Source organism: Nostoc sp., from assembly GCF_036917235.1.
Taxonomy (GTDB): domain Bacteria; phylum Cyanobacteriota; class Cyanobacteriia; order Cyanobacteriales; family Nostocaceae; genus Nostoc.
This window is the reverse complement of sequence record NZ_JBALDU010000099.1, coordinates 115,344-172,508: the sequence shown is the minus strand read 5'-3', so window position 1 is coordinate 172,508 and position 57,165 is coordinate 115,344. Positions and strand designations below refer to the sequence as shown.

The 57,165-nt window shown below is 41.0% G+C and carries 62 protein-coding genes and 1 pseudogene (2 of these 63 running past the window's edge); 22 read left to right on the top strand and 41 right to left on the bottom strand.

From position 1 onward, the window contains the following. On the bottom strand, positions 1-390 hold the beginning of the coding sequence (locus V7K44_RS28590; protein WP_334936711.1) for a tetratricopeptide repeat protein. 711 nt of this gene lie to the left of the window's left edge; the window shows 390 of its 1,101 coding nt (coding positions 1-390); its start codon is at positions 388-390; its stop codon lies beyond the left edge, outside the window. 114 nt (positions 391-504) lie between these two features. Next, entirely contained in the window at positions 505-1,716 is a 1,212-nt protein-coding gene (gene queA / locus V7K44_RS28585) for a tRNA preQ1(34) S-adenosylmethionine ribosyltransferase-isomerase QueA (RefSeq protein WP_334936860.1), read from the bottom strand. Between the two features lie 245 nt (positions 1,717-1,961). Between queA and V7K44_RS28580 the strand changes: the two genes are divergently transcribed. Then, positions 1,962-2,351 (top strand): hypothetical protein, encoded by a 390-nt coding sequence (locus V7K44_RS28580; protein WP_012412259.1) that lies wholly within the window; start codon positions 1,962-1,964, stop codon positions 2,349-2,351. 69 nt (positions 2,352-2,420) lie between these two features. On the opposite strand, the gene V7K44_RS28575 is transcribed toward V7K44_RS28580, so the two are convergent. Further along, a complete protein-coding gene (locus V7K44_RS28575; RefSeq protein WP_334936709.1) occupies positions 2,421-2,918 on the bottom strand; it encodes a YraN family protein in 498 nt (165 codons plus the stop codon). A 122-nt stretch (positions 2,919-3,040) separates the two neighbouring features. On the opposite strand from V7K44_RS28575, the gene V7K44_RS28570 reads away from it, so the two are divergent. Further along, a complete protein-coding gene (locus V7K44_RS28570) occupies positions 3,041-3,538 on the top strand; it encodes a pentapeptide repeat-containing protein (protein WP_334936858.1) in 498 nt (165 codons plus the stop codon). A gap of 115 nt (positions 3,539-3,653) precedes the next feature. Here V7K44_RS28570 and V7K44_RS28565 read toward each other — a convergent pair whose 3' ends face one another. Beyond that, positions 3,654-4,031 carry a hypothetical protein gene (locus V7K44_RS28565; protein WP_334936707.1) on the bottom strand — a complete coding sequence of 126 codons (378 nt, stop codon included), beginning with the start codon at positions 4,029-4,031 and terminating at the stop codon, positions 3,654-3,656. A 163-nt stretch (positions 4,032-4,194) separates the two neighbouring features. Between V7K44_RS28565 and V7K44_RS28560 the strand changes: the two genes are divergently transcribed. Continuing rightward, entirely contained in the window at positions 4,195-4,995 is an 801-nt protein-coding gene (locus V7K44_RS28560; protein ID WP_334936705.1) for a Uma2 family endonuclease, read from the top strand. 218 nt (positions 4,996-5,213) lie between these two features. On the opposite strand, the gene V7K44_RS28555 is transcribed toward V7K44_RS28560, so the two are convergent. Further along, positions 5,214-5,486, bottom strand: coding sequence for a hypothetical protein (locus V7K44_RS28555; protein WP_334936703.1), 273 nt, complete (start codon positions 5,484-5,486; stop codon positions 5,214-5,216). A gap of 179 nt (positions 5,487-5,665) precedes the next feature. On the opposite strand from V7K44_RS28555, the gene V7K44_RS28550 reads away from it, so the two are divergent. Both V7K44_RS28550 and V7K44_RS28545 read left to right on the top strand, forming a co-directional pair. Then, the gene (locus tag V7K44_RS28550) at positions 5,666-6,709 is read left to right on the top strand and encodes a DUF262 domain-containing protein (RefSeq protein WP_334936701.1); all 1,044 of its coding nucleotides are present in this window, start codon (positions 5,666-5,668) and stop codon (positions 6,707-6,709) included. After that, positions 6,702-7,298: a HEPN domain-containing protein gene (locus V7K44_RS28545; protein ID WP_334936699.1), complete on the top strand. Its 597-nt coding sequence runs from the start codon at positions 6,702-6,704 to the stop codon at positions 7,296-7,298. The genes V7K44_RS28550 and V7K44_RS28545 overlap by 8 nt, the downstream gene beginning before the upstream one ends. Here the strand turns inward: V7K44_RS28545 and V7K44_RS28540 are convergent. The 3 genes from V7K44_RS28540 to V7K44_RS28530 all read right to left on the bottom strand — a co-directional run bounded on the left by V7K44_RS28540 (position 7,276) and on the right by V7K44_RS28530 (position 9,950). After that, positions 7,276-7,593 carry a type II toxin-antitoxin system VapC family toxin gene (locus V7K44_RS28540; protein WP_334936697.1) on the bottom strand — a complete coding sequence of 106 codons (318 nt, stop codon included), beginning with the start codon at positions 7,591-7,593 and terminating at the stop codon, positions 7,276-7,278. The two genes, V7K44_RS28545 and V7K44_RS28540, sit on opposite strands and share 23 nt — an antisense overlap. Before the next feature lie 11 nt (positions 7,594-7,604). After that, positions 7,605-8,015, bottom strand: coding sequence for a hypothetical protein (locus V7K44_RS28535; protein WP_334936695.1), 411 nt, complete (start codon positions 8,013-8,015; stop codon positions 7,605-7,607). A gap of 180 nt (positions 8,016-8,195) precedes the next feature. Next, positions 8,196-9,950, bottom strand: coding sequence for an N-acetylmuramoyl-L-alanine amidase (locus V7K44_RS28530; protein ID WP_334936693.1), 1,755 nt, complete (start codon positions 9,948-9,950; stop codon positions 8,196-8,198). An 84-nt stretch (positions 9,951-10,034) separates the two neighbouring features. On the opposite strand from V7K44_RS28530, the gene V7K44_RS28525 reads away from it, so the two are divergent. The 3 genes from V7K44_RS28525 to V7K44_RS28515 all read left to right on the top strand — a co-directional run bounded on the left by V7K44_RS28525 (position 10,035) and on the right by V7K44_RS28515 (position 12,846). Continuing rightward, positions 10,035-11,672, top strand: coding sequence for a CTP synthase (locus V7K44_RS28525; protein ID WP_334936691.1), 1,638 nt, complete (start codon positions 10,035-10,037; stop codon positions 11,670-11,672). Between the two features lie 108 nt (positions 11,673-11,780). Further along, the gene (locus V7K44_RS28520; RefSeq protein ID WP_094347562.1) at positions 11,781-12,203 is read left to right on the top strand and encodes a hypothetical protein; all 423 of its coding nucleotides are present in this window, start codon (positions 11,781-11,783) and stop codon (positions 12,201-12,203) included. Positions 12,204-12,282: 79 nt separating this feature from the next. After that, positions 12,283-12,846 carry a Uma2 family endonuclease gene (locus tag V7K44_RS28515; RefSeq protein ID WP_334936689.1) on the top strand — a complete coding sequence of 188 codons (564 nt, stop codon included), beginning with the start codon at positions 12,283-12,285 and terminating at the stop codon, positions 12,844-12,846. A 28-nt stretch (positions 12,847-12,874) separates the two neighbouring features. On the opposite strand, the gene V7K44_RS28510 is transcribed toward V7K44_RS28515, so the two are convergent. The 4 genes from V7K44_RS28510 to V7K44_RS28495 all read right to left on the bottom strand — a co-directional run bounded on the left by V7K44_RS28510 (position 12,875) and on the right by V7K44_RS28495 (position 15,742). After that, a complete protein-coding gene (locus tag V7K44_RS28510; RefSeq protein ID WP_334936687.1) occupies positions 12,875-13,510 on the bottom strand; it encodes a type I restriction endonuclease subunit R in 636 nt (211 codons plus the stop codon). Between the two features lie 3 nt (positions 13,511-13,513). Then, positions 13,514-14,434: an ROK family protein gene (locus V7K44_RS28505; RefSeq protein WP_334936685.1), complete on the bottom strand. Its 921-nt coding sequence runs from the start codon at positions 14,432-14,434 to the stop codon at positions 13,514-13,516. A gap of 135 nt (positions 14,435-14,569) precedes the next feature. Then, entirely contained in the window at positions 14,570-14,779 is a 210-nt protein-coding gene (locus tag V7K44_RS28500; protein ID WP_334936683.1) for a hypothetical protein, read from the bottom strand. A 66-nt stretch (positions 14,780-14,845) separates the two neighbouring features. After that, positions 14,846-15,742: an ABC transporter permease gene (locus V7K44_RS28495; protein ID WP_292726601.1), complete on the bottom strand. Its 897-nt coding sequence runs from the start codon at positions 15,740-15,742 to the stop codon at positions 14,846-14,848. A 337-nt stretch (positions 15,743-16,079) separates the two neighbouring features. Between V7K44_RS28495 and V7K44_RS28490 the strand changes: the two genes are divergently transcribed. Further along, positions 16,080-16,373, top strand: a complete 294-nt coding sequence (locus tag V7K44_RS28490; RefSeq protein WP_334936681.1) for a hypothetical protein — start codon at positions 16,080-16,082, stop codon at positions 16,371-16,373. A 367-nt stretch (positions 16,374-16,740) separates the two neighbouring features. Here the strand turns inward: V7K44_RS28490 and trxB are convergent, their stop codons facing one another. After that, entirely contained in the window at positions 16,741-18,111 is a 1,371-nt protein-coding gene (trxB, locus tag V7K44_RS28485; RefSeq protein ID WP_334936679.1) for a thioredoxin-disulfide reductase, read from the bottom strand. Positions 18,112-18,521: 410 nt separating this feature from the next. On the opposite strand from trxB, the gene V7K44_RS28480 reads away from it, so the two are divergent. From V7K44_RS28480 to V7K44_RS28470, 3 genes are all read left to right on the top strand, one after another. Further along, the gene (locus V7K44_RS28480) at positions 18,522-19,094 is read left to right on the top strand and encodes a Uma2 family endonuclease (protein WP_334936677.1); all 573 of its coding nucleotides are present in this window, start codon (positions 18,522-18,524) and stop codon (positions 19,092-19,094) included. 205 nt (positions 19,095-19,299) lie between these two features. Further along, positions 19,300-19,854, top strand: a complete 555-nt coding sequence (locus V7K44_RS28475; protein WP_334936675.1) for a type IV pilin-like G/H family protein — start codon at positions 19,300-19,302, stop codon at positions 19,852-19,854. 139 nt (positions 19,855-19,993) lie between these two features. Next, the gene (locus tag V7K44_RS28470; RefSeq protein ID WP_334936673.1) at positions 19,994-22,231 is read left to right on the top strand and encodes an O-linked N-acetylglucosamine transferase, SPINDLY family protein; all 2,238 of its coding nucleotides are present in this window, start codon (positions 19,994-19,996) and stop codon (positions 22,229-22,231) included. A 197-nt stretch (positions 22,232-22,428) separates the two neighbouring features. On the opposite strand, the gene V7K44_RS28465 is transcribed toward V7K44_RS28470, so the two are convergent. The 10 genes from V7K44_RS28465 to V7K44_RS28420 all read right to left on the bottom strand — a co-directional run bounded on the left by V7K44_RS28465 (position 22,429) and on the right by V7K44_RS28420 (position 33,719). Next, complete coding sequence (locus V7K44_RS28465) at positions 22,429-22,755, bottom strand: helix-turn-helix domain-containing protein (RefSeq protein WP_334936671.1); 327 nt, start codon at positions 22,753-22,755, stop codon at positions 22,429-22,431. A gap of 61 nt (positions 22,756-22,816) precedes the next feature. After that, a complete protein-coding gene (locus V7K44_RS28460; RefSeq protein WP_334936669.1) occupies positions 22,817-26,647 on the bottom strand; it encodes a glycosyltransferase in 3,831 nt (1,276 codons plus the stop codon). A gap of 24 nt (positions 26,648-26,671) precedes the next feature. Beyond that, a complete protein-coding gene (locus V7K44_RS28455) occupies positions 26,672-27,886 on the bottom strand; it encodes an aminotransferase class I/II-fold pyridoxal phosphate-dependent enzyme (RefSeq protein ID WP_334936667.1) in 1,215 nt (404 codons plus the stop codon). A gap of 113 nt (positions 27,887-27,999) precedes the next feature. Further along, complete coding sequence (locus V7K44_RS28450) at positions 28,000-29,055, bottom strand: FkbM family methyltransferase (RefSeq protein WP_334936665.1); 1,056 nt, start codon at positions 29,053-29,055, stop codon at positions 28,000-28,002. Between the two features lie 199 nt (positions 29,056-29,254). Next, on the bottom strand, positions 29,255-29,791 hold the full coding sequence (locus tag V7K44_RS28445; RefSeq protein ID WP_334936663.1) for a GNAT family N-acetyltransferase: 537 nt from the start codon (positions 29,789-29,791) through the stop codon (positions 29,255-29,257). Between the two features lie 2 nt (positions 29,792-29,793). Next, the gene (locus V7K44_RS28440; RefSeq protein WP_334936661.1) at positions 29,794-30,765 is read right to left on the bottom strand and encodes a hypothetical protein; all 972 of its coding nucleotides are present in this window, start codon (positions 30,763-30,765) and stop codon (positions 29,794-29,796) included. Between the two features lie 133 nt (positions 30,766-30,898). Beyond that, positions 30,899-31,600 carry a WbqC family protein gene (locus V7K44_RS28435; protein WP_334936659.1) on the bottom strand — a complete coding sequence of 234 codons (702 nt, stop codon included), beginning with the start codon at positions 31,598-31,600 and terminating at the stop codon, positions 30,899-30,901. A 66-nt stretch (positions 31,601-31,666) separates the two neighbouring features. After that, on the bottom strand, positions 31,667-32,410 hold the full coding sequence (locus tag V7K44_RS28430; protein WP_334936657.1) for a class I SAM-dependent methyltransferase: 744 nt from the start codon (positions 32,408-32,410) through the stop codon (positions 31,667-31,669). Between the two features lie 40 nt (positions 32,411-32,450). Further along, the gene (locus tag V7K44_RS28425; protein ID WP_334936655.1) at positions 32,451-33,275 is read right to left on the bottom strand and encodes a phytanoyl-CoA dioxygenase family protein; all 825 of its coding nucleotides are present in this window, start codon (positions 33,273-33,275) and stop codon (positions 32,451-32,453) included. Between the two features lie 39 nt (positions 33,276-33,314). Then, complete coding sequence (locus V7K44_RS28420; protein ID WP_334936653.1) at positions 33,315-33,719, bottom strand: tetratricopeptide repeat protein; 405 nt, start codon at positions 33,717-33,719, stop codon at positions 33,315-33,317. Between the two features lie 896 nt (positions 33,720-34,615). Here V7K44_RS28420 and V7K44_RS28415 point away from each other — a divergent pair. Next, positions 34,616-34,834, top strand: coding sequence for a DUF4327 family protein (locus tag V7K44_RS28415; RefSeq protein ID WP_012407469.1), 219 nt, complete (start codon positions 34,616-34,618; stop codon positions 34,832-34,834). Positions 34,835-34,919: 85 nt separating this feature from the next. Here V7K44_RS28415 and V7K44_RS28410 read toward each other — a convergent pair whose 3' ends face one another. From V7K44_RS28410 to V7K44_RS28400, 3 genes are all read right to left on the bottom strand, one after another. Beyond that, entirely contained in the window at positions 34,920-36,206 is a 1,287-nt protein-coding gene (locus V7K44_RS28410; RefSeq protein ID WP_334936651.1) for an FHA domain-containing serine/threonine-protein kinase, read from the bottom strand. 91 nt (positions 36,207-36,297) lie between these two features. Beyond that, a complete protein-coding gene (locus V7K44_RS28405; protein WP_334936649.1) occupies positions 36,298-38,292 on the bottom strand; it encodes a serine/threonine phosphatase in 1,995 nt (664 codons plus the stop codon). Between the two features lie 268 nt (positions 38,293-38,560). Beyond that, positions 38,561-39,352, bottom strand: a complete 792-nt coding sequence (locus V7K44_RS28400) for a basic amino acid ABC transporter substrate-binding protein (protein ID WP_334936647.1) — start codon at positions 39,350-39,352, stop codon at positions 38,561-38,563. Between the two features lie 132 nt (positions 39,353-39,484). On the opposite strand from V7K44_RS28400, the gene V7K44_RS28395 reads away from it, so the two are divergent. Then, complete coding sequence (locus V7K44_RS28395) at positions 39,485-40,684, top strand: aminotransferase-like domain-containing protein (RefSeq protein WP_334936645.1); 1,200 nt, start codon at positions 39,485-39,487, stop codon at positions 40,682-40,684. Between the two features lie 120 nt (positions 40,685-40,804). Here V7K44_RS28395 and V7K44_RS28390 read toward each other — a convergent pair whose 3' ends face one another. The 3 genes from V7K44_RS28390 to V7K44_RS28380 all read right to left on the bottom strand — a co-directional run bounded on the left by V7K44_RS28390 (position 40,805) and on the right by V7K44_RS28380 (position 43,106). Next, positions 40,805-41,428, bottom strand: coding sequence for a J domain-containing protein (locus V7K44_RS28390; protein ID WP_334936643.1), 624 nt, complete (start codon positions 41,426-41,428; stop codon positions 40,805-40,807). Positions 41,429-41,713: 285 nt separating this feature from the next. Next, the gene (locus tag V7K44_RS28385; protein ID WP_334936641.1) at positions 41,714-42,325 is read right to left on the bottom strand and encodes an ATP-dependent Clp protease proteolytic subunit; all 612 of its coding nucleotides are present in this window, start codon (positions 42,323-42,325) and stop codon (positions 41,714-41,716) included. A 118-nt stretch (positions 42,326-42,443) separates the two neighbouring features. Then, the gene (locus V7K44_RS28380; protein ID WP_334936639.1) at positions 42,444-43,106 is read right to left on the bottom strand and encodes an ATP-dependent Clp protease proteolytic subunit; all 663 of its coding nucleotides are present in this window, start codon (positions 43,104-43,106) and stop codon (positions 42,444-42,446) included. Between the two features lie 291 nt (positions 43,107-43,397). Between V7K44_RS28380 and V7K44_RS28375 the strand changes: the two genes are divergently transcribed. The 4 genes from V7K44_RS28375 to V7K44_RS28360 all read left to right on the top strand — a co-directional run bounded on the left by V7K44_RS28375 (position 43,398) and on the right by V7K44_RS28360 (position 46,708). Further along, positions 43,398-44,654, top strand: coding sequence for a vWA domain-containing protein (locus V7K44_RS28375; RefSeq protein WP_334936638.1), 1,257 nt, complete (start codon positions 43,398-43,400; stop codon positions 44,652-44,654). A 12-nt stretch (positions 44,655-44,666) separates the two neighbouring features. Next, a complete protein-coding gene (locus V7K44_RS28370; protein ID WP_334936636.1) occupies positions 44,667-45,947 on the top strand; it encodes a vWA domain-containing protein in 1,281 nt (426 codons plus the stop codon). Between the two features lie 144 nt (positions 45,948-46,091). Continuing rightward, positions 46,092-46,316, top strand: a complete 225-nt coding sequence (locus V7K44_RS28365) for a hypothetical protein (RefSeq protein ID WP_334936634.1) — start codon at positions 46,092-46,094, stop codon at positions 46,314-46,316. After that, positions 46,313-46,708 carry a type II toxin-antitoxin system VapC family toxin gene (locus V7K44_RS28360; protein ID WP_334936632.1) on the top strand — a complete coding sequence of 132 codons (396 nt, stop codon included), beginning with the start codon at positions 46,313-46,315 and terminating at the stop codon, positions 46,706-46,708. Before V7K44_RS28365 ends, V7K44_RS28360 begins: the two co-directional genes overlap by 4 nt. Before the next feature lie 391 nt (positions 46,709-47,099). Here the strand turns inward: V7K44_RS28360 and V7K44_RS28355 are convergent, their stop codons facing one another. After that, complete coding sequence (locus V7K44_RS28355; RefSeq protein WP_334936630.1) at positions 47,100-47,486, bottom strand: hypothetical protein; 387 nt, start codon at positions 47,484-47,486, stop codon at positions 47,100-47,102. Positions 47,487-47,600: 114 nt separating this feature from the next. Here V7K44_RS28355 and V7K44_RS28350 point away from each other — a divergent pair. The 4 genes and pseudogenes from V7K44_RS28350 to V7K44_RS28335 all read left to right on the top strand — a co-directional run bounded on the left by V7K44_RS28350 (position 47,601) and on the right by V7K44_RS28335 (position 49,460). Continuing rightward, positions 47,601-48,707: pseudogene (locus V7K44_RS28350) on the top strand (IS701 family transposase). 89 nt (positions 48,708-48,796) lie between these two features. Continuing rightward, entirely contained in the window at positions 48,797-49,006 is a 210-nt protein-coding gene (locus tag V7K44_RS28345) for a hypothetical protein (RefSeq protein WP_334936628.1), read from the top strand. Positions 49,007-49,047: 41 nt separating this feature from the next. Then, complete coding sequence (locus V7K44_RS28340) at positions 49,048-49,200, top strand: hypothetical protein (RefSeq protein WP_334936626.1); 153 nt, start codon at positions 49,048-49,050, stop codon at positions 49,198-49,200. A 137-nt stretch (positions 49,201-49,337) separates the two neighbouring features. Further along, the gene (locus V7K44_RS28335; RefSeq protein ID WP_334936872.1) at positions 49,338-49,460 is read left to right on the top strand and encodes a hypothetical protein; all 123 of its coding nucleotides are present in this window, start codon (positions 49,338-49,340) and stop codon (positions 49,458-49,460) included. Here the strand turns inward: V7K44_RS28335 and V7K44_RS28330 are convergent. From V7K44_RS28330 to V7K44_RS28280, 11 genes are all read right to left on the bottom strand, one after another. Then, complete coding sequence (locus V7K44_RS28330; protein WP_334936624.1) at positions 49,425-49,532, bottom strand: chemotaxis protein CheB; 108 nt, start codon at positions 49,530-49,532, stop codon at positions 49,425-49,427. The two genes, V7K44_RS28335 and V7K44_RS28330, sit on opposite strands and share 36 nt — an antisense overlap. 10 nt (positions 49,533-49,542) lie before the next feature. Continuing rightward, positions 49,543-51,090: a GMC family oxidoreductase gene (locus V7K44_RS28325; RefSeq protein ID WP_334936622.1), complete on the bottom strand. Its 1,548-nt coding sequence runs from the start codon at positions 51,088-51,090 to the stop codon at positions 49,543-49,545. Between the two features lie 108 nt (positions 51,091-51,198). After that, positions 51,199-51,459, bottom strand: a complete 261-nt coding sequence (locus tag V7K44_RS28320; protein WP_334936620.1) for an alternative oxidase — start codon at positions 51,457-51,459, stop codon at positions 51,199-51,201. Between the two features lie 52 nt (positions 51,460-51,511). After that, positions 51,512-51,793 (bottom strand): hexameric tyrosine-coordinated heme protein, encoded by a 282-nt coding sequence (locus V7K44_RS28315; RefSeq protein ID WP_334936618.1) that lies wholly within the window; start codon positions 51,791-51,793, stop codon positions 51,512-51,514. Between the two features lie 462 nt (positions 51,794-52,255). Next, positions 52,256-52,903 carry a nitroreductase gene (locus V7K44_RS28310; RefSeq protein WP_334936616.1) on the bottom strand — a complete coding sequence of 216 codons (648 nt, stop codon included), beginning with the start codon at positions 52,901-52,903 and terminating at the stop codon, positions 52,256-52,258. 216 nt (positions 52,904-53,119) lie between these two features. Continuing rightward, positions 53,120-53,863 carry an SDR family oxidoreductase gene (locus V7K44_RS28305; protein WP_334936614.1) on the bottom strand — a complete coding sequence of 248 codons (744 nt, stop codon included), beginning with the start codon at positions 53,861-53,863 and terminating at the stop codon, positions 53,120-53,122. Positions 53,864-53,989: 126 nt separating this feature from the next. Next, on the bottom strand, positions 53,990-54,397 hold the full coding sequence (locus tag V7K44_RS28300) for a hypothetical protein (protein WP_334936612.1): 408 nt from the start codon (positions 54,395-54,397) through the stop codon (positions 53,990-53,992). A gap of 20 nt (positions 54,398-54,417) precedes the next feature. Further along, entirely contained in the window at positions 54,418-55,380 is a 963-nt protein-coding gene (locus V7K44_RS28295; RefSeq protein WP_334936610.1) for an NAD-dependent epimerase/dehydratase family protein, read from the bottom strand. Between the two features lie 164 nt (positions 55,381-55,544). Further along, entirely contained in the window at positions 55,545-56,096 is a 552-nt protein-coding gene (locus tag V7K44_RS28290) for a DsbA family protein (protein ID WP_334936608.1), read from the bottom strand. 246 nt (positions 56,097-56,342) lie between these two features. Continuing rightward, a complete protein-coding gene (locus tag V7K44_RS28285) occupies positions 56,343-56,999 on the bottom strand; it encodes a response regulator transcription factor (RefSeq protein ID WP_334936606.1) in 657 nt (218 codons plus the stop codon). After that, a protein-coding gene (locus V7K44_RS28280) for a PAS domain-containing sensor histidine kinase (protein WP_334936604.1) crosses the window boundary here: on the bottom strand, positions 56,996-57,165 show its end. It continues 1,549 nt past the right edge of the window; 170 of the gene's 1,719 nt are visible here — the last part of the coding sequence; the start codon falls outside the window, past its right edge; it ends in the stop codon at positions 56,996-56,998. Before V7K44_RS28280 ends, V7K44_RS28285 begins: the two co-directional genes overlap by 4 nt.

The following is a 57,165-nucleotide window of genomic DNA, read 5'->3' as shown; positions in this document are numbered from 1 at the left end:
CACTAACCCTAAGTTGTAATAAGCTTCGCTAGAATTGGGATTAACTTTTATCGCCTCTGTAAATTCTTGTAAAGCTACATCCAGGCGATTTTGCTCCATAAATATATTACCCAGATAATTTCGTGCTGCCCCAAGGTTAGGATCTCGCTGCAACGCTTGGCGAAAGGCATATTCTGCACCTTGTAAGTCTTGGCGGTTATAGCGCGTGACTCCTTGCTGGAAAAAGCTAGCTGCTTCAAGATCCTGAGAAATTGCAGTTTCTGCCAGCAGCTTGCTAACTGGGAAATTAGTAATTGTCGGTGCAGCCAAAATCAAAAATGTAGAACAGCCACCGACTGTTACCTGACAAAACAAATTTAACCAATGAGAAAATAGGTATTTTTCAGACATTAATAGCAGACCTGTACTTATTTTTAACTCCTCATAAGTCAGAGTACCCACCACGAAAGAAAAAATTCCCAATTTCCAACTTTTGTACAGACGCGATTCATCGCGTCTCTACTCCTAACTCTTGTACAGACGCGATGAATCGCGTCTCCTAACTTCCACAGCTGAAGGCAAAATTAGCATGGCATCACCGAATGAATAAAAGCGATATCCAAAAGCGATCGCTTCGTTGTATATATTCAATAATCGTTGTCTGCCAATTAGGGCACTTACCAACATCAACAAACTGGAACGCGGTAAGTGAAAATTCGTAATCAAACCATCTACCACCCGCCATTGGTAGCCGGGATAAATAAACAAGTCTGTTTTTCCGCAAAATGGTTGTAAATTACCAGATTGAGCCGCACCTTCTAAGGCACGTACTGCCGTTGTTCCCACAGCAATAATTCGACCGCCAGCAGCTTTAGTAGCGCGGATTTGCTCTACTGTAGCGGCAGGAACTTCAATCCATTCTTCATGCATTTTATGAGTAGTTACATCCTCCACTTCCACAGGGCGAAATGTGCCTACACCAACGTGTAACGTCACAAAAGCTTGATTGATTTGGCGATCGCATAACTTTTGTAATAATTCTGGGGTAAAGTGTAATCCTGCCGTTGGAGCTGCGATCGCTCCTGGCTGTTTAGCATAAACTGTTTGATACTGCTCATCCGCAGCTTCAGAGGTAGTGATGTACGGTGGTAGCGGGACTTCACCAAATACCTCTAACAGTTGCACCAAAGTCTTGCCCTCTGGTACATCAAATTGCAACAAACGCCCTCCGGTTGCTGCATCTGTTTCTAGAACCGTAGCCGTGAGTTGGGGGCTGGGGATTGGCGAAGAATCTTTATAATCCCGAATCCCTAATTGTCTGGGTTCAAAAATAATCTTCGCTCCCAGTTTGAAGCTTTTTCCTGGCTTAACTAAAGCTAGCCAACAGTTATGCTGCCGTTCTTCCAACAGCAACACTTGGATTTTCGCACCAGTGGATTTATGACCATAAAGCCGCGCTGGAATGACTCTTGTATTGTTCATAACCAACAAATCACCAGAGCGCAGCAGTGCAGGCAAATCATGGAAAATATGGTGTAGAGGTGCTGCTTCGATGCCTGTAGTCGGAGAATTAATGACCAGTAACCGTGAGCTATCTCTAGGAACTGCTGGGTTTTGGGCAATGAGTTCTGGAGGTAGTTCGTAGTCATAGCCAGCTACCGAGCAATCTAATTCAAAATCTTTTGCTTGTGGACGAGATGTATCTTTCAAATTGACTTGTACTAGTTTTTGCTTTATTTAGTATTTATACTCTCTCAAAAAAGCTAGTTTAAGCTTTCTCTTCTAAAGGAACTTTAAGGGATCTTGGCTCAGTTTTGCCGCAAGGCTATAAGATTGTTACTATTAAGTAACACGGAAAACTTAACATAAAAATTGGGTAAACCTCCCCATCTAAAAACGGGGGCTTTTACCCTACCGGGAAGGGGCACTTATTGACGAATATAGATATGTAGGATTGGCTTTGATCCCAAGCACCAACAAACATGGAATACTTGTACTATCTGGCAAATGCCAGTCTAACCCTGAGGGTCGTTCAACACCTCCACGCTAGACCCCAGACACCAGTTTCGTTCGTCACCGTAATTCATCAAATTGATGGCTGGGTGGTTAGGATCAAACTCAAAGGTCAAGTCTCGCCCCAAGAAGATGGCGACTTTCGCGCTTTTCTAAATGAATTAGGAATTAGCTACGAACCGCCAATGAGGGTGCAAATGGCACTTTGGAGTTTGGAAGCGGGACAGTGCCCTGTGGATGTGATGCGTCGCTATCAAGTGGCGATCGTTTCTCATGGTAGCCCAGAGAGAGACGAAATTGAAGCATTTCGACAACAGTTTGTCCGAGGCTTAGGCTACTGTCCAGAAACTTTGGCGTGATACTTTTGGTTGTAACGCCACTACAAAATAGTTGGTTATTGGTAATCAAGATATTTTATCTATTACCGATTAGCCATTATCAATTAAAGAGTCGAAAGCTGCCGGAATGTATTCTTGCAGCTTAAACTTATATCCGGGTACTGATGAAGTCGCTAGAGCTTCCTGGTTTGCTGTAACCCCAATCAGATTTTTTGGTATCTTTTGACAGTAGACAATAGCAACATCAAATCGACAAGAATAATCTACCTTCTCAGGATACTGGGCTAAGAATGTTTCAGCTGTACGACAGATTTTTGCTTGCTTTTGTAGGGTAATTGCGCTTCTTCCCCCTGCATCCCAGCTACCAGAACTGCGGGTTTTGACTTCAACAAATGCCAATATTGAGTGCTGAGTGCTGAGTTCTCCTACTGCTCCTTTATCATATTCAGCAATAATATCGATTTCTCCCCAGCGGCTAGAAAAGCGACGATGGAGAATTATCCAACCTGTAGATTGCAACCATTCGGCTACTAGGTCTTCTCCTAAATGACCAATATCTGGATAATGAGATGGAGGAAGGTTAGCCATTGACTATAAATATCATGAATTCTGTGAATTCTAGGTTAAGCGATGCCTGCGGCGGACTACGCCTACGCACAGCGGATTCTACACTCGACTCATCCCCTACAAAACTGGGCTTGAAGTATCAAATGAAACATCAGGTTTGGGCAAGCATACTCGGCTTATTCCTGTGGGGAATAGTTGGCATCATCGCAACAGTCGGTTTTGCTCCTACAGCTTTGGCACTTGAATATAACAAAGAAATTTTGGTTGAGGCTGATTTCTCTGGACGTGATTTAACAGACTCTAGCTTTACTAAAGCTAATCTTCGCCAAAGCAACTTCAGCCACGCTAATTTGAACGGTGTCAGCTTCTTTGCCGCAAATTTAGAGTCTGCGAATTTGGAGGGTTCTGATTTAAGAAATGCCACTTTAGACTCGGCTCGTTTAGTCAGGGCAAATTTGACAAATGCACTGTTGGAGGGTGCTTTTGCTGCTAACGCTAGATTTGACGGTGCAATTATTGACGGGGCAGATTTTACCGATACGCTGCTGCGTCCCGATGAGCAAAAAAAATTGTGCAAACTTGCCAAAGGGACTAATTCTGTTACAGGACGAGATACGCGTGACACGTTGTTTTGTCCTTAGTATTTTATATCTGGGTATTGGAAATGGAGCATTGAAAAGAGGCAGAGGGGCAGGGTGCGGGGAGCAGAGGGGAAAATTCTTCTCCCTGCTCCCTGCTTCTCATTCCCCACTTAACCTACCAACCACGGGCACCAATCTTTTGACAAACAAGTTGCATTCCTTTGCCTGGTGAAGAATCGGCTACAAAAGCTATTTCTCCTTTCTGCTGATCGTCTTGAAGTAGCTGTCCATCTGAGCTATAAATGGCAATACGATTCCGAAAAAGCCGCGATTCTTTGCACGAAGCATCAAAGGTAGTTTCAAAGATGCCATCTCCATAGATTCCGTAAAGCTTATATGTAGTGCCCTGAATAGTTTTTGTGTCCAGAGCTACACTGTTTCCTAATTGATCGTGTCCTACAGTGATATATCTTTGTGCATCTTGGGCGATCGCACTGCCATTACTTAATAAAATAGCGATCGCTCCCACCATGCCGCCTATCTTAAAATACATACAGTTTCAAAATATAAGATTTCATATATTTCTATCCGCAATCAAAGCGGTTCTGGCAGGGTAAAAGCACTGAAATCAAGACAGAGCAAGGTGTTATACTAGTTAGTAACACTTTATGGGAAGCGTCAAGCACTAAATAAATAGCTGCAATACTTTTCAAAGTATGAGTGAAACACTTGCCGATATTGGCATACCACCCCAGTTTCCCGATCACACTCAACTACCAGAGTCGGATGGTACGTTTGTGAAAAATTTTCAAGAGCATCCCCAAACCGTCATTTTGACAGACTCAATTGCTCAAATTTTGCAACGCCTACATCCAGATGGACAGTATTGCATTGGTCAAGATTGTGGTATTTACTGGCGAGAGACTGAACCACCAGAAAAAGGAGCAGCAGCACCGGACTGGTTTTATGTGCCTGGTGTACCACCAAGGCTAGATGGCAAAAACCGCCGCTCATACGTTTTGTGGCGGGAATATATACCCCCATTGATTGCCGTAGAGCTAGCTAGTGGTAATGGCGATGAAGAACGAGATGTTACTCCTTTACCTCTAGCTGGTAGTCGGGAAGGCGCAAAACCTGGTAAATTCTGGGTATATGAGCGAATAATCCGAATTCCTTACTATGCAATTTATGAAATTATTAATGACAAACTGGAAGTTTATCACCTGGTAGATTTTTCTTACCACAAAATGCAGCCTAATGAGCGAGGCCACTACCCAATTACTCCTTTAGGAGTTGAACTAGGGTTATGGCAAGGAAGCTACTTGAATAATCCTGAGCAATTTTGGTTGCGCTGGTGGGATTTAGAAGGAAATCTGTTACTGATTGGTAAAGAAGAAGCTGAGTTGCAAAGACAAAAAGCCCAGCAAGCAGAACAAAGGGCTGAACAAGCAGAACAAAAAGCTGCACAATTAGCAGAACGGCTCAGGGCAATGGGTATCGATCCAGATGTAGAGTAATAGTTACTAAGTTATGGCAAGCCAAAAAACTTAGTAATCATGAGCAAAAGCTTACCCCAGACTTCAACTAGCTTTTGAGTAGAAGGCAAATCAGCGATGTCTATGACAGACTACGCCAACGCACCTTTCAATAAATTGAGGGCTGTTTTTGCTATCTTCTGCATTATTCCATCTTTTGGGTTTGGCAGTGGGGCGATCGCAAAGTACAGTCCCGTGCATCACTGTGCCGTCCTCAGCAATGTACCACCAACTGCATAAACGGCATCAAAACCAATTCTTTCTCCCCAAAGTGCTGCATCGGTTTGCTTGGATCGTAATCGAAGACTCGTTTCGACTAAATCATCACCGATTTCGTAATCTCCTGTTTCAACATTAATCGAGATAATTTTGCCAATGTTCTCTTGTGTCTCAACTTTGGCACGAATACTTTTTTGATAGAGTTCCTTTCCACGTCGGGCGACTTCTTGGCTACTGAGCGTCGGGCGGGACATAAATAAATCCCCTGTTTAAGCTGCTAGATTCTTGACTTTATTGTAGAGCAGAAGCTACAAAGGTTAGAAAGCAATGCTTGATTCTGTAGCAGGTAGGAAAGCGATCGCCTCAAAGCAGCAGAGGAGAAAAATGCTTTGACAAACTCGAAAGTAAGAAACTCTCGCACACTAAGAAAAACGTGAATCAAGACAACGAAGAAAAAACCCTTAATTTATATCCAATTGATTATCCTTTTGAAACTTTACACAGCCGCATTACTGCGAAGTCACCAAAGCTGATTTTAGATCCTGACTTTCAGCGAAAATATAAATGGGATAAAGACGGCTGGGAGCGGTCTTCAAAATTTATAGAGTCCTGTTTAATGAGGATACCTCTACCTTCCTGCTATTTCGCAGAATTTGAAGACGGTAAGCACATGGTCATTGACGGTGTACAGCGTCTTACAACTATTGTTCGGTTTTTTAATGATGAATTTGCTTTGGAAGGACTTAGTTCATTTAAAGAATTGGAAGGAAAAAAATTCTCGGAGATTGGTCAATATAAATCAGAGCTAGAGTCAACAACAATAAGGTGTATTATCCTTAGGAAAGAAAACCCTAAATATCTAATTAGAGAAATTTTTTCGAGACTAAATCAGGGAGCAGTTAAGCTATCAGATCAAGAAATAAGACATGCCATATATCCTGGTGAATTTGACAATCTACTTTCTGAATTAGCTAAGTTAGAAACAGTTAAAAAATTTGGTTTAGGTCAAGATGGTAAAAAAGTTAAAGATAGCCTAGAGGCTGAGGAACTAGTTTTGAGGTATTTTGCACTAAAAGGAACACTTGACAACTACCAGGATAGATTATCAAAGTATCTTGATGAATACACAGTGTTAAAAAAAAGTATAACCTTAGAAGAGATTGAGGTACTTAGAAATGAATTTAATAGTACTATAGATAAATGCGTTGCAATATTTGAGAGGGATGTTTTTATAGATACAACTAAACAAAAACGACGGCAAGCAATTGTTTATTACGATCTGTTAATGCACAGTTTTAGTGATATTGACAAAGAAATTCTCATTAAAAATAAAGAGAGGATTCAAAATAAATTTCAAGAGCTTTGCAAATTAGATGATTTTCAAAGAACATTAAGTAGTGGTTTACAGAATAAAAGCTCAATTCTAAGAAGAAGAAAGCTTTGGGGGGATTTGTTGGAGGCAGCAATTAATGAGTGAGCAAGAAATTCACGATAAATATGTAAACCTCTTTGAAAAATTGAAAGAAATTATTAAAGAAACTCAGGACAGAATTATCTTCTCAGAACCAGACCCATTTTTTGAAGATAATCTGAATTTCTTTGTGAAATCATTCCTGATTAGCATATGTGCATACTTAGAGTCATATCTGAAGGAAATAGCTTTTAGACGTATTGATGTTATTAATAGTAAACTTTCAAAACTCTCAATCCCGCGTAATTTAGTCCAGTGGGAGCTTTTGCGTCATAAAGATATCAAAGATAATGATTTGAAATTTGAATCTCTGAAGATATCTATTAAAAAAAACGACTTAGACGAACATATTTCAGGAAATCCATACAGAACAATAGCTCTCTTCAAGAAAATAGGTATGGATTTAAATGCTATTGAGGGGTTTGTCTACAAAAAAGATATTGTTACATCTATTGTTGTAAAAAGAAATAACATTGTTCATCATAATAGCCATGCGAGTGACGTTTCTATGGCTGATTTGATGATTTATATTGACAATATCATTGATTATATGGATTCAATAACTCAAGCTGTTAAGATAGAAAATACAAAGTGAATATGAAACTAATAATTGGTAAATCACCGTTTTGACGAAAAATGCGGTTCTTCATTTGACTGTATATCTCAGCTATTTCTTTGTTGATCAGATAGATATCAATCTCTGTCAGGAATGCTTGAACCACTTGTAAGTTCATCTCTCGACGCTCTGATTTTTCAGTCATGTAGAGCAACTCACCATAGCTAATGATGCTAATCCCAAAAGGATCTTGAGCATAGCTTCGAGCAGTTGCGACAACTTGAGGATTGTTATTAATGAGATAACTACAGTGATTTGTATCCAGCAAATACATAAATTATTGGCTTAAAACTTTGCTTTTGAGCGGGTTGCATCAAGAAATGCTAGGCACTCCTCTAGGTCGTCTCCATGCCAAGTACCAGCAAATTTGAGCAAATCTTGACCTGTATAACCTCGGCGGATCACAGATTGAGAACGATCGCCACGTTGTTTTATTTCAGCGATCTTAGCAGCAAAATCTTCAGGTGGTTGTGCTAGGTTCTTATCCTCCAGAAGGGAATCGGGCGGAGTCTGTGCTTGCTCTAAAGATGCCAGAATCGAACCTCCAGTGGAAGGTGATTTGGTCACTTCTGATTGAGATGGAACTGTTTTCTGAAAACCAAGAAATGCTATATATTGCTCAACCTGAGTTAGTTGGTCATCTGGAAGTTGAGCAATTTGTTGTTGAAGTTGACGGCGGCGGTCAAAGATAGTCATCGAACACCTCGCAGGAATGACTAAACTTTCATTTTACTTGATTGATATACTGCCAAATCCAGAGTATAACCCATTACATCTTATTACGATTAGAGATAGGCGATCGCAAATTTAGAAGAGTTATTAATGTTTCAAGGCGATCGCACTCCACCAAATACAACACTAGTTGTACCTCCAAATTTACCGCACACTCCTAACCCACTCAGTAATCCCCTGAGCGATCGCATCAGCCGTTTTCTTTTGTACCTCTGGGTTCACCACCTGCTCAAATTCATCGGGATTGCTCATAAAACCCAATTCCAGTAACACCGATGGCGCAGCTGCCGGACGTGTCAGCGCTAAATTATCCCAAAAAACACCATAGGAAGGTCTACCGAGTTTCTTCACTACATATTTCTGTAAAAATATTGCGAGGTTGTGGGCTTGGGGTTGATACCAAAAAGCGCCGAATCCCTTAATTTTCTCAGCATCGCCATCATCGGGTAGAGAATTGTGATGTATGGAAATAGCGATCGCCGGTTCTTCTCGACTGATAATTGCCTGACGTTCTACTAAAGAAACTTCGCGATCGTCTTCTCGCGTCATCACTACTGTTGCCCCTCGCCTCACCAAATCGTCGCGCAGCAACTTAGATACCACCAAATTCACATCTTTTTCTAAATATCCAGTTGGGCCACTGGCACCAGTTTCTTTACCTCCATGCCCTGGATCTAGTACAATCTTGAAATTAGCTAAAGGCTTGCGTCTTGTGTTCCCAATTTTAGGTGGATGACGCAAAGCCAAAACCAGGGTTGTGCCGTCGTATCTCAGCTTATATCCCCACTGTTGAGCTTTTTTGAGGTTAAAGGTGTATTTTACTTGTCCTGGGGCTTCCTGTTGCCAGTCTAGGCGATAAATTAGGGGGTTATCATCCAGGCGAATTATGTCTGTTTGGGCAGTGGTATTGTAGAGAGTAAGAGCGATCGCTTGCTCACTTTGTTGTACGCTCACCGGTACGGGAACTTGCAAGGGGAAAACTATCTCTGTCGCACTAGGGAGTTGACGGTATCCGACACTGCGAATTATTGTTTGTGGCGGAACTGCACCAGGTAAAATGCGGGTTTCTTTACTATTAATCCAAGCGCCATAATCTAGGCGCAACCATTCACCTTCCCTACCTGTAACCGTTGCGCGTGTGCCTTTGGGCAGTGGTGTAAGTCGAGAGTAATCGGTGCTAGGGCCAGTACGAGCAACGCCTGACTCTACTGTAACTTCAGAAATTGGCAACTGCGATTTTGAGAGGATTTCAATCTTACCAGATCCAGGTTGAGTTATCGTCTTGCCATCAAGGATCAGTTGAAATTGAGGTTTTCCCAAATCGGCGGCTGTTGCCATTGTGGTGCAACCTTGATAGTTGCCTACGCTAGACTGGGCATGAGGCTGATTTTGTCCTGTCAAAGCTGCCAAATTACTTGGTAGTTGTGCCTGTTGAGGTTGCGGTAAAAGAGCAATAGTTTGATTAGCCAGGGTTACAGAGACATTAGCGTTAGGGGGTGCGATAGCACTAAAACAAATTACTTCTCCCGGTAATCTGGCAATGTCAACTGCGGGAGTCAGGGAATCTTTCGCAAAGGCTACCCCCTGTGGTAGTTCCGGGCTAGCGTTAAGCCTGATTACCTTAATCTTAAGTTCCTGATTCTGGCGACGCACAGTAAAAAGATTCTCCCCTAACTGCAAGGGGAAACTAGGGGAAAAATGACCAGCTTTGCTGCGGGTAATTGGCTTACTATTGATCAAAACCTGACCATCTGGTGGTGCAGTGCCCAGAAAGAAGATTTTTTGGGCACTTGTCTGGTAGTTTGTCTGGGGAAAAATAACTATAAGAGATGGCTGTGCCAATGCTATTGAGGAGGAGAGAATAAAGCCTAATATTACTAATCCTAGAAGTTTTTTCACAGCAAATCACAGAAGATTACACCACAATAACTGTGGCACAATGACGGGATGTATTTTTAGAAGTTGTTAGAAATTCAAACTACTATGACTAAGTTTATCTTTGTTACTGGAGGCGTAGTTTCCAGTATTGGTAAGGGCATTGTAGCAGCAAGTCTAGGGCGTTTGCTCAAGTCACGCGAATATTCGGTGTCGATTCTCAAACTCGACCCTTATATTAATATCGATCCTGGCACGATGAGTCCCTTTCAGCATGGGGAAGTATTCGTTACCCAGGATGGGGCGGAGACAGATTTAGACTTGGGGCATTACGAACGCTTTACCGATACCTCGATGTCGCGCTTAAACTGTGTGACTACTGGCTCGATTTACCAGGCAGTCATCAATAAAGAGCGGCGCGGAGACTACAATGGCGGTACTGTCCAGGTAATTCCTCATATTACCAATGAAATTAAAGAGCGGATTCTGCGAGTTGCTAAAAGTACAAACCCTTCTGTAGTAATTACAGAAATCGGCGGGACGGTGGGAGATATTGAATCACTGCCGTTTTTGGAAGCAATTCGCCAGTTTCGTAAAGAGGTGGGACGGCAGAATGTGCTGTATATGCACGTCACGCTGGTTCCGTGGATTGCCTCAGCGGGTGAAATGAAAACTAAGCCGACACAACATTCAGTTAAAGAACTGAGATCCATTGGTATTCAACCAGATATTTTAGTTTGTCGCAGCGATCGCCCCTTACCCAAGGGATTAAAGCAGAAATTATCGGGATTTTGCGATGTGCCGGAAGAATGCGTCATTACTTCCCAAGATGCCAAAAGTATCTATGAAGTACCGCTAAATCTAGAACGGGAAGGAATGGCAGAACAAGTGCTGAACTTGCTGCAAATGGAACAACGTAAACCAGATTTGACGCAGTGGCAAACCCTGGTACAACGTTTACATAGTCCCAAGCATGAGGTAGAAATTGCCATTGTTGGTAAATATGTACAGTTAAGTGATGCCTATTTATCTGTAGTGGAAGCACTAAATCATGCGGCAATCTCCACCTATGGCAAACTGCGCCTGCGTTGGATAAATTCAGAAGATTTGGAAACGGAAGCAGCTGAAAATTATCTTGAGGGTGTCGATGGCATAGTTGTACCAGGAGGTTTCGGGGTTCGGGGAGTAGATGGCAAAATTGCCGCCATTAAATACGCGCGCGATCGCCAAATTCCCTTTTTGGGATTATGCCTGGGTATGCAATGTTCCGTGATTGAATGGGCAAGGCACGTAGGGGGATTAACAGGTGCTAATAGTGCCGAATTTGACCCTTATACAACTGATCCCGTAATTAATTTATTGCCAGGACAGCAAGAAGTAGTGGATTTAGGGGGTACAATGCGCTTAGGACTATACCCTTGTCGTGTTATACCTGATACTTTAGCTTTCAAGCTTTATCAAGAAGATGTGATTTATGAACGACATCGACATCGATATGAGTTCAACAATGACTACCGCGATCTGTTGTTAAAGTCTGGCTATGTGATCAGTGGTACTTCTCCCGATGGACGCTTAGTTGAAATTGTGGAATTACCCAAGCACCCATTCTTTCTTGCTTGTCAATTTCATCCAGAATTTCAATCACGCCCCAGTACCCCTCATCCCTTATTTAAAGGATTTATTCAAACAGCGATCGCTCTTTCCCTTTCGACATCTAGCACACCAACACCATTGGAGGTGTCATAACAATTCAAAATTCAAAATTCAAAATTAATTGCAACATTAACTTAGGGCTTCAGTAAATTTGGACATCCAGGGTGCATCATTCGTAAATTTCGGACTTGAGGAGATGTTGTGGCGTACTGGGTGAAAATCCTTTACGAGAGGAAAGAATATGTGGTGAATTTTGAGCGTGTCCATGCTTTTTGTTATGAACTCAATGGCAGGGTGACTTTTTGGCTACCCGATAGTGCCATTCCCATAGTGATTAACCCGCAAAGTAATTTGGAAGATTATCAAAAGATTTTTGATTATTTAGAATGTGTGACAGGATTAGAATTAGATCATGCCCACTGGGTAAGAATAAATTACGAAAAAAATGAATATGTAATTAATCTCAACTGTATCAGTTCCTTTTGTCATGAACCGAACGGTAGGATAACTTTTTGGTTGCCAGATGGCACTATTCCCATCATCATCAACCCTGTGAGTAATCCTGAATCTTATGAAAAAGTTGTGAAATACGTTAAGAAAGCAACAGGATATTCTTTGTCTTAGTGGGAACGAGGAACTTACTCTTGCTAAACTTTTAATTAAAGGTAACGAAGTTAGCAATAAAGGCACGAGGAAAGATTCAATGAATACTGTTGTGCTTAATCTAGAACCGATTGCTCATTTAACCGATGAGCAATTTTATCAATTATGTGTTGCCAATAGCGATTTAAGCCTAGAAATGAATGCAGCCGGAGAATTAATAATTGTGCCACCAGTAGGAGGACAAAGCGGAAATCAAGAAGCTGGACTAATTACCGATTTAGAAATCTGGAATCGTCAAGCTAAATTAGGCAAAGTTTTTAATTCTTCAACTATCTTTATACTTCCAAATGGTGCAAAACGTTCCCCTGATGCCGCTTGGGTAAAGTTAGAACGGTGGGAAGCTTTAACACTAGAACAGCGAAAAAAATTTCCGCCACTTGTACCCGATTTCGCAATTGAATTGCGTTCTGAAACAGATCGGCTTGCACCTATCCAAGCGAAAATGCAGGAATACATAGAAAATGGTTTGCGTTTGGGTTGGCTAATTAATCCTCAAGATAAGCAAGTGGAAATTTACAGACTCGAAAAAGCTGTAGAAGTTATGCAAATGCCGGCGATTCTTTCTGGAGAAGATATATTACCTGGATTTGAGTTGCAAGTATAGGTAAGTGATAAGCCTCATTCCCTAGTTCTCAGGGGGGTAAAAGCACAATTAATTCTCTAAGGCGCTTCAAGATACTGAGTACTTGGTGTAGTTCTAAATCACGTTCAATTGATAGCGCATCAGATCGGGCATACCAAGGATGTTCTTGTTGAATCAACTTGACAAAAACAAATTCCCTGCCGTTGATTAGTAAACCAAAAATTGGTTGTGCAGGATTTGGACGATCAAGCATATAAGCGAGTGCTTGAGGTAGGGCTGTCATCACATCAAATTTACTGCTTTTAGATTCGATGACAAGTACCCAAAAACGTTTTTGGATGACAAGAACATCAATGTTTCCTTTAACGATAAAGCTTTCGTCTTCAGCAGAAATCTCCACAGAAGTCTCGGTTTCAATCTCAAAAGGAGGTTGATAAAACCCAGCTAAATCGAGTAAAGGAGATAGCACTACCATCTTTACCGCCTCTTCTGACATCAGACGGTGCTTATTCAAGTTTAAATAGTTGCTTTTCACTCGCGCCATCGCTTGCTGTTCACCATCAGTCAGAGTTGGTAAATTTTCTGTCCATTCTGGAAAGAAGTTAATATCTGTGGCAAGTTGCAAACCAAATTTTTCTTCTAATTCGTAAAGACTTATATCTCTCGCTGGGATTGTTTGCACCATAATCTAAGATTCCGAATAGCGTTGCCATGCCAACTTTGCTGCACCTACCATCCCTGCAAAATTGCCTAACTCTGCTGGCAATATTTGTAAATCCACTCGTGATAAAGGCTGCACTCGCTTCTCAATTTCTGCCTTCACACCTGGTAAGAAAAACTCAAAACTGCCACTTATACCCCCACCAATCACGATCGCTTGCGGTGTGAGTACATAAATCAAACTCGTCAAACCAATTCCCAAACTATTACCATATTCTTGCCAAAAAGTCAATGCTTCGGTATCTCCTTGTTGGGCAAGAAAACCCAATTCGATGGGTTCTTTGAGAGTGCGGCGGCGAATTGCAGTCGCACAGGCATATTGTTCCAAAGAGCCTCGATTGCCACTATTACAAATTGGCCCATCGGGATTTAATGAAATTAAACCCAATTCGCCGGCGGCTCCTTGATGTCCAATAAATAGTTTGCCATCAAGGATAATTGCACCACCAACTCCAGTACCTAAAGTTAGCAGAATCAGATTTTGAAAGTGGCGACCGGCTCCCAGCCAAGCTTCTCCCAAAAGAGCGCAATTAGCATCATTAGCGATCGCAGTCGGTTTGCCAGTTTTAGCTTCTAACCAGTCTGCTAAAGGCACATCGATCCATCCAGGCAAATTAATGGCGATTTTAGCAATGCGTCCTGCGGCATCGGATGGGCCAGGAGTACCAACACCAATCGCAACAGCTTGATTATCTGGATCGATTTGTGCGATCGCATCTACCATCACTGCTAACACAGCTTCCGGCGTTGTTGGTTGAGGAGATGCCACAGTCAAAGATTGCAGACAAGTACCATCATCTGCAAAACGCCCCAGCTTAATTGCTGTTCCCCCGACATCAATGCCAATTACTTGAGAACTCACCACTTTAAAATCCTCAGACCAAACCATAGCCACCTAGCAAACCTTTGCGTACCCTTTGCGCTTACCTCTGCGCTCCTCTGCGTTTCAATTTCACCCCTCAATTCGCCATTATTTTCTGTAAATCTATACTTAGCATCTTGGCGCGAAAAAATTCTCAAATTTTTATTCTATTGAGTGCAAGTTGTTTTCATCACCGATTTTAAGATGCGCGGATTTCAACTCCGCTCTCTGTAAATTAGCAACAGTTGTGGTACGAAAACTCGATTGCTCCTGCCAAGCCGTAATTGGCGCACCTCTTAAGATACCAGCAAGAGCAACGGAAAGGATAAACCCGCCAGTAGCGGCAGCAATTAACGTTAGATTATCTTTCATACAAATCTCTGTATTGTTTATTTGTCCTTTGTCATTTGTCTAAAAATAATGACCAATAACCAATGATTACTGTCGGATTCTATTTTCTCTCCGTAATCGGGGATTGACAAATTCATTTAACCCTTCGCCAAGTAGTGATAACCCTACCACCATAAATGTCATCGTCAAACCAGGGAAAAGCGTAGTCCACCAAATGCCAGTAGGTAGAGCTTCTAGGGCTTGTTTTAAATCATGTCCCCATTCTGCCACTTCTTCAGGAAGTCCTAGCCCCAAAAAGCCCAAACCGCCCAAGACCAAAATCGCATCAGCGGCGTTGAGTGTAAATAGGACGGGTACGCTTTGAATGACGTTGAAAAACAGATAACGAGAAAGCACAACCCAAGTGGAAGCACCCATTGCTTGAGCAGCTTCGATAAACACTTCAGTTTTCACGCTCACGGTGTGGTTGCGAACAACGCGGTAATATTGGGGGATGTAGGCAATGCTAATAGCGATCGCTGCATTTAATATCCCACGCCCCACCACAAACGCCAACGTCACAGACAGCAGTAGCCCTGGTAGAGTGTAGATGCTATCCATAATAAATAGCAATACCTTATCTAATTTCCCACCGAGATAACCACTCAGCATCCCCAAAGGCACACCGATAATCATACTCAGCGCCGTTGCCAAAATCACCACCTGCAAAGCAGCTTGAGCGCCGAACAATGTCCGAGAGAACACATCATAACCCAGGCGACTAGTACCAAACCAATGTTTAGCTGAGGGTGGCTCGTGAATTGGATTAGAGAGAAAATCTTTCGGGTTTTGCAGCCATCCCCAAGCCTGCAATACGGGAGCAAAGAACGCCAGGAAGATGAAAAAGAGGGTAATGGCTAACCCGATGAGCATGAGTTTTTGGGAAAGATTGAGACTTTTGCCAAACTGTAAAAATGTCGGTAGCCGCCGTTTTGTAATGGCCATAGAGCGATCGCCTGGATCAAAGCTTGATACGCTGACCATTTTACATATCAGATAGGGAATTGCGTAAACATCCTGAATAAAAGTCCGACTGCTTCACGCTAGATACACAGCTAGACTGAGTTAGAGGTGAAATTGTGCCTTATTTTTGCCAAAGTTTTCAACTACTATTCAGAACTATTCAGAGTACTACAACGCTCGTGGTAATGTTTATCAACGAATCAGTCATCTTGATGATGCAGCTTTTGATTTACTTGACACACTTTCAGTATATTAACTGTTGTCTTAGCTATTGATACTTACTTAATATGTAGCACAATATTTTTTATCTTTAGTGATTGTGAAACCTCTTTTACAGACTTACTTAGAACAAGAAATCTGGATACTAGTAAGGGATAAGTGGTATTTCGCCACAATTATCGGAGTTTGGGATGATTTGTTGTCGTTTAAACATAGAACTTACAACAAAGACACAGAAGAAGATACTTTCTGGGAAATGGTTGTGAAAATCAGTGAAGTAATTGCTATTGATAAAGTTAGGTCTATTATTAGTAGAAAACCAGAGATGCTTATTTCACGGCTCCTAGAAACTGAGCAAAGTACAAGCGATCGTCATCAAGATCGTGAAGATTAATTAGCTCAATAGTTAAAAATACAAGCTTTTCTCCTAGATTAACTCAGCAGTCAAGGAGGAATAGAACTGTTTTGGAACTAGGTTCTTATCCTTTGCACCTATCTCAAAATGCAAAGGATGAGCAGTAAACTTGTCCGCTTTCGCATTTTTTCAAGTACACGGCTTCTTGTATGGAATGGGTAATCAAGCCTATCACTTAAGCGAAGTATAGCAATCCGATTTGATTTTTGAAAAAATCTAAATATACGTAGGGTGCGTTAGCAAAGCATAACTCACCCTACGTATATTTCAAAAATCAAATATCAGTCTTATTTAGCGGGTATTGAGTATTGGGCAGAGTCTTCCCCAGTCCCCAATACCTGCTATCTCAAAGATTACTTTCAATTAACTGGCGGTATTCGCTCTTTTGTTTCACGCCTTTAACTTCCTTCACCAGTTCCTTGTTTTTGAACAATTGAACCGTTGGCGTTCCTGTGACACCAGCATTTTCAGCTATATCTCGGTCTTTGTCTATGTCAATTTCCACAAAGTGAATTTTGCTGTCAAATTCATCCACCACTTTATTTAAAATTGGCTTCAGGGTATGACAAGGGCCGCAACCAGGAGAGACGTATTTAACTAGGAGTAAGCGATCGCTTTCATGGAACAATTTCCGTAAGGCATAACCTCCCGCATGGCGCGTCCCATCCAAATTAAATCCAGCTTCTTCTTCAGCTTCAGTCTTTTTGGCTGGCTGATGTTCTAATTCATTGTCTGCTATTTCTGGCTGTTGATGGAATTCTTGAATCAAGCCACTAGATGACAACCAACGTTCTGCTAACATTGCCGCCATACAGCCAGTACCCGCAGCCGTAATTGCTTGGCGAAACTCATGATCTTGCACGTCGCCAGCAGCAAAAACGCCTTCAACACTGGTTTCCACAGTACCGTGTTTGGTGACAACGTAACCTATCTCATCCAGTTCTAACTGACCCTTAAATAAAGAGGTATTGGGACTGTGACCAACGGCGTAGAATAAACCCTTAGCGTGCAGTTGGCTTTCTTCTCCAGTTTTAGTATTGCGGACTTTCACCCCTTCCATGTGACCATTACCGAAGATATCCACGGCTTCTGTGTTCCAATGTACCTGGATTTTTGGATTGCTCAAAACGCGGTCTTGCATGGCTTTAGAAGCCCGCATTTTATCCGTGCGTACCAACATATTTACCTTGGAACCGTATTTAGTGAGGTAAATTGACTCTTCTGCCGCCGAGTCACCAGCACCAATCACAGCCAATTCTGCACCGTGAAAAATCGGTGTCGCACCATCGCAAATTGCACAAGCGGAAATACCCCGACTCCAGAATTCATGTTCGCTGGGTAAACCCAAACGCTTTGCTGTCGCACCCGTAGCAATGACGATGCTGTTGGTTTTAATTTCCCTTTCTTGCGATCGCACTGTAAATGGACGCTGACTCAAGTCAACTGAGATAACATCTTCAGTATATAGTTCAGCTCCCCAGCGCTCCGCCTGCGCCTTCATCTGATCCATCAGTTCCGGCCCGGTAATCCCTTTAGGAAATCCCGGAAAATTCTCAACTTCCGTTGTTGTCATTAATTGCCCACCAGGTAAACCCCCGGCTTGGAAACCTTCAAATACAACGGGTTTCAGGTTAGCACGTCCAGCATAGATAGCGGCTGTGTACCCTGCTGGCCCAGAACCGATAATTACCAAGTTTTCTACTGTGGGGTTAGTCATGTTTATACCCGAACTCATAACGACTACGTTTAATATAGCATAACAAACTGTGATTGGCTACGCCAGATGGTAAGCGATGTCTGCGACGGGCTACGCCTACGCAAAATACCTACGGTACTATGCGCTTAACACTTGCCAAACATCCTCTTAACTGTTAAGACTCTTCTTGGAGGTATTTTCTAATAATTTCGGCATCTAATTCTAAAAATTCTGCTATTTCTTAAATGCTCATACCTTTATCAATACATTTTGGGACTAATTTCAACTTTGTTTCTAGTTCAGTTTTCGGCTTAGTCTTTGCCAAGATACTCTCGTACAATCGAGTATTTTTGAATGCATCGAAATCAAGCATTGTAGCTTTCGTAGGTTAGGGTACGTATGATAGATATAAAAGCGTTATTTAGTGTATTATGTCCTTTGCGATTACAGACTTAGAGCAGCTACAAACTGAGCATCCAGAATGGCAGATGGAGCTGGTAGAGGGGAAAATCATAGTTATGGGGCCATCAGATTACGAGTCAGAAGAAATTGGCGCTCGTCTCATTACCTTCTTGAATAACTGGGTCATGTCGCGCAAACTAGGGCGTATAACTGGTTCTAGCGCTGGTTTTATCATACCGAGTATAGAAGATAAAGATGGCGACTCGGAAAAAAGGAACCTACGTGCCCCTGATGTGTCGTTTGTCCGCGCTGACAGATTGAAAAAGACTAAGCGCGACTTTGTAGAGTTAGTTCCAGATTTGATGGTTGAGATTAAATCTAAAAGCGACAGAATCAAACCACTTGAAGAGAAGATTCAGTTATTCTTGCAACTTGGGTCTGTAGTCGGCATACTGATAGATCCTGATAAATTGACAGTAACAGTTTACCGATTAAACCAAACTCCAGTGATGTTGGAGAATGGAGACACACTTGTATTACCGGAGTTGCTACCAGGTTGGGAACTGGCGGTATCAGAACTGTGGCCACCTGAGTTTGAATAAAGTACTCTCACAAATGAAATTAAGAATCTAGCCCTTGGTGAACACCAGGGGCTTAGTTATATCTGTGTCAATTGGGATACAAGGATTCTGGATTGTGTAACCGGATCTTGCCAAACTTTTTTTCTGGAGGTGATAGGAAAGCGATCGCATCTGGGTAAGTTACATCTAGAACACCCAAGCAACCCCTACCCCTGGGAAAACACTTATGAAAACCGAACTAAAAGCCAAATTTATCCAACACATCCTCGCCAAGAAGAAGGGAGATGAGGGTTTTACACTTATTGAATTACTAGTTGTAATTATCATTATCGGTATTTTGTCTGCGATCGCTCTGCCTTCTTTCTTGAACCAAGCAAACAAAGCCAAGCAGTCAGAAGCAAAAACTTATGTAGGTTCCATGAACCGTGCTCAACAAGCTTATTACTTAGAAAATAGTACATTTTCAACTTCAATTGGTAGTTTAGGCCTTGGTATTGCAACACAAACTATAAATTACACATATACGGCTGTTAGTGGTGGAGATGCTAGTTCAATAAACAACCGAGCGAAAGTAATAAATAGTGGTGCGCCTCTCAAAGCCTATGTTGGTGCTGTAGAGATAACAACCCAACAAGCTACGAGTGAAGCTACTACCGTAGCTGTTTTGTGTGAATCTAACAGCGCTATGGTTAACGGTGGTGCAAATGCAGATACCATTACAATTGGCACTACCGCTGGACAACCTACTTGTCCTGCCAGCTACGTCTCTTTGGCTAAGTAACCAACCCGGGACAAACAGTATATAAATTGTCTCTCAACTATATATTTTCCAAAGTGGGTAGATACTTCTATCCACTTTATTTCTGTTATGTAAGTTGTTCACAAGTATATTCCTCATAAAATTTTCTCAGAGAATTATAATGATTACTAATATATGTAATTGGCAAAATCAAGCTGAACAATACTTCATTCAAGAAAAATATTCGCAAGCAGCACAGTTATACGAACAAGCAATAGAAATAGAACCAAATAATATTTCTTATTATTGGCATTTAGGGTTACTACTGCTATTACAAGGGCAAGAAGCAGAAGCTCAAATGACTTGGATGCTGCCAATAACAGAGGCAGATGAAGATCAGTTACCAATCTGGATAAATGAACTATTTCAATTTTTACAAATAGAAGCTGAAAGACGCGAAATACTGACAGAATATTCTCTAGCTTGGTTAATTCGCCAGCATATACGAGAAATTAATCCTAGTAATATAAATAATTTGCTTCAAATTTTTATACTTTCTATCAAGTTGCAAAAATTTGAAGAAATTGATAATTTGAATGATTGGGGATTAATTGAAAACTTAAACGCAAAAGAAAATATAGAAATCAATACCGAATTATTAACCCAATTTTTAAAAGAATTTTTAAATACTGTTCCCTTACATCCAATTAATCTAAATTTAATAGAAGCTAGTCTTCCTTATTTTTCTAATACTCATGAATGCTTTTCTATACTACTTCCTGCTGCTATCCAAATTGGTCATACTTTGCGGCAGCCTTTACTAGCAGCATCTATACTAGAACTGCATTTACGATTGGAGCCAAATAATGTAGAAATTTTGCGGCACTTAGCGACTTTTTATCAAGACGCTCGTAATTATTCTCAGGGCATAGAGACAGCTAGATTGTGTTATTCCTTATCAGAAAGCTTGGCGGATAAAATTTTTGCCCTACATTTGCTGTTAAGAGGTCTAATGACAGCCGGAGGATATTGGCAAGAAATATGTACAACTTGTCAAGAATTGGAAAATGTGTATCAACAGTTTATTAAAGCTGAACGAATTCCTTTAGAAGAAGGAAGAATATTACGGTTACTTACGCCATCTTTTGCGATTCCTCACATTAAAGATGCTCCTGCGGATTTTCGAGCTATTCATAATCAGGTAGCTGAGATTTTTGACTTCTATATTAAAGCTTTTGCCCAATTAGAAGGAAAAAAATATTGTCATAAAAATAGCACTAATAGTAATTTATATTCATCGACTAAAAAATTAAAAATTGGTTATGTATCTTACGCTTTAAGGAATCATTCCGTTGGTTGGCTAGCTCGCTGGCTATTTCAGCATCATAATCGAGATAAATTTGATATTCATACTTATTTTGTTAACTACCAATTAGTAAATGACTATCTCCAAGAATGGTATCTAGGTCAGGCAGAAAAACCTCGTCAATTAGGTATAAATGGTCTAGAAATTGCTGACCAGATATATCAAGATGAAATTGATATTTTAATTGACCTTGATAGCATTACTTTAGATATCACCAGTGAAGTGATGGCACTCAAGCCAGCACCAATTCAAGTTACTTGGCTGGGGTGGGATGCATCAGGCATACCTGCAATTGATTACTTTATTGCAGATCCTTATGTACTGCCAAATGATGCACAAGATTACTATACAGAGAAAATCTGGCGATTACCTCAAACTTACATAGCAGTAGATGGTTTTGAAGTTGGTGTACCAACTCTCCGCCGCGACGACTTGGATATTCCTATGGATGCTGTTGTATATCTCAGCGCCCAAAGAGGATATAAACGCCATCCAGAAACGACAAAGTGGCAAATGCAAATTATCAAACAAGTACCTAACAGCTACTTTTTGATTAAAGGGCCTGCTGAGGAGGAAACAATTAAACGCTTCTTTTACCAAATTGCCGAAGAAGAAGGTGTAGATTGTTCTCGGTTACGATTTTTACCACAAGTTTATTTAGAGTCAGTTCATCGTGCTAATTTAGGCATTGCTGATATTGTATTAGATACATTTCCCTACAACGGAGCGACAACAACCTTAGAAACATTGTGGATGGGTATCCCGTTGGTGACGCGAGTCGGCGAACAATTTGCAGCGCGTAACAGCTACACTATGATGATGAATGCAGGGATTACAGAAGGCATCGCCTGGAGTGATGAAGAGTATATTGAGTGGGGTGTCCGCTTGGGGAAAGATGAGACTTTACGCCAGCAGGTGGCTTTGAAATTGAAAGCATCTCGACAAACAGCCCCCCTGTGGAATGGTAAGCAGTTTACCCGTGAAATGGAGAAGGCTTATGAACAAATGTGGCAGAACTATAGCGATTCTCAATTACATGGAATACAGACCTAACCCCCAGCCCCTTCCCTCGTAGGGAAGGGGAGTAAGATTCAAAGCCTCTCTCCTTTTAAAATAGAGGTTTGAAGAGAGGTTAGAGCGTATTGCATCCAAATGAGAAGCGATATGTAATTTACCACTACACAAGCAAAGTCCACCTCCGTGGACTAACAAAAAAGCAAGATTTTTAACTCGCGTAGGCGGATTTTGCCCTATAGCGATATCACAGTTTCAGCAGATTGGCCCGACGCATGACGAGGGCGAAGATGCAAAGTGATTTCCGTATCAAGTCGCTTAAGGAAAATGAGGAGTTTGCCTTCGCTGAACCGTTGAAACTCTCCTTTCATCAAATGAGATACTTCTGGTTGGGGAATGCCAAGAAGTTCGCTAATTTCGCGCTGTTTCAAGTTGCGTTGAGAGAGGAGGCGGAGTACTTCAATCCCTATCTTGCCCCGCGTAAAAAGTTCTGAAGCATTGGACAAACCGAGGTCAGCAAATACGTTGCCACTGCTTTCTTCAAAAACGGGTTCCTGTATCATTGTTGTTTTTCCCTTGCCACTGCGTCCTTATAGCGTTGTTTAATAATCAGTAAAGTGCTTGCTACAAACTTAAGCTATCTATATCGCAGGATGGAAGAGTTTCTGCTTTGGCTTGTGCGATCGCAGATTGATTATCTGTTGCTAAAGCAATTCGAGTATTAATTCTAGGCAAAAGAGTTTTCCATTGTACATCACTTATTTTACCTAGCAGAGAAATTTCTGGCCCCTCAGTTATGTCTACTTCATCTTCCATGAGAAAATTCATGGTCAAAGATGATAAAAGCATATCGGCTTCTTCTTCAGAAATATTTTCAGTATTTATGAGGAGAGTTATGTGGCTTTTATCTGGGTGAGTAGTGAGAGTAGAAATGACACTTACTAAATCTTGATACAGTAGGTCTTCTGGCTGTAACCAGTCTGGGAAAATAACTAGGTTGATATCTCCTAAGCGGAAATTTTGACTCAGGGTATCTGCAAGATATTTACTAAATAGTTCTTGGAAGAGACTGCCTATCTTAGCTGAGTAAGCGCGGCTATCTAGAAAACTAGGATTAGCTTGTATTTTTTCCTTGATTTTGGCACTCTTTTGTTGGCGTAATTCAGGATCGGTTCCGAGTGCGATCGCTAACTGTATATAAGAATCTTCACTATCGGCAACTAAATCAGGTATATCTAATGCTTGCACCATTGCAGCCCCCATTGCAGAGCGAAAACTAGTTCCCCGTTTAGCAATTACTGGTAAATTAACCTGTAGTGGTTCTATCAAAGAAGTTGTTCCAGCAAATGGAAAAGAATCTAGATAAATATCAGCAATTTTGAAATATTCTTTAACTTCTTGGCGGTTTGGCACTGGCTGAGGATCTAAAACTATTAATTGTTCTGCTTGTATTCCATGCTTTGAAAACACTTTAATTAAGTGATTTACAAAAGCTTTCTTAGGATAATTGTTTGACCAATTTGGGCCAAATGGCAGAAGCACTAAAACAGAGTTAGGAACTCCAGAAATTATTTTTGCCCAAATATCAATTAGTTCAGGGATGATTTTAAATAAGTTAGCACCAGAGATAAAAATAACTGTTTCTTCGGATATACCCAAACTTTCTCGATCAACTTTGACAGTTATATTTTCTTCTTCATTACCATAACTAAAGCAATGAGCAGTTCCTTCAAGTTTTACCAATTTTTCTTGATATTGCTGTTCTGCCATTGCTGATGGATCGGTTAGCGTACCAGAAATGTAATAATCTATATGCCGCATCCCTGTTGTTACCACAGATCCACCACTTGTGACTTGTATTCTAGCTAACCGATGCATTGATAAGAAGCAGATTTGATTGGTTACTGCCGTCACATTGGTAGCAATAAATAATATATCGAGATCATCAGCACGAATAATATTTGCCTGTTCTACTAAATCTTGTGGTAGCAGCTTAAAGGAGTTGGCACAGCTTTGGCAATATTGCTCTAGTTGATGACCAGTTTGATTAAGAGAGTACAAAATTACTTCAAAATCTCTACTGATATACTCATAAACAGGCAGGTAAGCAAATGTTTCAGAACCAGGTAGAAAATGTGCAGCCAGGACACCCAAGCGAATTTTTTTTCTACTTGTAGGTCTATCAGCAAACTCGTAATCTACCTGATATCCCTTCAGGTTCAGTAAGAACTCTATAATCTCTCCACGTTTAACATAGATATCTTTAAGATTATGCTCATTAAAATATAGGGGGATAAAACTAGCAATGGAAGTAAAGTTATTAATTATTTCATGCCACAAGGGAGAATCAGGATTTTTTAGTATTGATGTGTGTAAATAATCAATCCATCCCTGCATATAGTAATAGTAACTATCTGCATCACCCGGTTCTTGAAAGTTAACTGGGGATGAAAATAGGAATTGCAGATAGTCTTTAAGTAACCAACGAGGTATACGAGAGAGGTCATGCTTTAATGGTAACTGGTCAGCACGGCGATACAGCATAGCTGCTAGTAAATACTGAATTGCTTTTGGCTGCTCAAAACCTTGAGATATATTTTTAACTATATCATTAGCAAAAATTTCTTCTTCATCAGTTAGGCTTTCATATTTAATGCCACTATTCAGTAACATCTGATATGTTTTACCTAGCAGACTTACGTACCTATCTTTTATTTGTTCCTCTGAAATATTTAACCATTCTTCTGCTATTTGTTTTCGTAATTGACATAATTCAGTCTTCTGGTCACTCAAAGCTGCATATCTATAAAGAGCTTGTTGTCTTGTTGCTTGAGGATATCGTGTATCACTGTAAATTGTCTGAAACAGTTTTTGGTAATCTAATAAAATAGCATTTTTTAAAGCAGCATTTCGACGAGTTTGTTGTTGTGGGTGTATCCTAAAGTGGGATAAAACTTTGTCAACAAAACCGATTTTATATTGGCTCATAATTCTGAGCCACATTTCTAAATCCACAAGTTGACAAAATGTGGAATTAAATAATCCTACTTTCTCAAAAACATCTTTTCTAATTAGTACTGTGCTTGGCTCTCCAATTTTATTAATTGGGCTGTCAAGTATATTTTGATCTAGTAAAAGTTGCTGTCCTGATTGAATTGGCTTTAATGTTGACCAAGCTTTGTGTACATCTTTAGCTTCGTGATACATTAAAAAGTTTGAATCATAGACGGTGTTGCCAGTATTAGTGAAGAGTGTTCGCGGTGAGAAAACTAAACCTATTTCTTCATCTTGTTCAGCCAAATTAACCATTTCTTCAATAGCAGTTGGTTCTAATAAATCATCTTGAAATAAAAATTTTATGTATTTACCTTTGGCTTGAGAAATACAAAAGTTCCAATTTTGAGCTAGTCCATATTGGCTATGTTCAAGAATTGAGAAATTATAGCATAATTTCTGGTTAAATAATTTAGCAATTTCAACGGTTATATCAGTAGAATTATCATCAGATAAAATAATTTCTATATTTAGATAAGTTTGGTGTAACACGCTATTAATAGCTTCTGCAATAAATTTTTCCCCATTATAAGTAGGAATACAAATACTAACTAACGGCTGTTCTTCTAATAAGTTAGTTTTCTTGTAATCAGTTTCTTGCTGTAATCTATTTAATTTTTGTTCATTTAATACACTAGCTAGTTGTTGAGAGTATAAATTTATGGATGTATTTATAATTGCTTGATATTGAGAACTAAGATTATGCTTTATAGTCTCAAGCATTCTAATAGTTTCTTTGATTTGCGATTCTCGCCTTTTACTAGACCATACTCCTTTGGCATGAACTCTATATGCTGCCATCACTTCATCAATATATCCGATTTTTCCATGCTGTGCATTTAAGATATGGAAAGTCCAATCTCCCATACTTTGTTCATAAAACCAAGCGGGAAACTCTTGTACTAAACCAGCACGATACATTACCGAAGGAGTGGAAATAAAGTTATTTACTAACAAATTTTCTATAGTAGATGTTTTTGGCTGATTGTGTAGAAAAATACTAGGTGAGTGACTGTTATCTTGCCAAAATACTAATACATTGTGAAAACATATAACAAAGTCTAGGTTTTTATCTAAAAAATCTACTTGTTTTTGTAGTTTTTTACTTGAAGTCCAATAATCATCACCTTCTAATATTGCTAGATACTTACCTTGACAGGCTTTAAATGTATTTAAAAAATTTTTGTGCGCCCCCAAGTTTACATCTGGCAATAATAAGCGAATTTTGTCCGAATATTTTCTTTGGTAATCAATTACAATTTGACGTGTATTATCTGTAGAATAATCTTCGCCTATCACAAGTTCATATTCAAAATCGACTTTTTGCATCAATACACTTTCTATTGCTTGAGCGATAAAATTTTCATGGTTATAAGTAACCATTAAAACACTTACTTTCATACTTTTACCTCTAAGATATAAATTTTAGATGTGTGAATAATAACGGACTTTGGAAATTTCACAACTATTTGCAACGACTAACTTGATAATTTGACAAATTTTGCTAATATCTTCTGGTTTTAATGCCGTGCCTGTTGGTAGGCAGAGTACTCGATTGACAAGTTTTTCAGTTTTAGGTAGTAATAGCCTATTGTAAGGAAAATAAGAACGATAAGGTTCCATATTATGGCAACCTGGATAGAAGTACTTTCGAGCAATAACATTTTCAGCTTGTAATATTTCAACTAAATAATCTCGGCTTATACCAAAATCTTTTTCATCAATTTCTAAAACAATATACTGATAATTACATTTTTGTGTTTTGTCATAAGCAATAAGTCTCAGTCCAGGAATACTCTGCAATTCTTGTTTATATTGTTGATAATTACGATAATTGATAGTCACAAACTCTTCTAAACTTTCAAGTCCTGTCAAACCCATTGCCGCTGATGTTTCATGCATTTTCCCGTTTGTACCAATATAGATAACGTTATCCATACCGACAAAACCAAAGTTAGTCATCAGGCGAATTTTTGCAGCTAATTCATCATTATTAGTCACAATTGCTCCGCCCTCAAATGTGTTCAAAAATTTAGTAGCGTGGAAGCTAAAAACTTCGGCATCTCCAAAGCTACCAATCATACGTCCTTGATGTGAACAGCCGAAAGCATGAGCCGCATCAAACATTAATTTTAAGTTGTGGGTACGGGCAATTTTACTTAAAGCTTCCACACTACATGGACGACCCCACAAATGAACGCCAATAATACCTGTAGTACGTGGAGTTATTAATTGCTCTATTTGCTTTGGATCGATGTTGTGGGTTTTAGGATCAATATCACAAAAGACTGGGGTAATTTCTTGCCATTGTAGAGCGTGTGCAGTTGCGATAAAGGTAAAAGAAGGGACAATAACTTCACCCTTTAAATCCGCAGCACGGATAGCTATTTCTAATGCTACTGTAGCGTTACAGCTAGCAATGCAATGCTTTACTCCGACAAATTCAGCAATACGTTGCTCAAATTCTTGTACATAAGGGCCATTGTTCGTTAGCCATCTTCTATCTAAGATGTCATTGATACGATTAAGTAAGCGCTCGCGGCTTCCAATATTAGGACGACCAACGTGCAATTTTTCTGTGAACGTTGGTATGCCAGTAAATATAGCTAAATTATTCAATTGTTGTTTCATCTGAACCATTTTTTAATTTTGTATTTTGAAAAACTTTAGAAAATATTTTAAACAAATCATTATCGGACATTTCAAAGGTGAGGAGCTTTGATATATTAAAAAGCAAAAATTCTTTTTGTGGTTTATTCCATAATTTTGGCGTAAAGCACTGTTTCTTCAGAATGTATCGTGTAATGATCTATATACAACTGGTAGCCAATATCTAAACTATGGATAAAAATAGGAATATCAAAAATATCATTTGGTCTGTGATATATAGAAATAGCAAGTTTTGGACGGAACTTACGGATAGTTTCTAAAGCCCCATGTAAGGCACTTAATTCAGCTCCTTCAATATCCATTTTAATAAAATCCACTCTATCTATACTTTTTTCATATACAAGTTGATCAATTGTCGTAGTAGCTAGAGGTATTTCCGATGGAGTCTTACTAATATTTGCACCAGGTCCTTCGCCATGTAAATAAAGCTGAGTTTCTGAACTATCCGTTAGAGCATAATCACTAATAACTACTCTTTCTGCTAAATCTTCATTCTGCATCAAGTTGTAGCAAAATACATCTAAATTATGTGGCTCTATTTCAAACGAAAAAACTTTTCCTTTTGAACCAATAGTTGATGCAAAAGCCATTGCTGTATCACCAAAGCACGCACCAGCATCAATCACATAATCTCCTGGCTCAGGACAGATTTTAACATTATTTCTACTAAAGTAATACTGCTTGAACAAAAATGTCCAAGCTACATTGCCCGACCAGCAATCAATAGTAATATGTTGATTTTCAAAGCTAACCGCATACTTCTGCAATTCACCAAAAATACCAGAGTAATCTACATTAGATTCTGAAACTATCATCTCCCTAGCTTTTTGTCTGTCTCGCCAGTGTTGTTCATTATTAGTAGGTAATTTAAAGTGTAGATGTCCTACTAGTCTGAAAAGTAATAAGTTTGTTAACCAATTCTTAGACTCAGAATCAGCTAGAATTTTGTGAACTTGCTGAAGATTTTCCTGATTTTGGAAAAGAAACTTAAGATAATAACTGTATGAGTCTATAAAAATCTGTCTGTTGGTATAATCCTTTGATAAGGTTTGAAATCTCTCATAATCCCAGTTATTTTCCTGAAAATTATGAATATTTACATAAAAAGCATGGATAATATCATCGATAAATTGGGACATAATTTTGCTGTTACTATATTTCAAATGTTTCAATTGGACTCAGTTATGATAAATAATTACTACTTAAACTTGCAATGTATCAAAATTTGCTATTGCTACACTCAAAGTTCTAGCAGTCTTGCTAGTTATTAGATTACCCACAACTTCTTAAAAACTATCATTTTAAAATTGGTTTACTTTCTTATATCATGCATTCATACTATTTATTATTGTTTTGAATATCTTTATTATAATTACTTCTAAGAATCGCCATCACAAAAGTGTTATGGTAGCTGCCATTTTTATAAACTGCCTCTTCCAACTTTCCTTCTACAAAAAAACCAACTTTTTCATACATTCTAATAGCTCTAGTATTTTGCTCAAGAACATAGAGATAAATACGGTTAAGATTCAAATCAATAAAAGCGTGCTTAATAATTTCTCGGCACACTGCTTCTCCAATACCTCTAGACCAGTAATCCTTATTACTGATAACAATTGAAAATTCAGCAGAACGGTTAATCGATTGAATATTTGTTAAATAGACATTGCCGATAATATTATTATTATCTGATTCAATAATAGAAAGTCTAAGGTTTTTATCTCTATTATTAAGATAGTTTTGATACCAATTTTCATCTATCTCTTCAGAAATATAAAGAAAATTACACCCAAGAAAATTGATAATATCATGGTCATTTCTCCATGCATTAATTATTTTTAGATCCTTTTTGGAAATCTCTCTCAATGTGAACATTCTTAGTTTTTTAATAGTTCTTTTATTGATTTAATCACATAATCTAGGTCATCAATCTCATATCTATGATCTATTGGAAGTGCAAGTAATTTTTGCGTTAAATCGTGTTCAAAATCAAATCCTTGTAATCCTCTATGAGTTGTATCTTTCCATAATATTGGAATAAAAATATTTTGATCATATAATAGGTTTTTATCTATTCTATTGTTGACTAAAAGAGGATAATAGTAAGGAATAGCATTAGTTGCTAAAGGTAAATTAAATTGATTAATTTTTTCAAAGAATGAATGATAATAATTGAAGTGATGTCGACGCTTTTGAGCAACATTTAAATAATCAATATTAGCAAGCAAATATTCAGAAATCAGTGATATCTTTTTAATTTTATCATCCAGCCCTTTTTCATATTCTATAAATTCTTGATATGCTTGTTTCTGCTTACCCAATAAACGATTTAATAGATGATTACAACTCAAATCAGTATTCCTTTCATAGTCAACAGGAATATCATAAGGAGTATAAAGATATGCTCCATCTGGCACACCAAAAAACTTTCTTGCCGAATTAAAAGACCAAGCTTTACTATTTTCTCTATCAAAGAATGCTTGAGTATTATCAATAATAATTTGATCATTATACCGATTAATTAAGGCTTCAATAAATTTGCCCTTCAGTCCAAAATAATTGATATAAATCAAATACTCGTTTTTTTTTAATTTCACATCTTCAGTAGGTTCTAAGTTTAGATTAATTGAGTAAAAGCTATAGGGAGTTTGATTCGTTTTAATCGGCTTCAACAATGCATTACAGGTGTAAAAAGGTATCCATATTCTCTGGGCTTGAATGTGTTTAAGAATGAGATTTAGGCAAGCTCTTCCATTACTAAGAGCAATTGCATTAGAATGATAGCTGCAATCTTTATTTTGGATTTCTAACTCAAAAAAACCTCCAATTGGTTTTACTCTAGACTTCATCTCAATATTTAAAACCTCATATAAGTTTATATTTATCTGAATAGGTATGAGTCTTATGCTTGCTATCTATTAAATGAAATATATACCTAGTAACTTGTTTTTCCTCTTCCTAAAAATATAAATATTTTTGCATTTATATTAAATCATATTGATTCAACATTTTTTGAATTTTTTCTTTGTCATTAAACATTAGAACATCAATGATTGAAAGCCAAGGAACAAACTGATTATTAAATTGATTATATTCAACATATCTTGGCTGAATAAATGACAACTTGATATCATTTCTTTTAAAAACCTCTCTTGAATACAATTTCTCTCCTCCAATTGAATTTATGTAATGGTCAGACCCTAAACACTTGTTTATACTGATAACCCGTTCTTCCCCTTTCAATGTATTGTCTTTATTAAGTTCCGAGGAGAAATAAACTTGTGTGCCAATATCTAAATAATCACAAATGAGCTTTAAGCTATGTGTTATCATTTTTGAAATATTTATTTCATCTATATATAAAATACGATCTAATAGTTTTTTAATGTTTGAGTAATAAGGCGCTTTTCTATAAGACAAATCTACTATATTTAACAATCTTTTTCTTTCTTTATCAAAGTTTTCTGTAAAAAACCTCTGATTGATGTTCAAAAAAGCAGAATCATTTTTTATGCTCAATGTAAATAGGTAAGCTTCTCTATTTAATAGAATTTGGTTTCTATTGATCCAGCCTCCCTTTATGTACTGTACATCATCATGAATTACAAATTTATCTGCTATATTGATAAGCTGAAAATACCCTAGATACGGAAATAAATACGGCTGCATTATAGTAATCTTCATAAATAGACCTTCGTTTAGACCAGTGAGGCATAAAAAATAGACCTTGCTGATAAAATATGTAACCTATTAGATACAACCTTTTTCGCAAACCATAAAAATACTGGCGCAGAGATCAGGGTATTGCATTCCTAATTTGTAACAAGCTTCTAGATATGAGTCTGAAATTATGTCAGTACTTAATAATTTGTCAAATTGAAAATTGGCGAATGCTTTGAAAAATATACCGCCTCGATGAACAATATTGAGACCAGCATCAATAGTATCTTTTTCTAAGCTATCAAAAGCGTAAGTTTTTCTATGTCCATGAGCAAACTCTGCCTCAGTAACTGCCGTGTTGTGAGAAATAAGACCCATCTTAACGGCAATTTGCCGAGATGGAGCATTTGCATTGGGGACAGCTAAGAAAAGCAGTCCCTGATCTGATAACCAGGAATTAATTTTACGTAGAATGAAGACAGGATCATCTAAATGTTCAAGCGTATGAATTAGAAAAATAGCATCGTACTTGTCTTGCAATTCCAGTGTTTCAAAGACTGAGTTAATGAATTTAACCCTATATCCCACACGATTTCTCACGTATTCTACTAAAGTGTCAGCAGCCTCAACAACGGTGATATCTGTGAAGTGATCTATCAGCATCTCAGTAAATTCTCCTTGAAAGCAACCTAACTCTAATGCCTTACCCGATGACAAAAATGGTAGAAAAGAACGGAGCATATAGCGTCTTAGGAGTTTGTCAAAGCTATACTCATATTTTTTGTCAGGGTCATTAGTATTAAAGGTTGAATATTCTTTATTGTAATCTCTCATACTAAGTCTCTCTTGATATGGATTATGATGCATTAATAAATTAGCCTTGTCCTGGTTTGTAAAATCTCTTTTCTGGAGGTTGATACCATTCTTGCAAATTTGTTGGAACTAGAGCATTGTATCCAAGTATTTGCTTCATTTCTTCCGATAAACTGGTTACATAGTCATATCCAAAGTATCGAGGTAAATCCAACTGTTGCTTGACAAAAGGCTTAGTGAAACAGAGTGTAAGAGCGCGTCTAGGCTCATCCGTCTGATTGCTTCCTGCTGCGTGCCAAAGGTTAGCATCAAAGAGAATGATGCTACCACTTTTTCCAACAGCGCGAGTGGAATTTTCGTAGAATAGTTTTTCAGATGGCCGATCTGCTAGATAATGTCCTCCATTCATAAAGTAAGTTGCACCATTTTCTAGCGTAAAATCATCTAGCATGACAATCATTTGAAGCATCAGTTTTAGGTTGCCTGTGAAACAGCGAACATCTCGATGAATATTTAAAAGATAAGAAGGATGATTCTTAAGATTATTTACACCACCAAAGATATTCAAAATATAGTTGCCACCAAAGTAACTTGTTATTGCTTCTTTCAAATACATTTTTTCTAGAAATTCCATAAAGCTGTCACCTAATCCCAATAGGTGATTAATCGTCCCATCAGTATTATGTGCTACATCATTCTTGATTTGAATATGACGAGCTATTGTATTTGCTTTATCGAGGTCTAACTTCAACTTTTCAACTAATTGATTATCAACAATATTTTCAAATAACAACCATCCTTGTTTTTCAAGCTCTTTTCCTACTAATACAAATGAAGAAAGATAAGTTTCATTATTAGGATACTCACTTTGAGTGTAGGAAGACATATCATACTACCTTTAGAGATTGACCAATGCGCCCCATTTTTACTGAGCAGAGACGTTCTTACCCTCTTGCTTCTTAATCTTCTCTAATACAACTTTGTAATCTTGCCGATCAGGGTGCAACTTTACCAACTTCTCCAAAAGTTTCATCGCACCTTTCGTATCCTTCAATTGCAACCGCAGGACAGACAGTTTCTCTAAAGCAAGTTGGTTTTCTGGTTCCCGTTGCAAAACCAACTCGTAGCCCCGCGCCTGTTGCTGTAATCCTGACTCAGGAGACGCAGACGCAGTTGCTGGCTTAGGTTGAGTAGCCTGTTGGATTACGGGAATAACTGCAAATACCGTAGAACCAAAAAACGAGAACATCGACACTATGGTGACAATCTTTTGTCGTCGCTGAATCTGCTTTTTGCGGGTAATTAGGTATTCTTCGTCTGAACCAGCCATGCCTCACATACTTGCTGCGGTAAACACTTAAGTATCAGCAAGCCTCCCGTTCTGAGGATACCCATCTGCTCAACAGAAACTAACATCCTCGCTAAAAATTTTTTACACAAACTTCAAATGCTTACTCTGAAGACGAGAGAACCTTATGGTAAGCCTATGCTGTACTGCCAATTTTGCCATGCGTAGTATCGCTCCCATACCTCAAAGCAAAACCCTACCCTGTGCCCTAACAGGTCTTATTCTCTGAGCAAAACATAAAAATTATATAAAGATTTGCAATTATTTCGCCTAAAGCCAAATGTTTGCGATATTGTAAATAACATTTGAATCAAAAAGTGAGTAAAAATTTCTACTCAATTGCAAATTTCCCTTGTCAGTCAAAAACTTTCAAACTAGCTCGTATCCTATAGCTTCTTCAACCAACAAGCATATTTTCCCTAAGTTTAAACAAACAGAATTTTCCCAATATGCTCAATCATACTACTTAGTGGAACTTCCCTGAGGACTAATTATTCTGCTCGGCGTCCACAATAGATATCTTACGAAAGGTAGTGTTGCACTGTTGCGGAAAAAAGGTACAGGTAAAGAGGAAAAACAAAAGGAGCAAAGGTTAAAGAAAAAAGGGGAAAGATAAACATCCCTTACTCCTTCTCTCAAAACTTTTTTCTGGCTTCTGCAAAAAGTTTAAGGACTGCTTGGTAAAATTGGGATTTTCTGGTGGTAATTACCGTACAAAACCGAATTTACCAGTAACTTAGTAGAGTTTGTTATGGTATAGTTAGAAAGTTAAGACTAGCTTTACCAAATTACAGCACTCTACGGGCCGGCAACAATTGCAGAATGGAAAGCAGTTTTAATTAAGCATTTACCCACAAAATCAGAATTCAATCGAGGTTATGACTCAGCAAGTGATTCACCCAATGGTGAAATTGCAGCGCAACGTGCAATCACTCATAGAATCGAATATTATCAAGCCAAGCGATAGCATCTGGAAAATCGCTCTGCTCTATGGTAATGAATGGCAGCACTGGAAACAAGAATTGCTTGACTTTGGCTTTAGTATGCAAGACCCAGTTAGTGAATTGCTAGCTGTAGAAACTTGGGATGAAGAGTAGAAAATAGGGAATAGGGGATGGAAATTTTTAATATTCACCACTCCCTAGACGCGATTAATCGCGTCTCTACACACATCCCGACTCTCTAAAGTTTGCAAGCAGCTAAAGCCGCAGCTAATTCCTTTGCATTTTGATAGCGATCGCGTGGTAATGGTTCTGTAACGCGATCGATAACATCTCTTAATTGGGAACTAATTGTGGGAACTTTTGCCACATCAAACCTAAAGTTTCGCCCTCGTTGGCGGTAATACTTGAACGGGTTTTCGCCTGTGAGCAGAAAAATCAGCGTTGGCCCAATTGCATACAAATCAGATTGAGTCAAAGGTTGTCCTCGTTCTTGTTCAGGGGCGCAGTAACCTTCTGCACCAATTCGAGTACCGGGCGCTGTGCCGATTTCCTTAACTGCGCCAAAATCTAGCACCACGATGCGATTTTCTGAACTTCGCACCATTAAATTGGCGGGTTTAATATCGCGGTGAATCAGTGGAGGCTCTTGGCTATGAAGATAGTCTAAAATATCGCAGGTTTGGATCATCCAAGCGATCGCTTGGTTTGGTGTCACTGGGCCGGTGGTATAGACGCGTTTCTCCAAATCTTGTCCGTGAATTAGTTCCATTGCCAAGTATTTTTTTCCGCCTTCTACAAAGAAGTCATAATACTTGGGAACTCCTGGATGGTTAAGGGATTTGAGAGTGTGCGCCTCTCGCTCAAATAACTCTTGAGCTTTGACAATTTTCAGCATATCAGCATTCATTTGCTTCAACACCAGCAGTTGTGGCATACCCGCAATCAGACCAGCCTCATCCCAAGCGAGATAGGTAGTACCCATACCTCCTTGTCCGAGAGTTCGCAACACCTGATAATGGCGAATTCTCTGTTGGACTGAGAGAGGTTGACCGCAGTGGATGCAAAACACATTATTTGGAGAGTTGCCTTCGTGCGTGCAAGTTGAAGATAAATTTGCCAGATTTCTTGCTGAGTAAAGTGTCTCAGCGGCGTTTTCTTCTGTCCCTTGTATTTGTTGCTGCGATCGCAAACCAGTTTCTAGTACTGTTACCTCCTGAATTTGGAATTGCAGTATTGGGCCTCCCTGTGCCAATTGCAAAAGGGAATTATCTGGTAACGGACTCTGAAGTACAAGGATACCGTTGAGAAAAGTCCCATTTGTACCTTGACTAATCAACTGCCAAGCATCGCCATTGCTAGCTTCACCGACTTTTCTCAGTTCTAGATGATGCCGCGAAACTAAACTATCATTTAAAACAACGTGATTATCTGCCGCTCGACCAATCCGAATTCTGGAGGAGTTCTCAAAGCTCCACTGCTGGAGGGGCGTTTTCTGTTGCGGTTCTAACAGGGTCAGACTAACCACAATACAACCTTATAAGGTAAATGGATTAGGGATTAGGGATTGGAGAGTAGAAAAATTATTTCCCAGTTCCCAGTCCCCAGTCCCTTAATTTTCAACTTTCTAGATTTGGGCGTACTTTTGCCCGAATAAGTATACCAGTAATATTGTCGTGACCGTTGTATTGATTTGCCAAATCAATTAAATCTGTAACACCCCGTTCTAAGTTAGCACCAGAACTAAGTAAGGGTTGTAAGTGGGTCTGCCAATGGGTTTCTAGTAAATCATTATCTGATAGACCGTCCGATGCCAACAGCAGAAGAGTATCTTCGTTGATGTCGAAAAAACCTACGTCGGGATTAATCGAGTTTTCATCACGAGGCCCCAAGGCTTGGGTAAGTTGGTAGGCATCTGGACGGGCGTAAGCTATGCTTGCTTCCACTCCTCGGTTAATTTCCCGTTGCCCAACTTCGTGATCTACTGTGACTTGTTCTAGTCCCAGTTTGCGCGTCAGGCGATAGAGACGGCTATCTCCCACATGAGCAACTGCTGCTTGAGTATCTTGAATTAAAAGCATTACTAAAGTTGTACCCATACGCCCAACTCCAGAACGGGCATCTTGTTGATTGAGCTTGTAAATCGCCTCATTAGCTAAATACACTGCCTCACGAATGCTATCTTCTGTTGGCAGCTGGTTGGCAATCCAGTGTTCTTGAAAGTATTGCCGTAAGGTGTTGACTGCTAACTCGCTGGCTATCTCGCCGCCAGCGTGTCCACCCATACCATCACAAAGAATATACAAACCATGCCCTTCTAAGACTCGACTTTTAGGGAACTCCAGTTTATGAATTTTGGTTTCAATGCCAAAGCAGTCCTCGTTATGATGACGTTGACGCCCTACATCTGTGCGTCCTGCATCTTCTAAGCTGCTTAACTGCATCGCCAGCACAACAGTTGGCATATCATCAGTTTTACTAATGATATCTTCTAACTCATCTGATTGCGGGATAGTGGACACAGTAGTATTTTTCTCCTGTATTGGCGGCAAAGTTGCGGTTCCTAGTGCTTCCAGTTCAATAGAAATTTCCTCCAAACGCGATCGCAATTGGGCGATCGTCTGAATCTTACCTACCTCTAAATCCCCCAACATCTGGACTACAGAGCCAAATTGAGTTCGTTGCGACTGTCTAAATAGTGCTTGCCAAACTCTTCCCAAAGTTTGGATAGTTAACGGCTCCTCTGGAATAGTAGATGTTTGGCGAGGAGCATCTTCTGGCGACTCCGTGGCGGGCTGAGAATTCGATGATTCCACATACAACCTTTGTAGCGCCAACGTTTGGTCTTCATCCAATCGCAAATTCGACAAATCTAAAAGGCTTTGACGACAATTTACTGGTTCCAATACTGCCCAAAGTTGGGTCATTTCATAACACCAGTGTAAAATTTTTAACGAACTGGTTGTTTCTTCTTGCCAGAGGTCGAGTAAATACTGCCAATCCGAGCGGTTTTCGATTATTAATACCTGTATATCACCTTGCTGCCATGCGTCGTGAATCGACGGTATCCCCCGCTCATCTTGGGATTGTAAAGCAATATAAAGTTTAGCAAGCCGAGGAATCTCACTCACTTCCACTGATGGCGTTAGCAAATCTGATTCTTGACTTGCGAGTATTGCCTCAATGGGTGATATTTGATACGGTTGGCAGTCTAGAACTCTCACACCTACATCAGCAATAATGGCAGTTTCCGTCTGGGCAAGTGGCGTATCTAACAATTGATAGCGCTCTTGGGAGTCTAAATAGGAGCCTAATGTAATTTGAGAACTAGGCGATAGAGGAGATGAGGAGGGTATTGCTTGCTCATCTCCCTCACCTCCCACATCTCCTACATCTCCTTCTCCTCTCAAAGCTTCCCCAGTCGTTTCTTTAGCAATAATTGCCCAAAACACTGTTCCACATTCAGTGTCACAGTTATGACAACGTAGTGCATTCACAGGTACATCATCTGTACTGCATTCAGGACAGACCTTGTGAGTCAGGGACGCGCCACAGTTTTGACAGAATTTGTTGCTATTGGGGTTTTCAAATTTACACTGAGGGCAAATCAGCATAGTGGAAGTTCCTTTATTCCCGTTCGTTCCAAGGTGCTTCTAGCCACTAAGATCCAAGGTGCCACAATTGGCTGTCCCTGACTACAGTAGATTGTAGTTTATCAATGAATTTTGGTGGCAGTATTAATTGTGACGCATATTAGATAAATATTTCATATATTGGCAGGCAATTCCTTATAAATGGAGCAGGGGAGCAGGGGAGCAGAGGAGAAGTTGCAGTAAATTTTTCCCCTCCGCACCTCTGCCTCTTGTGCCCAATCCCCAACTGTCAAGAGTCTGGCAATTGTGGAGGTTCAACTTTAAACCATTTTTGATAAATTTGCTTGTAAGTGCCATTGGATAACAAAGTCGCTATACCTTTGTTAATCGCATCCAAATGGGGTGAATCCTGGGGCATAGCAATCCCGTAGTATTCTTGGGTAAGGAAATCCGCAACAACTCTGATGCCTTTAAGTTTGCCATTTTTAATGGCATACAAAGTAGCAAAAGCATCGCTAATCACAGCATCAACGTTGCCATTGAGCAAGTCTTGGAAAAATTCTGGCCCGGAATTAAAAGTACTAATTTTGGCGTTGGGGATGGTTTTAGCAAAATCGGCCCCAGTTGAACCAATTTGGACAGCAATTTTTTTACCTTTGAGACTATTGAAGTCTTGAATATTTTGATTGTCTTCGCGGACAGCGATCGCAAGTCCGGCTTTAAAATAAGGTCGTGAAAAAGCAATTGTTTTGAGGCGTTCGGCGGTAATCGTGATTCCGCTAATTGCTGCATCGACTCTTTTGGCTTGCAAGGTAGAGATCATGCCATCAAAGGGCAGACTTTCAAACTGGACTGCAAAACCTGCTACTTTAGCGATTGCATTCATTAAATCAATATCAAAGCCTTCCAAGTTCCCGCTAGCTGTTTGGATCTCAAAAGGGACAAAGGTGGGGTCTGTAGCCACCTTGAGAGGTTTAGCGTCTGAGTTAGTAGTGGGATATAAACTCTGACAGGCAATAATCAGTAGTAGGCAGCCTAAGCTGAGAATTAACTGCTGCCACTTGAAGTTAATTAATTTCACTATAGTAATTTTGTTCTAGCAATCAATATTTACGATACTTGTCATGATGTTATAAGAAAGAATACATACGTATGACTTTTTGCTAATTGCCTTTGTGTGTTCTATATTCTGACTCCCAATTTTTAATCGCTTATGGCTTCTACCACTTCTGCTTACCAAATTGCTGATTTGTTCGCCGAAAGAGCTAGAAATCTGACACCACCAACTTACGGCACTGAGTTAACCAAAATCATCACCGTCAGCTTTGCCTATGGTCTAGCTGACCCAATTCTCTTTCCCCATGCTGACTTGTCTGCTGCAAGCGCGGCTGTACTGGGAGAAGAAGCTCCGATCGCTCTCAATTATGGGCCACCTTCAGCCCAACTTTATGAACAAATTATTCTCCGCTTGCAAGCTCAAGGAATACCCGCCGATCGCGATCGCGTAATTATTGGCTACGGTTCCGGTCAGATTTTGGGCTTGCTGCCAGATGTGTTTCTCGAACCTGGTGATGTGGTAATTGTGGAAGGGCCAACCTTTTTGGGAGTAGTTAATAGATTTGTTCAGGCTGGCGCCCGCCTAATTACCATTCCTGTAGATGAGATGGGAATGGATGTAGATGCGTTAGAAGAAACTTTAAGCGACTTGAAAAAACGGGGTATTCGACCCAGGTTTATTTACACTATCCCTACTTTTCATAATCCCACAGGCACTACTATGTCGCTATTTCGCCGCCAAAAACTGGTAGCGTTAGCGGCTGAGTATGGCGTATTGGTGGTGGAAGACGATGCTTACAGCGATTTGCGCTTCCAAGGCGAAGTTGTGCCATCCTTAGCAAGCCTTGACAAGGAGGGGTGGGTGTTATATGTGAATACCTTCTCGAAAATCATTGCGCCTGGTATCCGACTAGGCTGGGCTTGTGGCGATCCAGCAATTATTGAGCGGTTGGCAATGTTCAAAAGTGAGGGGCCTGTGGGGCCATTTGTCAGCCATGTGGTTGGCCGCTACTGTGCTACAGGTAAACTAGATCGTCACATTCAGGAGCTAATCGCCTGCTACAAGCATAAGTGTAATTTGTTGTTAGAAGCGATCGCTCAAGAGTTTCCCAGCAATGTAGTTGCTTTGCGACCAGGTGGCGGCTTTTTTGTGTGGTGTAAATTGCCACCAGATATAAGCGCCAAAGCACTCCTAACTGCTGCCAATGAACACGGTATCAGCTTTCTGCCAGGAACTCGCTGCTATGCCAATGGCCAGGGAGATGATGCCATCAGATTAGCTTTTAGCTTTCAAACAACGGAGAAGATTGTTGAGGGAATCGCTGTCTTGGGAACAGTGTTGAGGAAATGGCGGTAATTCTTCAGGAGGTAGGAGGTAGGAGGTAGGAGGAACAAATCATGCCTCCTGCCCGCCGATCGCGGACTCGCTAACGCTGCGCTATCTGCCTCTTGCCTTCTTCGATAAATTTTGTAAACTTTAAAAAATTTGCTCCAAGCGCTGGAAATCGCGCTGGACTTCATACCAGAGACTTTTATTATGAGGATCTGTTTTCAAAGCTTTTTTGAGATAAATTCTGGCTTTGAGTAATTGTTTTTCGGAAATTAGCGCCCGTCCCCAAATTTGATAAGCGATCGCTAGCCATTGGCGAACTTCTGCATCTGTTGACAACCGATCTGCTAAAGCTTCCGCCAGGGCGATCGCTTGCGGAAATCGTCTTTCTTGCAAAAATCGCTGCAATTGCTCATAAGTCTTCCACTTCAGCCGTTCTTCTATTTCCAACAGATTCGGCGGCTTTGGTTTCTCTGATTGTTGGCTTGTCACCGTCGTTACTGGCGTTCTCTGCCGCTGCGTTGCATTGGCGTCGTCACGTCCAGACGTTGACACCTGACTTGAATGTACGCCAATTTCCTCTGGTAGTACTACCGTCAGCAGGAGTTTGTAAGCCTCTGTCAAGGCAATAAACTTATCTTTGGCTTTGTTGTCATCTGGGTTGATATCGGGATGATATTGCTGCGCCAGTCGTCGGTAAGACGCTTTGATGTCAGCAAAAGAAGCTCCCGATCTTAAACCTAGTAAACGGTAGCAATCTCCAAGATCCATCTTGAGCTATCAGCTATCGAATATTTAGCTATTGGCTATTATCTGTCAGTATCAGCTTCAAGCCCGGACTATTAATAATAAGGGCTAATTTTCTATTTTAAAGTTCAATGTTGACAGTTTGTTTAAAGAAGGGGAGTGGGGAGTGGGGATTAGCGAACTAGGAGTTAGGAGTTAGGAGTTAGAATTCTTCACCTGCCTCTCTGCCCCTCTGCCCCCCTGCCCCTCTGCCCCTCGGTAACAGAGCGTAGCCGTTGGCGCAGCCTCTCGTAGAGAAGTGCTGCCTCCCTACTCCCCTGTTATTACAGAGGTTCGTTCTTCAATCACACGGTCTATTAAACCGTATTCTTTCGCTTCTTCGGCTGACATGAAAAAGTCACGATCCATATCCTTTTCAATTTTTGCCAAGGTTTGACCAGTGTTATCGGCATAAATCCCATTGAGCTGGTGACGAATCCGCAGAATTTCTCTAGCTTCAATTTCGATATCGCTTGCTTGCCCACGGGTGCCACCTGAAGGCTGGTGAATCATAATCCGTGAGTGAGGCAATGCTAGCCGTTTGCCTTTGGTTCCACCTGCTAGAAGAAAAGACCCCATAGAGGCAGCTAAACCCATACATATCGTTACCACATCTGATTTGATATGTTGCATGGTGTCATAAATTGCCATCCCAGATGTAACCATACCACCTGGAGAATTGATGTATATGTAAATATCCTTACCTGGATCTTCTGAATCCAGATATAGCAAGAAGGCTATAATCTGGTTGGCAATTTCATCATCAATTTCTTCTCCCAGAAAAATAATCCGTTCTAGGGAAAGACGAGTATAAATGTGAACCCATTCTTCCATCTGTCCCCCTGGCAATCGATAGGGAACGCTAGGGTAACCAATAGGCATAATTTGCTCCGTTATTACAATGATTAATAGCAAGGATGAAGGCTGTTTAGCTTCAACGCGAGGCGCTTCTATGGACTAAAGGGAGTTGAAGATCCAAGAAGTGTACTCACTTCATCCTTTAAAGGACACTCGCGGGTAGTGGGGGATTAGCCAGTTCTTCTTTCTCAAAAACTCGGTCAATCAAACCGTAGTCCCTAGCTTGATAGGGAGTCATATATAGTAGACGATCCATGTCTTTGCTAATTTTTTCTGGCAGCTGTTCGGTAGTCCGAGACAGAATATTAATCATCGATGCCTTATTTACTAGAACTTCCTTTGCCCGAATTTGAATATCCGTTGCTTGACCTTGGGTGTAACTCTTGGGTTGGTGCAGGATAATAGAAGCATGGGGTAAGCTAGCACGGCAACCTTTTGTACCAGCACTGAGGAGCATCGCTGCCATACCCATCGCGGTACCGATGCAGATGGTGTGGATAGGAGGCTTGATATATTTCATTGTGTCGTAAATGGCGAAGGCTTCGGTTTCAAAGCCAATGGGTTCGCCACTGTAACCAGAAGTACCAGTGGAGTTGATATAAATTTTTATTGGTTTTTCTGGGTCATCGGACTGCAAATACAGTAGTTCGGCGATGATCAGTTTTGTGATCTGTGGAACTAGAGGAGCTCCTAAGTAGACAATTCGCTCCTTTAACAATAGAGATGGTAAATCTGGCGGCGGTTTCCGGTAAAATCGATCGCCGTAATAGGGGGATTGAACAGCCTTGATGGCGGAAATGTCCATAGCAACTGATCGCCTGAAATTATGCCGTTAACTCTAATACATCCTAGCGTGATGCCAACTCTGTTCAAGGTGTGGATTTCTCCCTAATTTTGAAGGGGGGCTGACATCTGCCAATGTTTGGCTTGTGACATACTCCCATACCGTACGCTTGCGTCAGAGGGAACTTTAAAGTTTCAGCTAAGATATTCTGATTATATTAGTGTATTTGTGTTGGATAAGTTTTCCGTAGAGCTAAAGTAGTGCTTTGAAGTTATTTTTTAGTATGTATATCCTGAATAGGGACTCTGAGTTATGAAGGTTAATTTGCAGCCTGCCTTGAATGATGGTAATTTGGACGCAAATCAACTGAACAGTCAACGTCAGTTGGGAATTTCGATTTCGGCGATCGCAGAGACTCAAGACCGCCATGTGCCCCTGAATTTATGCTTAATTCTCGATCATAGTGGTTCGATGAATGGGCGATCGCTAGAAACGGTGAAAAAAGCAGCGAATCGTCTGGTGGATAGACTCAATCCTGGCGATCGCCTCAGTGTGGTAGTTTTCGATCACCGTGCCAAAGTCTTAGTATCTAGTCAAAGTGTCGAAAATCCAGAGAAAATAAAGCAGCAAATTAATCGCCTAGCCGCTGATGGTGGAACTGCGATTGATGAAGGACTGCGTTTGGGGATTGAAGAGTTGGCGAAGGGCAAAAAAGATACTGTTTCTCAAGCCTTTTTGTTAACCGACGGGGAAAATGAACACGGTGATAACAATCGCTGTTTGAAATTCGCCCAATTGGCTGCTAGCTATAATTTGACTTTAAATACTTTGGGATTTGGTGACAACTGGAACCAAGATGTTTTAGAAAAAATTGCTGATGCTGGCTTAGGTACTTTATCTTATATTCAAAAACCCGAACAGGCAGTGGAAGAGTTTAATCGCCTGTTCAGCCGTATTCAAACGGTGGGATTGACTAACGCTTTTCTGTTATTCTCCCTAATGCCCCATGTCCGGCTAGCAGAACTCAAACCTATCGCCCAAGTTTCCCCAGACACAATTGAGTTACCACTGCAACAAGAAGCTGATGGACGTTTCGCTGTGCGGTTGGGAGATTTAATGAAAGATGCAGAACGGGTAATCTTAGCTAATATTTATTTGGGACAATTGCCAACAGGTGAACAAGCGATCGCTAATGTGCAAGTCCGCTACGACGATCCAGCCGCCAACAAGGTAGGTTTAGTTACACCAAATATCCCAGTTTATGCCCATGTAGTCAAAAATTACCAAGCAGACCCGAATCCCCAGGTGCAACACTCTATTTTAGCATTAGCTAAGTATCGCCAAACCCAGCTAGCCGAGACGAAATTGCAACAGGGCGATCGCAGTGGTGCGGCGACGATGTTACAAACGGCTGCGAAAACTGCCTTGCAAATGGGAGATACTGGGGCGGCGACGGTGTTGCAAACTTCTGCCACCCAGCTACAATCTGGTGGAGATTTATCTGAAAGCGATCGCAAGAAAACCAGAATTGTCTCTAAAACAGTTTTGCAAGATACTCCTCCCCAGTAAACTCAGGTTTAGATGAAAGTTAAATTGCTCTCGGCGTTAAATGACAATAATGTTGATGTGGCTCAAACAAGTAGCCAACGTCAACTAGCAATGACGATTTTTGCCATCGCTGGTGAGTCTGACCAAAATCTGCCCCTCAATCTCTGCTTGATTCTGGATAAAAGTGGTTCCATGCACGGACAACCAATTAAAACGGTGATCCAGGCTGTGGAAGGATTAATCGATCGGTTGAAAGTAGGCGATCGCATCTCAGTTGTGGCTTTTTCCGGTTCTGCGGAAGTCATTATCCCTAACCAAGCGATCGAAGACCCCGAAAGCATCAAATCTCAAATAAAAAGCAAACTGACTGCTAGCGGCGGTACTGCGATCGCTGATGGTTTGGAATTGGGAATTACAGAACTGATGAAAGGTACAAGAGGCGCTGTTTCCCAGGCGTTTCTGCTGACAGATGGGCATGGTGAAAGCGGTTTGCGGATTTGGAAATGGGATATCGGGCGAGATGACAATAAGCGCTGTCTCAAATTGGCACAAAAGGCTGCCAAGCTGAACCTAACGATCAACACTCTGGGATTTGGTAATAGCTGGAATCAGGATTTGTTAGAAAAAATTGCTGATGTTGGTGGTGGGACTTTAGCCCATATTGAACATCCTGAACAAGCTGTAGAGCAATTTAGTCGACTGTTTGGAAGGATTCAATCTATTGGGCTAACTAATGCCTACTTACTATTATCTCTAGTGCCCAATGTCCGACTAGCAGAATTGAAACCTATTGCCCAAGTTGCCCCAGACACAATCGAGTTACCACTGGAACCGGAAGCTGATGGTAGCTTTGCTGTGCGTTTGGGAGATTTGATGCAAGATGTAGAACGGGTAGTTTTGGCGAACATTTATCTGGGACAATTGCCAGAAGGTAGACAAGCGATCGCTCATCTACAAATTCGCTATGATGACCCGTTGGTTAACGAAGAAGGTTTACTTTCGCCCCTGATGCCAGTGTATGCAGATGTGGTGCGGGCGTATCAACCGACTTCTAATCCGCAGGTACAACAATCTATTTTAGCATTAGCGAAGTATCGCCAAACCCAGTTAGCCGAAGCGAAATTGCAACAAGGCGATCGCACTGGTGCAGCTACAATGCTACAAACAGCAGCTAAAACCGCTTTACAAATAGGAGATAAAGGGGCGGCGACAGTCTTGCAAACTTCCGCTACTCGCTTGCAAGCTGGGGAAGAACTTTCGGAAGCTGACCTTAAGAAAACTAGGATTGTATCAAAAACCGTTTTACAGGAATAGTAAAAATTCAGCGTTGCTGATTAACGGGATGAAAGTTTCGCGTCAAAGCGCAAAGCGAGAAAAAATATTTTATTCCTCAGTTGAGTAACAAAGTAGTCGCATATTCCTAACTTATTGATTAACAACCAGCGAAGAGTTTGACTTATGCTGATCCAGAAGATTGTCCAAGAATTGCAAGACATCCCTGAAGACAAACTAGCAGAAATTTATGACCTAATTCACTACTTTCGGCTAGGTTTAAGTCAAGAACGTAGACAACCCTTTGCGGTGAGCGAAGTCGAACCGCGCACCCCTGGTTTATTGAAAGGACAACTCGGCGATGCTTTCTTTGAACCACTGCCAGAAGAAGAACTCCAGCAATGGGAATGAGCTACCTCATCGACACCCATATCCTGCTATGGTGGCTCTTTGACGATCCAAAACTCCCCACTGACTGCCGAGAGATCATTCGCAACCCAGATCATCGGATTATTGTCAGCAGTGCTTCTGCTTGGGAAATTGCCACCAAATACCGGATGGGTAAACTACCCGAAGCCAAACAACTTGTTGAGCAATATTCACAGATGTTGCATCAGGCTAAATTTATCGAACTTGCCATCACCACAGCCCATGCGCTCAGAGCAGGAAGCCTAGCGATCGCCCACCGAGATCCCTTTGATCGTATGATCATGGCTCAGGCTGAACTCGAAAGTTTAGTTGTCATTACCTACGACAAAGCCTTTCAGACTGGACTTATTCAGGTAATTCCTGACCTCAAGTAAAGCCAAGTATCGCAGATAAATTATTCATCCCACAAAAATACTGTGAGCTTTATCGGTGTTCTAGCCACAACCGCATAATAAAGGTACGCAGCAATGGCTACGTAAAACCCTATAAATAAATAATTAATTATTATAAATAATATAGATTTACGAGTTGGAGAAAATGCTCAAATAGAGCTATTCTCTTTTACCACTCATCCGCAAATATTTAGTAGTCCAGCCAGAAGTTTGTGGTTTAAGAAATCTGGCTTTGAAAGTGGGTAATATAGAGCAAACTGTTTTTTACTTAAAATCAAAAGGGGTAGAGACAGAAAATATTATAACTGATTAAATTACGGGGAATAAATTCACTTTTGCAGTTTTATGTCCCGATGTTTGCAGTTCGTGACAGTTAATAACCCATTACCATTAACTGTTGAAGAGTCCACCCTGGTAACTCTCTTCCCTTATATTGACGGATGTCAATAGTTAAGGACTTATAGCTATTTTCGTCCAAACCTTTTATTTCAACAAATACACTACCTTCAGGGAAAACTTGAATAGTTTTTATATCTATTTCTTTTATAGAAGTAAAAGTTTCAAAAGTTTCTACTGTTCTCAAACCATTGTTAATTTTGTGAGATTCAAATTTATTCCAATTGCCTTGTGAATCAAAACCTAACGTTAAATTAATACCAGTATTTTGCGATTTTGATATTTTATTATAGGGTAAAAAATATTTCCATTTAAAGAATATACATAAACTAGACGTAAATGTACTAACACAGAACTTACGCATTGACAAATAAGACAATAAATGCAGTGCTAAAAATTAGAAAAGAATAAGCGATCGCTAGTCAGTATGCGGCTGGAAAGATGGATAATTTAGACTATCTCTATGAGGGTATGGACAATCAGAGTAACTACCAAGGCATCAACAGCAAAATGTGATCTCAACACTTACACTTTGTTTTTATTGGCAGAATCAAAGTATCCGGGCTGCACACGTCTAGCAGATATCATAGAAGATTTATCTCATGATAGTGTCAATAGATTTTTGCTACGTGAGCGGTATGAACCGAAAGACTTATTTGATGAAGTTAAGCTATATATCAACTTAGTAGGTGGCACATTAAGCGGAGACGATACGGTAATTGATAAGCCTCATAGCGACCCAAAAGTAGCAGAATTAATTGGTTACATTTATTCTGGAAGGCATCATCGTACAGTCAAAGGTATTCAGCTAATTACCTTGTATTACACCGACTTATCGGGTAAATCTGTACCTGTAAATTATCGAATATATAACAAACAGGATGGTCAAACTAAAAATGATTATTTACGAGACATGATTACTGAGGTAATGGGAAAGGGGTTTAGAGCCGAAAACAGTGACTACTGATGCTTGGTATTCCAGTAATAAAAACCTGAAGTTCTTTAAAAACAAGGGATTAGAGTTTTTAACTGGTATAGCCAAAAATCGTTTATGTGTCTTGGAAAGTTGTTCATGGGGGAAACCCCCAAGACCACACTTTCCGCTTCAGTTGATGGTAAAACTTTTACCCAAGTCCAAAATCTAGAAATTCCAGAGAATGGCTTAATAGTGCATCTAAAAAAGTTTGGACAAGTCAAACTATTTCGCAGAAGTTTCAAAAACGAAACCCCCAGATATTACATCATGTATGTGCCTGACAAAGATGCACTATTTTTAATTTCTCTTACCGAGTTTAAGGAGTTACATTCGATTCATTGGGGGATTGAATGTTACCATAGAGCCATCAAACAAGTGTGTGGAATTGAGCTATTCATGGTGAGGACATCTGATGCAATTAAAACTCACTTTTTTAGTGCTATCCGCGCTTTCACACAACTAGAATTAATGCGAACCGAAGGGTTAATTAAAAACTGGTATGAAGTCCAGAGAAATTTGTCTCTTCAGGTAGCTCGTGACTTCATTCTGGAACACCTTGAACAAAAAATGCGCTTGAACACACATGGTCAGATTCCTGTCAATGCGTAAGTTCTGTAACAAATATAATTGTAATAATAGTTTATATTGCAAGTATAAAAACCACTAAAATAGAAAAATCATTCACGAGTGTTGTACTTATGGATAATGAAGTTGAACTACTTGAACACTGGCGAGAACTCACACCCCAAAAGCAACAAAAAGTTTTGGAGTTTGTTGAACTACTTAAATCTGAGTCAGAAACAACACCCGCCGAATCTGATTTTGTGCCACAAACACCCTTAGCCAAAAAATTATGGTCGATCCGACAACGAGCGATCGCTGCTGGATTGCAACTTCGTAAACGTTGACGAAATTGAACTTGAACTTGCTGAACGTCGCGGTGGATTCCGTGAGTCGTAAGAAGACGTACATAGACTCTGGTGTACTGATCGGCGCTTTCTGTGGCATTCCGCCAGTCAGCATTGTAGCTCATCAAATTCTTAACGATGAAAATCTGGAGTTTGCCTCAAGTCGCAACGTTTCAGTTAGAAGTCTTGCCTAAAGCAACTTTTAACAAGCAACAAGGGCGTTGCAGAATTTTACGAAACATTTTTTAGTGCTGTCATCCACTGGCCAACTGACTTAGAGCAAATTTTACAGAATGCTTCTCAAATTGCCTGTACTTACGGTTTAGCTGCGATGGATGCACTTCATGTGGCGGCTACTCTGCAAATTAAAGCCGATCAACCGATCGCTACTGAAAAGCCAACCAAACCAATGCACCGATCAACGGAAATCCAGATTATTGTCAATAGCTGCTGAAGACATATCGAAGTACTCCGAAGTAGTTTCATCTTGAGCAATCGTCGTACCGCCATACTTTTTGATTGCCAATCATAGTTTGTCAAGTACGACTGGCTTTAATTAAATCGGCTGCCTTCTCGCCAATCACGATCGTAGATGCGTTCGTATTTCCAGATAAAATGGTTGGCATCACGGAAGCATCGACAACGCGCAATCCTTCAATTCCGTGAACTCGAAGTTGAGCATCAACCACCGCTAGTGAATCGTTGCCCATTTTACATGTCCCCACAGGATGCCAATAAGTAGTAGCTGTTTGTCGAATGTAAGCAGCGATACCTGCGCTGGGCTGCGCCAACGTCTCATCACTGATTATGTCTGAACCAGGAGCCACTTCCTTTCCCAAGACTTCACCAAAGCCACCAGAATGAGCGATCTGACGGGCGATTTTAATACCTTCTACCAGCACTTGTAAATCAGCCTCCTGCTGGAGGTAGTTCACTCGAATGGTAGGTGAGTCAGTAGGGTTTGCTGATTGCAACGTCACAGTGCCACGACTTTGAGGATTGATCAGACAACAAATCAATGTGGAACCTGAAACATCAGGGGCAGAGTCCGAACTACCCCATAGAACTGGGCTGAAGAGAAACTGTAAGTCAGGTGCAAGCTCCTTGCTTTTGCCACTATGCAGGAATAATCCAGCTTCTACTAAATTACTGGTTGATGCGATCGCGGGTAGCGTTTGGGTAGACTTGTAGCCAACAGCAACCAATGGGTGATCGTGCAGGTTCTCACCTACACCGGGTAAATCAGCAACCACAGGAATGTTGAGCGGGAGCAGATGCTCTGCATTCCCAATTCCAGAAAGCATCAGAAGTTTGGGAGAATCGAATACACCCGCCGACAAAATCACTTCCTGATTGACATAAACTTGTTGCAGCCTTCCTTGGTGCAGATACTCTACCCCAATTGTGGAAGTTCCTTTAAACAAAATTCGAGTCACTAATGCACCAGTTTGAACCGTTAAATTAGGACGATCGAGAATTGGTACTAGAAATGCGGCGGCGGCACTGTGCCGCTTCCCGTCTTTAATAGTTAATTGATACAGTCCTACACCTTCTTGTTGTGTGCCATTGAAATCAGGATTGCGATCGTAGCCTATTTGCGCTGCGGCTTCGATAAATTGCTCTGAGATGACAGCAGGCGCGATCGGATCGGTGACGCTTAAAGCTCCATCAACACCGTGAAATTCTGACGCGCCTCGCTGCTGGTTTTCTGATTTTTTGAAGTAGGGCAATACTTCCTCATAGCTCCAGCCTGGATTGCCGAGCTTTTGCCAATGGTCGAAATTGTGGCGATTGCCTCGAATGTAAATCATGGCATTGATTGAACTGGAGCCGCCGACGACTTTGCCACGCGAACATAAGATTTTCCGCCCATTCAGGTGTGGTTCTGATTCAGTCCAGTAAGCCCAATCAACTTCAGTGCCTAGCAAGCTTGGCCAGGCTACAGGAACTTGAATCTCAGGTTTATTTACTGGATTCCCTGCTTCGAGCAACAACACAGTTGTTTCGCCATTTTCCGTCAAACGATTGGCAACAACACAGCCTGCTGAACCAGCACCAATCACCACGTAATCGTATTGAGCCATGATATCTTTTCTTGTGTATTCAACTACTTCAATAACTGCAACTAAGACTTTTATTCAACGCTATATTTTCGATGGGTAAGAGCAATAGCGATGTCTGGCGACAAGCCGCTACGCGTCTACGCCACCCATTGATTCCATAATTAACAGATGATGTAATTCGTTCCAGGTTTCGGCGAAATGAACTTTCAACAAGTCAGCTTTGCGCCAGTAACCCAGTGTCTCGTAAAGATGCAGCACCGAGAGATAGGAGAAATAAGGAACGCGAGCGATCGTTTCTAGCACATAAAACCGAGGGTAAGAACGATTTCCGTAGATGAAATCGACAATAAATACAAAAAAACTGACGATCGCTTCAATCAAAACTTTCATGGTGAATTCCTCTAGAATCAGAACAAATCCCTGATTTGACGATTTCGAGATATTACTTGCGCCAGTAGTTATTAGCAGCTGCGATCGTGGCAAACTCTGTTGCAACCGTCTGACCAACTGCAATCAGCATCATGGCATCATTGCCATAAACATCTCGCAGTTGGTTGCGTTTTTCTTCATCCGGCTGAGTCAATTTAATAATTAACCGTGACATTTTGACTGCCAGTTGTCGTCCTTCTTCTGGTGTCTCAGTCAATAGTGAGTTATTAGGAACTAATGTAACTTCGGGTGGCGTTACAACAGGTGAATTGGTCGTATCTATTACATTATCCATGTCAAAATTTCCTAAATTAGTGTTTACTTGAGAACAATTTCGATTCCACGACAACAACTAAGGCAAAAGCTTGAAGTTTATGAATCTAACTTTTAGGACTTACGCACTGTACAAACTAATTATCTTGTGTATTAACGTAAATAGGTCGTTTCAGCCTTTTCCAAACCACCCTTTATTAGTTGCGTAGGCGTAGCCCGCCGCAGGCATCACAAAAAGATAGTTGAAAAATTTAGCTAAAAGCTTTGAAAGCATACGTGTCATTTCGGCTTTTCTGTCAATGCGTAAGTCCTAACTTTTGCATTACCATCAACAAAAATATTCAGGGTTGCATATTTGCGGGATGATTTTACTATTTTTGTGGGATGGGCAACATGAGCGTCCCTTCTATTTCCGGGCGCGCAGGATGCCCACCCCACAAGAATCATTCCTTAATTCAGCAACGCCAAAAAATCCAGCCTTTTGTCAATCGCCCTGAAACGAGACGTTTTTCTCAAAGGACTCACGGCTTATGTGCAGATGATTAGCGGGAAAATCAGGATCGGAATAGCCAACGGCTAAACCACAAATTATTAATAATTCCGGTGGAATGTTCAACTCGTTGCGGATGATTTCGGGATAATCCGCTAGCGAAACCTCTACGCAAGTGCCAATGCCACGAGCTGTTAAGCTTAACACCAGGGTTTGTAAATACATCCCCACACTTAAAGCATCGGCAACGCCCAAATCTTGATGCATACAGACAATAGCAACCATTGGTGCGCCAAAAAATTCGTAATTACGCAGAACGGCCAACTGTCTATTCGCTTTATCGTCACGAGTAATCCCCATCGCCCCGTAGACTTGCGCTCCCAGTTCCTGGCGGTAATGCTGGAAGGCGGAAGGCAGAGGAGAGACGTTAGGCTGCTGCTTGGCTTGGTTTAGCAAGGCTTCTTGCAAGCGATCGCGGCATCCGCCTTGGGCAAACACCAACCGCCACGGCTGGATGTTTGAATTCGACGGCGCGAGCTGCGCTAGAGTGAGGGCTTCATCAAGCAAAGCCCTTGGTACTGGTTGAGATAAGAATTTGCGTGTTGAGTGTCGGTCTTTAATAGTTTGGTCAAGATCAAACATATCTTATCAACCTCTATGAGAAATAAATGCGATCGCTAAACTGGGATTCTAGGAATTTACCTAATAAATATGCTCTTCTAATCCTTACCTGGATGCCTAAGCCAGGAATTTACCCCTGACTTATACCAATTCTCTAAAATCAAGCAACATATCCAAGCCCAGGATACATCCGGCTTGCTGAATTACAAATTGGTATTAGGCATCCACCTACGGCAGTTATGCGCTGAACCCTCCATCAATCATCAGGTTTGCGCCGGTGATGTAACCGGACTCAGGGCCAGCCAGATAAGCAACCAGCCCCGCAACCTCGTCAACCGTGCCGTAGCGGGCTACCGCAATGTGCTTTTTGAGCATCTCGGCAAACTCCCCCTCCGAGGGATTCATATCTGTAGCGATTGGCCCAGGCTGCACGTTGTTGATCGTAATCCCTCGTGGTCCAAGGTCACGTGACAGTCCTTGCACAAGCCCTTGCAGAGCAGATTTACTCATGGCATATACGCCGCCACCAGCAAATGGCATACGTTCGGCGTTGGTGCTGCCGATGTTGATGATGCGTCCGCCCTCTTTCATGTGCTTGACTGCGGCTTGCGTCGCCACAAACACGGCACGCACGTTAATGGCAAAGGTTCGATCGAAGTCCGCCAGCGTGAAATTGTCGATTGGGCCAATCGCCAGTACGCCCGCATTGTTGACGAGAATATCAATACTGCCCAATTTGTTCACAGTGTCTTCAACAGCCGCGACTACCGCACTGGCATCGGCACTGTCGGCTTGGATAGCAAGAGCTTGGACACCTAGCGCCTGCGCTGCCTGCACAATTTCGTTAGCCCGATCGGGTGAACTAGTATAGGTGAAAGCGACATCAGCACCAACACTTGCTAAACGCTTGACGATCGCTGCCCCAATGCCGCGACTGCCTCCAGTAATGAGTGCGCGTTTATTCTTAAGTATGTGGTTCATGTTTGATACCATGCAATGAGAAATTGGATAATTCAGTGTGTATTTCTAATGAAATAAAACTGCTTTAAATTGGCAGTAAGCAAGTAAACAATAACAGATGATGGTGATTAAAATAATCGAAACAATTCATATACCCTTTTCTGGTTCCTGAATGGTTTTCAATGCCCCAATGCCAATCCAACAGCAGAATCCATCCACAATTAATGTCAGAATGGCTGTGATTTGGAATAGCAATCCCCAACCTAGAAAGGAAACTTGAGAAACATGATCCGAACTAATCACGATCAGATGATTGTAGATTCCAAAAAGGACTGATGCTGCCATTGAAAAGAGCAAGAGCCAGCTACCAATGCGGTATAACTGTGTCCAAAGTAAAACGACTGCAATGATGGGAATTGCATAAATCACAATACCCACAAATAAGCTCTGAAGTATTGAGAGGGGAACTGGGATTTCCACATGCGCTAAACCATGCAGTCCATGTACGATCGCATGAAGAACCACGATCGCTGTTCCATATTGAGCAATCTTCATCTTTCTTCTCCCTTCAATTCTTAACTGGCATGAGCCACGGCGGTGTTAACCATCCATTCCAAGGGTCGAGGCTGAAAATTTAATTCGCGTTTTGCCTTAGCATTCGATACGCCTCGCATCTGAGTCCCATAATAAACAGCATCCGCACCGCTAATTCGCAGAGCATCCTCAACCGATACCTGGGGGGGTGGTGGAGCATTGAGCCATTGGGCATAAGCAGAAAGCCACTGGCGCACCGCTAAGGGTTGATCGTCTGTAATCAGGTAAATACCAGGATTGCCTCGTTCTGCTGCCGCAACTGTGGCGATCGCTGCATCTTCAATATGAACCCACGACCATACGCCTTCCCCATTCCCAACAATCGGGAACTGTTGCTGCCGCACCTGTTGGGCAGCATCGCCATCGGGGGCAAACCAAGTACCGGGCCCGTAAAGGAAGCCATAACGCAGAGCAATTCCTTCTAGGTTGGGGTTCCCTAGTAAGTCACGCTCGATCTCAGTGACTATGTGAGCATCTGCTGCTACCGCAGGCGAGGCATCAAAAGCTAGTGGCGTTTCTTCGTCTGCCAAACCTGCGCCGGGAATCGCCCAGAATGCGATTGACTGTCTCAGATAACGGCGCACACCAGCCGCTTGCGCTGCCGCCAGCACATTAGAACCTCCTTCTCGACGGATGCGAGTGTTCAGGGCTGATGCTGCACTCATCGACTCGTTAGTATAGGTTTTGGGCAGGGAAGTGAGTTGTTCAATTACCACTTCCGGCTGAGTGCGGGTGATGGCAGCTTTAACAGCATCTGCATCGAATACATCTGCGATCACGAAGTGTAGGCTCTGCCTAATCGCTAATTCCACGCCTTGTTCAGCTAAAGTTTGTGCTTTTTCTAGAGAACGTGTCAATGCAACTACTTCATGTCCTTGCGCTAGCAGTTGCGCGATTAGGGGACGACCGATTGCTCCCGTTGCGCCTGCAACAAAAATCTTCATTTGTAAACCTCCTGTTTAAACCTGTGAAATATTTGAGAATCGTTAGTTGTGACAATATGAATTAGCTCAAATTTAAAATGGCGATCGCCATTTCACCAATAAACCTGAGCAGTAGCACGTTTAAGTTCAGCCGTGCTAAAGACATTGGTTAAAACAACAGATTTTTAGCTTGCCTGTTGGCGTAGCCTCTGGTCGAGAATCGCTGCGAGTAATCTCTCTGTATCCCAGGCATCTCTATAGCGAACTCCGTTAATAAATAAAGCTGGCGTATTACTGACACCGCTTTGTATACCGCCTTGAATGTTCTGAGCAACCCGCTCGGCATGAACATGGCCTGTCATGTCCTGAAGGAATCGATTGATATCAAGCTGTATGTCATTGGCGTATTCTAGAAGATGTCCATTGTTGAGAGCATATTGATTCTTAAATAAGAGATTGTGCATCTGCCAAAACTTATTTTGCGCGGCGGCGCTTTCTGCCGCTTCTGCTGCCTTTTGTGCTTGAAAATGAATGTTTATGCGTGGAAAATGGCGGAATACAAAGCATAATTGGATCTGTTGCTGAATCTCTTGAATCATCCTATGAACCTCACCACAGGAAAGACATTGATAGTCACCGTATTTAACTAAAATGATTTGTGCATCTATTGTTCCTTGGATGTTATCGTGTTTTGAAATTGGTATGAGCAGCCCGTCACCATCGCTTGTCTGGCTCATCGTTTTTTCATGCGGTCTATAGATAGTATGGTTGCGATGAAAACGCCTAAAATAAGAGTAATAAATTGAATGTTGTTTCTTTATTCTCAAAATATGTGAATTTCTCCCCATTTGTCGCATCCCCTGCGAGCAGTCTTTGCACTACCCCTAAGAATAGCGATTAACTTAATTTTAGGGCTAGAAACAACCTATCCTAAAGAGTAGGTGATACTTTCAACAGATGAATCTGTTGCTCTAGCTAAATTCTTAAAGCGTGATAATACCGCGCTTTAGAGCAACAATCATTGCTTGAGTGCGATCGCCCACTCCCAACTTACTCAGAATATTTTTGACATGGAATTTGACCGTTCCCTCAGCAATTGACAAAGCAGTGCTTATTTCTAAGTTACTCTTGCCCCTTGCCATCAGGCGTAGCACCTGCAACTCACGATCGCTCAGTTCTGGGATACCTATCCGCTCTGCCAATTTTGCGCCCACGGCAGGAGGAATGTACTTTTGACCGTTGTGAACAGCCCGAATCGCTGTCAATAGTTCATCTGGTTCTGCATCTTTTAAAACATAGCCCTTTGCACCCGATCGCAGTCCCCGATAGATGTCTTCGTCTCCGTCGTAGGTTGTCAGGACAACAATCCGAGCGTCGGCAAACTCAGCGCAAATGGTAGCGATCGCTTCAACCCCACTTAGCTCAGGCATCCGCAAATCCATTAGCGTTACATCGGGTTGATGTTGGCGGAACAATTCTACTGCTTCGCGTCCGTTGCACGCTTGTCCAACCACGGTCATATCAGGTTTATAATCAATTACGGCTGCTAAACCTTCTCGCATAAATGGATGATCGTCGCTAATCAAGACGCGGATCGCAGAGGAGCCTAGTGTAGGAGTTGAGCTATGCCATTGGGTCATAGTGTTTCTACTCTCACAATGATTTCTGTTCCTTGCCCAAGGTGGCTTTGAATCGTCAATTCTGCCCCAATCCGTTGGGCGCGTTCGGTCATTCCGAGTAATCCAAAGCCCCGACCGACCGACAGACTACTGCCTTCAAATCCTTTCCCATTGTCTTTGATATGCA

Coding starts and splice junctions, on each gene's coding strand:
- V7K44_RS28580 (WP_012412259.1), top strand. CDS start 1,962: ATGGAATACTTGTACTATCTGGCAAATGCCAGTCTAACCCTGAGGGTC.
- V7K44_RS28575 (WP_334936709.1), bottom strand. CDS start 2,918: ATGGCTAACCTTCCTCCATCTCATTATCCAGATATTGGTCATTTAGGA.
- V7K44_RS28570 (WP_334936858.1), top strand. CDS start 3,041: ATGAAACATCAGGTTTGGGCAAGCATACTCGGCTTATTCCTGTGGGGA.
- V7K44_RS28565 (WP_334936707.1), bottom strand. CDS start 4,031: ATGTATTTTAAGATAGGCGGCATGGTGGGAGCGATCGCTATTTTATTA.
- V7K44_RS28560 (WP_334936705.1), top strand. CDS start 4,195: ATGAGTGAAACACTTGCCGATATTGGCATACCACCCCAGTTTCCCGAT.
- V7K44_RS28555 (WP_334936703.1), bottom strand. CDS start 5,486: ATGTCCCGCCCGACGCTCAGTAGCCAAGAAGTCGCCCGACGTGGAAAG.
- V7K44_RS28545 (WP_334936699.1), top strand. CDS start 6,702: ATGAGTGAGCAAGAAATTCACGATAAATATGTAAACCTCTTTGAAAAA.
- V7K44_RS28540 (WP_334936697.1), bottom strand. CDS start 7,593: ATGTATTTGCTGGATACAAATCACTGTAGTTATCTCATTAATAACAAT.
- V7K44_RS28535 (WP_334936695.1), bottom strand. CDS start 8,015: ATGACTATCTTTGACCGCCGCCGTCAACTTCAACAACAAATTGCTCAA.
- V7K44_RS28525 (WP_334936691.1), top strand. CDS start 10,035: ATGACTAAGTTTATCTTTGTTACTGGAGGCGTAGTTTCCAGTATTGGT.
- V7K44_RS28515 (WP_334936689.1), top strand. CDS start 12,283: ATGAATACTGTTGTGCTTAATCTAGAACCGATTGCTCATTTAACCGAT.
- V7K44_RS28510 (WP_334936687.1), bottom strand. CDS start 13,510: ATGGTGCAAACAATCCCAGCGAGAGATATAAGTCTTTACGAATTAGAA.
- V7K44_RS28505 (WP_334936685.1), bottom strand. CDS start 14,434: ATGGTTTGGTCTGAGGATTTTAAAGTGGTGAGTTCTCAAGTAATTGGC.
- V7K44_RS28500 (WP_334936683.1), bottom strand. CDS start 14,779: ATGAAAGATAATCTAACGTTAATTGCTGCCGCTACTGGCGGGTTTATC.
- V7K44_RS28495 (WP_292726601.1), bottom strand. CDS start 15,742: ATGGCCATTACAAAACGGCGGCTACCGACATTTTTACAGTTTGGCAAA.
- trxB (WP_334936679.1), bottom strand. CDS start 18,111: ATGACTAACCCCACAGTAGAAAACTTGGTAATTATCGGTTCTGGGCCA.
- V7K44_RS28480 (WP_334936677.1), top strand. CDS start 18,522: ATGTCCTTTGCGATTACAGACTTAGAGCAGCTACAAACTGAGCATCCA.
- V7K44_RS28475 (WP_334936675.1), top strand. CDS start 19,300: ATGAAAACCGAACTAAAAGCCAAATTTATCCAACACATCCTCGCCAAG.
- V7K44_RS28470 (WP_334936673.1), top strand. CDS start 19,994: ATGATTACTAATATATGTAATTGGCAAAATCAAGCTGAACAATACTTC.
- V7K44_RS28465 (WP_334936671.1), bottom strand. CDS start 22,755: ATGATACAGGAACCCGTTTTTGAAGAAAGCAGTGGCAACGTATTTGCT.
- V7K44_RS28460 (WP_334936669.1), bottom strand. CDS start 26,647: ATGAAAGTAAGTGTTTTAATGGTTACTTATAACCATGAAAATTTTATC.
- V7K44_RS28455 (WP_334936667.1), bottom strand. CDS start 27,886: ATGGTTCAGATGAAACAACAATTGAATAATTTAGCTATATTTACTGGC.
- V7K44_RS28450 (WP_334936665.1), bottom strand. CDS start 29,055: ATGTCCCAATTTATCGATGATATTATCCATGCTTTTTATGTAAATATT.
- V7K44_RS28445 (WP_334936663.1), bottom strand. CDS start 29,791: ATGTTCACATTGAGAGAGATTTCCAAAAAGGATCTAAAAATAATTAAT.
- V7K44_RS28440 (WP_334936661.1), bottom strand. CDS start 30,765: ATGAAGTCTAGAGTAAAACCAATTGGAGGTTTTTTTGAGTTAGAAATC.
- V7K44_RS28435 (WP_334936659.1), bottom strand. CDS start 31,600: ATGAAGATTACTATAATGCAGCCGTATTTATTTCCGTATCTAGGGTAT.
- V7K44_RS28430 (WP_334936657.1), bottom strand. CDS start 32,410: ATGAGAGATTACAATAAAGAATATTCAACCTTTAATACTAATGACCCT.
- V7K44_RS28425 (WP_334936655.1), bottom strand. CDS start 33,275: ATGTCTTCCTACACTCAAAGTGAGTATCCTAATAATGAAACTTATCTT.
- V7K44_RS28420 (WP_334936653.1), bottom strand. CDS start 33,719: ATGGCTGGTTCAGACGAAGAATACCTAATTACCCGCAAAAAGCAGATT.
- V7K44_RS28415 (WP_012407469.1), top strand. CDS start 34,616: ATGACTCAGCAAGTGATTCACCCAATGGTGAAATTGCAGCGCAACGTG.
- V7K44_RS28405 (WP_334936649.1), bottom strand. CDS start 38,292: ATGCTGATTTGCCCTCAGTGTAAATTTGAAAACCCCAATAGCAACAAA.
- V7K44_RS28395 (WP_334936645.1), top strand. CDS start 39,485: ATGGCTTCTACCACTTCTGCTTACCAAATTGCTGATTTGTTCGCCGAA.
- V7K44_RS28390 (WP_334936643.1), bottom strand. CDS start 41,428: ATGGATCTTGGAGATTGCTACCGTTTACTAGGTTTAAGATCGGGAGCT.
- V7K44_RS28385 (WP_334936641.1), bottom strand. CDS start 42,325: ATGCCTATTGGTTACCCTAGCGTTCCCTATCGATTGCCAGGGGGACAG.
- V7K44_RS28380 (WP_334936639.1), bottom strand. CDS start 43,106: ATGGACATTTCCGCCATCAAGGCTGTTCAATCCCCCTATTACGGCGAT.
- V7K44_RS28375 (WP_334936638.1), top strand. CDS start 43,398: ATGAAGGTTAATTTGCAGCCTGCCTTGAATGATGGTAATTTGGACGCA.
- V7K44_RS28370 (WP_334936636.1), top strand. CDS start 44,667: ATGAAAGTTAAATTGCTCTCGGCGTTAAATGACAATAATGTTGATGTG.
- V7K44_RS28365 (WP_334936634.1), top strand. CDS start 46,092: ATGCTGATCCAGAAGATTGTCCAAGAATTGCAAGACATCCCTGAAGAC.
- V7K44_RS28360 (WP_334936632.1), top strand. CDS start 46,313: ATGAGCTACCTCATCGACACCCATATCCTGCTATGGTGGCTCTTTGAC.
- V7K44_RS28355 (WP_334936630.1), bottom strand. CDS start 47,486: ATGCGTAAGTTCTGTGTTAGTACATTTACGTCTAGTTTATGTATATTC.
- V7K44_RS28345 (WP_334936628.1), top strand. CDS start 48,797: ATGGATAATGAAGTTGAACTACTTGAACACTGGCGAGAACTCACACCC.
- V7K44_RS28335 (WP_334936872.1), top strand. CDS start 49,338: ATGGATGCACTTCATGTGGCGGCTACTCTGCAAATTAAAGCCGATCAA.
- V7K44_RS28325 (WP_334936622.1), bottom strand. CDS start 51,090: ATGGCTCAATACGATTACGTGGTGATTGGTGCTGGTTCAGCAGGCTGT.
- V7K44_RS28320 (WP_334936620.1), bottom strand. CDS start 51,459: ATGAAAGTTTTGATTGAAGCGATCGTCAGTTTTTTTGTATTTATTGTC.
- V7K44_RS28315 (WP_334936618.1), bottom strand. CDS start 51,793: ATGGATAATGTAATAGATACGACCAATTCACCTGTTGTAACGCCACCC.
- V7K44_RS28310 (WP_334936616.1), bottom strand. CDS start 52,903: ATGTTTGATCTTGACCAAACTATTAAAGACCGACACTCAACACGCAAA.
- V7K44_RS28305 (WP_334936614.1), bottom strand. CDS start 53,863: ATGAACCACATACTTAAGAATAAACGCGCACTCATTACTGGAGGCAGT.
- V7K44_RS28300 (WP_334936612.1), bottom strand. CDS start 54,397: ATGAAGATTGCTCAATATGGAACAGCGATCGTGGTTCTTCATGCGATC.
- V7K44_RS28295 (WP_334936610.1), bottom strand. CDS start 55,380: ATGAAGATTTTTGTTGCAGGCGCAACGGGAGCAATCGGTCGTCCCCTA.
- V7K44_RS28290 (WP_334936608.1), bottom strand. CDS start 56,096: ATGAGCCAGACAAGCGATGGTGACGGGCTGCTCATACCAATTTCAAAA.
- V7K44_RS28285 (WP_334936606.1), bottom strand. CDS start 56,999: ATGACCCAATGGCATAGCTCAACTCCTACACTAGGCTCCTCTGCGATC.